This is a genomic window from Coleofasciculus sp. H7-1, from assembly GCF_057473865.1.
Genome location: NZ_JBYCCT010000014.1, coordinates 87,924 through 145,594, shown reverse-complemented (window position 1 = coordinate 145,594; position 57,671 = coordinate 87,924). Strand labels below are relative to the sequence as shown.

41 protein-coding genes and 1 pseudogene (2 of these 42 cut by a window edge) are annotated in these 57,671 nt (G+C 46.1%); 17 read left to right on the top strand and 25 right to left on the bottom strand.

Annotated features, from left to right (window positions below):
- Together AC2VDX_RS04200 and AC2VDX_RS04195 are read right to left on the bottom strand one after the other, a co-directional pair.
- A protein-coding gene (locus tag AC2VDX_RS04200) for an acetyltransferase (RefSeq protein ID WP_378176164.1) crosses the window boundary here: on the bottom strand, positions 1–109 show its 5' portion. It extends 101 nt beyond the left edge of the window; 109 of the gene's 210 nt are visible here — the first part of the coding sequence; it begins with the start codon at positions 107–109; its stop codon lies beyond the left edge, outside the window.
- Between the two features lie 150 nt (positions 110–259).
- Positions 260–1,180: a DUF2382 domain-containing protein gene (locus tag AC2VDX_RS04195; protein WP_378176161.1), complete on the bottom strand. Its 921-nt coding sequence runs from the start codon at positions 1,178–1,180 to the stop codon at positions 260–262.
- Between the two features lie 344 nt (positions 1,181–1,524).
- On the opposite strand from AC2VDX_RS04195, the gene AC2VDX_RS04190 reads away from it, so the two are divergent.
- From AC2VDX_RS04190 to AC2VDX_RS04180, 3 genes are all read left to right on the top strand, one after another.
- Positions 1,525–2,178, top strand: coding sequence for a bifunctional 4-hydroxy-2-oxoglutarate aldolase/2-dehydro-3-deoxy-phosphogluconate aldolase (locus tag AC2VDX_RS04190; protein WP_378176158.1), 654 nt, complete (start codon positions 1,525–1,527; stop codon positions 2,176–2,178).
- Positions 2,179–2,282: 104 nt separating this feature from the next.
- Positions 2,283–2,795, top strand: a complete 513-nt coding sequence (locus AC2VDX_RS04185; protein ID WP_378176155.1) for a L,D-transpeptidase — start codon at positions 2,283–2,285, stop codon at positions 2,793–2,795.
- A gap of 349 nt (positions 2,796–3,144) precedes the next feature.
- Positions 3,145–3,627, top strand: coding sequence for a L,D-transpeptidase (locus AC2VDX_RS04180; RefSeq protein ID WP_378176363.1), 483 nt, complete (start codon positions 3,145–3,147; stop codon positions 3,625–3,627).
- A 168-nt stretch (positions 3,628–3,795) separates the two neighbouring features.
- Here AC2VDX_RS04180 and AC2VDX_RS04175 read toward each other — a convergent pair whose 3' ends face one another.
- The gene (locus AC2VDX_RS04175) at positions 3,796–5,391 is read right to left on the bottom strand and encodes an Hsp70 family protein (protein WP_378176152.1); all 1,596 of its coding nucleotides are present in this window, start codon (positions 5,389–5,391) and stop codon (positions 3,796–3,798) included.
- A gap of 344 nt (positions 5,392–5,735) precedes the next feature.
- Between AC2VDX_RS04175 and AC2VDX_RS04170 the strand changes: the two genes are divergently transcribed.
- Both AC2VDX_RS04170 and AC2VDX_RS04165 read left to right on the top strand, forming a co-directional pair.
- On the top strand, positions 5,736–5,963 hold the full coding sequence (locus AC2VDX_RS04170; protein WP_378176149.1) for a hypothetical protein: 228 nt from the start codon (positions 5,736–5,738) through the stop codon (positions 5,961–5,963).
- Between the two features lie 147 nt (positions 5,964–6,110).
- Positions 6,111–7,094, top strand: coding sequence for a hypothetical protein (locus tag AC2VDX_RS04165; RefSeq protein WP_378176146.1), 984 nt, complete (start codon positions 6,111–6,113; stop codon positions 7,092–7,094).
- A gap of 390 nt (positions 7,095–7,484) precedes the next feature.
- Here the strand turns inward: AC2VDX_RS04165 and AC2VDX_RS04160 are convergent, their stop codons facing one another.
- Positions 7,485–8,051, bottom strand: coding sequence for a hypothetical protein (locus tag AC2VDX_RS04160; protein ID WP_486928102.1), 567 nt, complete (start codon positions 8,049–8,051; stop codon positions 7,485–7,487).
- On the opposite strand from AC2VDX_RS04160, the gene AC2VDX_RS04155 reads away from it, so the two are divergent.
- The gene (locus AC2VDX_RS04155; RefSeq protein ID WP_378176360.1) at positions 8,034–9,059 is read left to right on the top strand and encodes a 1-acyl-sn-glycerol-3-phosphate acyltransferase; all 1,026 of its coding nucleotides are present in this window, start codon (positions 8,034–8,036) and stop codon (positions 9,057–9,059) included. The two genes, AC2VDX_RS04160 and AC2VDX_RS04155, sit on opposite strands and share 18 nt — an antisense overlap.
- Before the next feature lie 18 nt (positions 9,060–9,077).
- Here AC2VDX_RS04155 and AC2VDX_RS04150 read toward each other — a convergent pair whose 3' ends face one another.
- From AC2VDX_RS04150 to dxs, 7 genes are all read right to left on the bottom strand, one after another.
- Positions 9,078–9,632 carry a rhodanese-like domain-containing protein gene (locus tag AC2VDX_RS04150; RefSeq protein ID WP_378176139.1) on the bottom strand — a complete coding sequence of 185 codons (555 nt, stop codon included), beginning with the start codon at positions 9,630–9,632 and terminating at the stop codon, positions 9,078–9,080.
- Between the two features lie 106 nt (positions 9,633–9,738).
- The gene (locus tag AC2VDX_RS04145) at positions 9,739–10,539 is read right to left on the bottom strand and encodes a sterol desaturase family protein (protein WP_378176136.1); all 801 of its coding nucleotides are present in this window, start codon (positions 10,537–10,539) and stop codon (positions 9,739–9,741) included.
- A 61-nt stretch (positions 10,540–10,600) separates the two neighbouring features.
- Positions 10,601–10,903 carry a hypothetical protein gene (locus AC2VDX_RS04140; protein ID WP_378176133.1) on the bottom strand — a complete coding sequence of 101 codons (303 nt, stop codon included), beginning with the start codon at positions 10,901–10,903 and terminating at the stop codon, positions 10,601–10,603.
- Between the two features lie 73 nt (positions 10,904–10,976).
- Positions 10,977–11,525 (bottom strand): type IV pilin-like G/H family protein, encoded by a 549-nt coding sequence (locus tag AC2VDX_RS04135; protein WP_378176130.1) that lies wholly within the window; start codon positions 11,523–11,525, stop codon positions 10,977–10,979.
- A gap of 176 nt (positions 11,526–11,701) precedes the next feature.
- Entirely contained in the window at positions 11,702–12,337 is a 636-nt protein-coding gene (locus AC2VDX_RS04130) for a type IV pilin-like G/H family protein (protein ID WP_378176127.1), read from the bottom strand.
- 42 nt (positions 12,338–12,379) lie between these two features.
- Positions 12,380–13,438, bottom strand: coding sequence for an S-methyl-5-thioribose-1-phosphate isomerase (mtnA, locus tag AC2VDX_RS04125; RefSeq protein WP_378176124.1), 1,059 nt, complete (start codon positions 13,436–13,438; stop codon positions 12,380–12,382).
- Between the two features lie 209 nt (positions 13,439–13,647).
- Complete coding sequence (gene dxs, locus AC2VDX_RS04120) at positions 13,648–15,555, bottom strand: 1-deoxy-D-xylulose-5-phosphate synthase (protein WP_378176121.1); 1,908 nt, start codon at positions 15,553–15,555, stop codon at positions 13,648–13,650.
- Positions 15,556–15,766: 211 nt separating this feature from the next.
- On the opposite strand from dxs, the gene AC2VDX_RS04115 reads away from it, so the two are divergent.
- From AC2VDX_RS04115 to AC2VDX_RS04090, 6 genes are all read left to right on the top strand, one after another.
- Positions 15,767–17,362: a serine hydrolase domain-containing protein gene (locus tag AC2VDX_RS04115; RefSeq protein WP_378176118.1), complete on the top strand. Its 1,596-nt coding sequence runs from the start codon at positions 15,767–15,769 to the stop codon at positions 17,360–17,362.
- Between the two features lie 192 nt (positions 17,363–17,554).
- Positions 17,555–18,307, top strand: a complete 753-nt coding sequence (locus tag AC2VDX_RS04110) for a peptidylprolyl isomerase (RefSeq protein WP_378176115.1) — start codon at positions 17,555–17,557, stop codon at positions 18,305–18,307.
- Positions 18,308–19,142: 835 nt separating this feature from the next.
- Complete coding sequence (locus AC2VDX_RS04105; RefSeq protein WP_378176112.1) at positions 19,143–22,739, top strand: endonuclease/exonuclease/phosphatase family protein; 3,597 nt, start codon at positions 19,143–19,145, stop codon at positions 22,737–22,739.
- A gap of 567 nt (positions 22,740–23,306) precedes the next feature.
- Positions 23,307–29,555 (top strand): Calx-beta domain-containing protein, encoded by a 6,249-nt coding sequence (locus AC2VDX_RS04100; RefSeq protein ID WP_378176109.1) that lies wholly within the window; start codon positions 23,307–23,309, stop codon positions 29,553–29,555.
- Between the two features lie 51 nt (positions 29,556–29,606).
- A complete protein-coding gene (locus AC2VDX_RS04095; protein ID WP_378176107.1) occupies positions 29,607–32,711 on the top strand; it encodes an inverse autotransporter beta domain-containing protein in 3,105 nt (1,034 codons plus the stop codon).
- Between the two features lie 287 nt (positions 32,712–32,998).
- The gene (locus AC2VDX_RS04090; RefSeq protein WP_378176105.1) at positions 32,999–33,544 is read left to right on the top strand and encodes a hypothetical protein; all 546 of its coding nucleotides are present in this window, start codon (positions 32,999–33,001) and stop codon (positions 33,542–33,544) included.
- A 393-nt stretch (positions 33,545–33,937) separates the two neighbouring features.
- Here AC2VDX_RS04090 and AC2VDX_RS04085 read toward each other — a convergent pair whose 3' ends face one another.
- The 11 genes and pseudogenes from AC2VDX_RS04085 to AC2VDX_RS04035 all read right to left on the bottom strand — a co-directional run bounded on the left by AC2VDX_RS04085 (position 33,938) and on the right by AC2VDX_RS04035 (position 49,291).
- Entirely contained in the window at positions 33,938–35,155 is a 1,218-nt protein-coding gene (locus AC2VDX_RS04085; RefSeq protein ID WP_378176103.1) for an aspartate aminotransferase, read from the bottom strand.
- 140 nt (positions 35,156–35,295) lie between these two features.
- Entirely contained in the window at positions 35,296–36,477 is a 1,182-nt protein-coding gene (locus AC2VDX_RS04080) for an iron-containing alcohol dehydrogenase family protein (protein ID WP_378176101.1), read from the bottom strand.
- A 181-nt stretch (positions 36,478–36,658) separates the two neighbouring features.
- Entirely contained in the window at positions 36,659–37,180 is a 522-nt protein-coding gene (locus tag AC2VDX_RS04075; RefSeq protein WP_378176099.1) for a Ycf51 family protein, read from the bottom strand.
- A 6-nt stretch (positions 37,181–37,186) separates the two neighbouring features.
- The gene (sufU, locus tag AC2VDX_RS04070; RefSeq protein WP_378176357.1) at positions 37,187–37,669 is read right to left on the bottom strand and encodes a Fe-S cluster assembly sulfur transfer protein SufU; all 483 of its coding nucleotides are present in this window, start codon (positions 37,667–37,669) and stop codon (positions 37,187–37,189) included.
- A 164-nt stretch (positions 37,670–37,833) separates the two neighbouring features.
- Complete coding sequence (locus AC2VDX_RS04065) at positions 37,834–38,310, bottom strand: STAS domain-containing protein (RefSeq protein WP_378176097.1); 477 nt, start codon at positions 38,308–38,310, stop codon at positions 37,834–37,836.
- A gap of 209 nt (positions 38,311–38,519) precedes the next feature.
- The gene (locus AC2VDX_RS04060; RefSeq protein ID WP_378176094.1) at positions 38,520–43,910 is read right to left on the bottom strand and encodes a CHAT domain-containing protein; all 5,391 of its coding nucleotides are present in this window, start codon (positions 43,908–43,910) and stop codon (positions 38,520–38,522) included.
- 604 nt (positions 43,911–44,514) lie between these two features.
- Positions 44,515–45,886 (bottom strand): annotated as a pseudogene (locus tag AC2VDX_RS04055) (DUF3370 domain-containing protein).
- Positions 45,816–46,001, bottom strand: a complete 186-nt coding sequence (locus tag AC2VDX_RS04050; protein WP_378176384.1) for a hypothetical protein — start codon at positions 45,999–46,001, stop codon at positions 45,816–45,818. Before AC2VDX_RS04050 ends, AC2VDX_RS04055 begins: the two are co-directional and overlap by 71 nt.
- Before the next feature lie 110 nt (positions 46,002–46,111).
- Entirely contained in the window at positions 46,112–46,909 is a 798-nt protein-coding gene (locus tag AC2VDX_RS04045) for an alpha/beta fold hydrolase (protein WP_378176091.1), read from the bottom strand.
- A 206-nt stretch (positions 46,910–47,115) separates the two neighbouring features.
- The gene (locus AC2VDX_RS04040; RefSeq protein WP_378176089.1) at positions 47,116–48,546 is read right to left on the bottom strand and encodes a DUF3370 domain-containing protein; all 1,431 of its coding nucleotides are present in this window, start codon (positions 48,544–48,546) and stop codon (positions 47,116–47,118) included.
- Between the two features lie 232 nt (positions 48,547–48,778).
- Positions 48,779–49,291, bottom strand: a complete 513-nt coding sequence (locus AC2VDX_RS04035; RefSeq protein WP_378176086.1) for a pyroglutamyl-peptidase I family protein — start codon at positions 49,289–49,291, stop codon at positions 48,779–48,781.
- 75 nt (positions 49,292–49,366) lie between these two features.
- Here AC2VDX_RS04035 and hisH point away from each other — a divergent pair, with 75 nt between their 5' ends.
- Together hisH and rsmD are read left to right on the top strand one after the other, a co-directional pair.
- Positions 49,367–50,002, top strand: coding sequence for an imidazole glycerol phosphate synthase subunit HisH (gene hisH / locus AC2VDX_RS04030; protein ID WP_378176083.1), 636 nt, complete (start codon positions 49,367–49,369; stop codon positions 50,000–50,002).
- 211 nt (positions 50,003–50,213) lie between these two features.
- Positions 50,214–50,762, top strand: a complete 549-nt coding sequence (gene rsmD, locus AC2VDX_RS04025; protein WP_378176080.1) for a 16S rRNA (guanine(966)-N(2))-methyltransferase RsmD — start codon at positions 50,214–50,216, stop codon at positions 50,760–50,762.
- A gap of 87 nt (positions 50,763–50,849) precedes the next feature.
- Here the strand turns inward: rsmD and petG are convergent, their stop codons facing one another.
- Positions 50,850–50,963: a cytochrome b6-f complex subunit V gene (gene petG / locus AC2VDX_RS04020; RefSeq protein ID WP_378176077.1), complete on the bottom strand. Its 114-nt coding sequence runs from the start codon at positions 50,961–50,963 to the stop codon at positions 50,850–50,852.
- Between the two features lie 281 nt (positions 50,964–51,244).
- Here petG and AC2VDX_RS04015 point away from each other — a divergent pair, with 281 nt between their 5' ends.
- Positions 51,245–51,619, top strand: coding sequence for a c-type cytochrome (locus AC2VDX_RS04015; protein WP_378176354.1), 375 nt, complete (start codon positions 51,245–51,247; stop codon positions 51,617–51,619).
- 45 nt (positions 51,620–51,664) lie between these two features.
- On the opposite strand, the gene AC2VDX_RS04010 is transcribed toward AC2VDX_RS04015, so the two are convergent.
- Positions 51,665–53,464, bottom strand: coding sequence for an ABC transporter ATP-binding protein (locus AC2VDX_RS04010; protein WP_378176074.1), 1,800 nt, complete (start codon positions 53,462–53,464; stop codon positions 51,665–51,667).
- A gap of 240 nt (positions 53,465–53,704) precedes the next feature.
- Positions 53,705–55,666: a patatin-like phospholipase family protein gene (locus AC2VDX_RS04005; protein ID WP_378176071.1), complete on the bottom strand. Its 1,962-nt coding sequence runs from the start codon at positions 55,664–55,666 to the stop codon at positions 53,705–53,707.
- A 1,018-nt stretch (positions 55,667–56,684) separates the two neighbouring features.
- Between AC2VDX_RS04005 and AC2VDX_RS04000 the strand changes: the two genes are divergently transcribed.
- Positions 56,685–57,458, top strand: coding sequence for a class II aldolase/adducin family protein (locus AC2VDX_RS04000; protein WP_378176068.1), 774 nt, complete (start codon positions 56,685–56,687; stop codon positions 57,456–57,458).
- 101 nt (positions 57,459–57,559) lie between these two features.
- On the top strand, positions 57,560–57,671 hold the beginning of the coding sequence (locus AC2VDX_RS03995; protein WP_378176065.1) for a VOC family protein. It continues 563 nt past the right edge of the window; the window shows 112 of its 675 coding nt (coding positions 1–112); its start codon is at positions 57,560–57,562; the stop codon falls past the right edge of the window.

Here is a 57,671-nt window from a genome sequence, read left to right as displayed (position 1 = left end):
CTTGTCCTGCTTGATCTCGTCCTGAAATAGCATCCTTATTAGGATTGAACAGCTCCTCAATATTGAGGATTTCTATCAAATCGCCAGTTTGTTTGTTTTTGAGAAACATGAGGACTTTCTAAATAGATGATCGAGTGCAAGGCAGTGGTAGTGCAAAGCTACCTCTAAAGGCGCAGGCAGAGCTAATAATTTGCCCTGCCTGCCTGCACGGTTTTTATTCGCTCAAATCAGCTGATTTAACCGCTCGTTGGAGGGCTTCTTAAATCCGGTCAGAAGGTAAGTTAGTAGGGCGATCGCTCATGGGTTGACCGTCCGTATTCACATCCAACTCTTCCCGACGAATCGTTTCTTCCGCGTCAACCGTTTCGCGGTCTACGACTTTTTTCACTCTGACTTCTTCACGCACAAAAGCTTCCTTGTGGATGTCAGGAGTTTCTTCGTAGATTTCCATGCGGGCAACTTCCCCTTCTTGGAAATTAGCTTGACCAGGAGCAACGGCTGTTCCCGCGTCTGCTGGAGTGACTCGCTCAATCACCACTCGCTCTTTTTCAACTGGCACTGAAACTCGTGCAGTTTCGGTTTCAATGCGCTTACCAACCGCTACTTCCCCGGTTTTAACGCGAGTTTTGTTAGCAATCAACCGCTCTTGGTACAGTTTGAGAGTTTGATGATCCCGATCGTTCAGTCCGTACAAAGCTGGCTCTTGCTGATAGTTGTAGGTACCCCGATCGTAAGCGTCATTGTTAGGCATAGCCGCTGCGTAGGAGGTATCAACAGGTGCTGCATCAACGGTAGCAGAGCTAACAGACGCTCCAGTAGAAGGAGTGCGATAAACGCCTCTTACCCGTTCTTCATAATCGTAGTCAGTCGTCGTAGCCTCGTTGAACTCTGGTAAAGCTTCTGCTTGCTCTCTGGTCATCCCAATGGCATAGACCCGATCGGTGTCGTAATCGATTCGAGAACGACCAATTGGTAGTAGAACTTTTTTGCCGAAAATCCAAAATCCTAGGTCAACAACTAAATACCGAAAATGACCTTCTTCATCAACCAGAACATCGCTAACAGTTCCAATTTTATCTTCGGTACTACTTTCTGAATAGACCCCCATTCCATGAAGGTCATCTCCTTCAAAAGTCTCGCTGTAGTTTGGATCGAAGTCAGTGAGTTTTAAAAGAGGCATGATTCTATTCCCTCAACATTATCCTATATTTGCCATCTTATGAATTTCTTTAGTTATCTCCATCTCCCTAGCGACTGAATTAACTCGCGTTAAGTAACTCATGCAAAAATTAAATCAAATAAAAATTTAAACTTGGGTTATTGAGGATGTAGCTTGGTGGTTGAGCTTGAGTTTTCTTGGCAGTAACTGATAGCAACAAATATTAAGGAATATTAATTAACAGAAAGTTAAGATAAACAAATGCGTATTTTTAAGGGGTGAAAAGTCATTAAGGGTTAAATAGGAAATATTTAATATTATCTAATAAGTTCAAAAATTAATCTGCCTAACGGTAGAAAATCAGAATGTATAATCAGTCGTGGTTCAAGCAGGTGCAAAAGCACCGTGCGATCGCAGTCATTCGCGCACCACAGATAAAGCTGGGTCGCCAAATGGCTCATGCGGTTGCGTCTGGGGGAATGCAGTTGATTGAAATTACCTGGAATAGCGACTCGCCAGCAGAATTGATTGCTGATTTGCGTTCAGAATTACCCGCGTGTACGATTGGCACGGGCACTGTATTAAATCGGGAACAGCTTAAAGACGCGATCGCCGCAGGTGCCCAGTTCGTCTTTACTCCCCACGTTGACCCAATCTTGATTCAGACAGCAATGGATAGCGGCGTGCCGATGGTGCCAGGGGCGCTGTCTCCGACGGAAATTGTCACTGCGTGGCAAGCAGGTGCCAGTTGTGTCAAAGTGTTCCCCGTCCAAGCGGTAGGCGGTGCCAGCTACATCAAAAGTTTGCAAGGACCATTGGGACAGATTCCCTTAATTCCGAGTGGCGGTGTCACGGTGGAAAATGCCAAAGAATTTCTAGCAGCCGGAGCGATCGCTGTCGGACTTTCCGGCAGTTTATTTCCCCAAAACTGGGAAGCCATTGCGTCACACTCTGGATGGGATGCGATCGCCAAACGCGCTCAAACTCTGATGCAATTGGTAAATGACTCCACAAGCTGAGTTACGATTGAGCTAATAAAAAACCGACATTAGTTGCTCCTAGCAGCTACCAAGAGCTTTTCGCTGAATTTCTCTAACCGATCCACCGAGTGAGATGATTGGCCATGAAAAGCATCATTTCTTCTACTTTGCTGCGTCGCCCAGTTGCATTATTTGCCGGGGCAGTGGTGGCGCTTACGGCTTTAGATGCTGCTTTAGCACCCGCTCTGGCTCAAACAAAGCAGCAGATCGTCGCTGCAAAAATGCAGGAGTTGCAACAATCTGAGCAACGCTGGATTCAGATTGACCTGTCTAAGCAACGACTGGTTGCCTGGGAAGGTGGAAAACCCGTCTATGCAGTTGTTGTTTCCACAGGCAAAGGTTCAACTCCCACTCGCACTGGCACTTTTGCCATTAAATCCAAACATCGGTACGCCCGGATGCGTGGGGCTGATTATGATGTTCCGAATGTTCCTTACACGATGTATTACTACGGTGGTTATGCCATTCACGGTGCTTATTGGCATCGCCGATTTGGGACTCCCGTTAGCCACGGTTGCATTAATGTAGCCGTTAATCATTCTAAATGGGTATTTAACTGGGCTGCGGTAGGGACGCCGGTGGTAGTTCATAAGTGAGAAAAAAAAGGAAAACATAGTTTCTTTCGCCCTGAAACGTTTTTATTATGTAAAAATCGGGCAGCAATTGCAAAAATCTGCCTAAAGATAGTTTTAGCTAAATATCAGATAGGGAAACCTAACCTTAGCTACTTTCATAGACTCGAAAGTGAGGTGTGTCATTAAAAGCCAAATTTGCTTTGCTTGGTTACGTCGTTCTGGAACCTTCTGGGCAAGTATCGCCCTAATCTTTGCGACTTTGTTTTCTTGGTCAACACCGGCGCTGTCAGCATCAAAGTCAGTAAGGGCAAGGGAGACATCGCAACAGCTCAACCAATCTACTAGACGATCCGCGCGATCGCGCAGAGCCATGAGGAAGCGCATCCGGGTTCGGAGAACAGCCGCCAGCAATAAGGTTCGCCTTCGCAGAAGAGTCGCCAGCAACAAGGTTCGCCTTCGCAGAAGAGTCGCCAGCAACAGTATTCGCGCTCGGCGATCGCAGCGACGCTGGATTGAAGTTAACCTCTCAAAGCAACGGTTAATTGCCTGGGAAGGTGGAAGACGGGTTTATTCTGTCCCCATCTCCAGTGGTAAGCGCTCCACCCCGACTCGCGTCGGTACTTTCACCATTCAATCAAAGCACCGCTCGACCCGGATGCGAGGCAGGGGCTACAACGTTGCCAATGTGCCCTACACGATGTACTACTCCGGCGGCTATGCCATTCATGGAGCATACTGGCATAACCGCTTTGGCACCCCAGTCAGCCACGGCTGCGTCAATATGCCGGTCGGTCAAGCCCGCAAGTTGTACAGCTTCGCCTCACCGGGCACAAAAGTGGTTGTACGTCGCTAAGGGGGAATGGGTAATATCAAATCCATCTATTTACCCATTATAAAAGAACCCCACCCCCACCCCTCCCCGCTTGCAGGGAGGGGAGCCGGAGGCGATCGCTCTGGGGGTGGGGTTCTTCTTAATTGCCGGTAATCAACCGGATTTGATATAAGGACTGATGACTTAAACCTAGCTCAGCTCAACGACAGGCTGATTGTCCAATAGTGTTTGATTGGTCAGCAGGTCTTCAACGGTGATTCGCAGGAAGCGATCTCGATCGACGCGAAACATAAGTTTAATGCGATCGCTTCCTGGATACCCCGGTGGTGTCAACTTGGCAATGGTACGGGCACCCTCGCGGTCGTTGAGGGGCTGTACCGATGTCTGGTCGCTGCCCAGACGACGGGTGATTAAGCGATCGCCATCGAAATACACTTCTGTGCTGCCGGTTTCAGCGCCTAACTCTCCGATAATTAATTCGATGCTGGGTTGGTTTTCCACCGAAGCACCCAGAACTAATTCCACAGGTTGGCTCATCGGGTAAGCTTGCCCTGAGTTAATTAGCTTATGCCAGTTGTGGCGGGTATTCCGGCGATCCCAGTAGCGGATGCCGTAGCTATGGTAGAGAAAATCTTGCAGTTCGACGCCTTGACTCAGCTGGAGGGCACCTTGCGCGATCGCTTCAAAGGGGCGATCGCAACGAATTTTGCTCTTGTCAAAGTATTGCTGCACCCACGTCTGTACGGCGGGGATTTGTACAGTACCGCCCACTAATAAAACAGCATCAATATCTGACACTTCGATGCCTTGCCGACGCGCTTGCTGCAACACTTGAGTCATCGATTCATCTAAGCGAACAAAAAATTGGTGTTCTTTGAGGATGGCTTCAAAGCGATCGCGATTTAGTTCTAGTTCGTAACTCTCAAAAGTTTCATCATTAAAATAAACCTCATTCGCCTCTGTTTGCACAGATAACTGAATCTTTAACCGTTCTGCCAATCGTGTCGTCAAAGGTGTCGGCTTCAATTCTTGAGTTTTGGCAAAATAATCAACAACCCAGTTGTCCAGATCGGAACCGCCTAAATTTTGTCCAGCTTTCGCTAATACCCTGGCCGTTTTTGCCTTCTGTCCTGACTTTTCAGCTAGCTGTTTTTTTCCCCATTTGAGAATAAAACCAAGTGGCTTCTGAGTTTCTGTCATATCCAGCCGCACCAGGGAAAGATCCAGCGTCCCGCCGCCAAAATCTACCACCAGCACCACACCCCCATCTTTCATTCCATAGCCCAAGGCAGCCGCTGTGGGTTCATCCAACATCCGCACTTGTTCCACCGGAAGAGATTGGCATACCTGCCCCAGCCACTTGCGGTAGGCTTCAAAACTGTCTACTGGCACCGTTAATACCAGAGACTGTCCTACATCGGGGGTAACGGCATGGAGTTTCTCAATCAGCTGGTTGAGGAACCATTGCCCGACTTGCTCAAAAGTAACGAACTGCCCATCCAGTTCTGGGAGAAATCCTTGAATATCAGCACCAATTCCTCGTTTAAAGCTGCGGAAAAAGCGGGCATCGGTGGTGAGATCGAGACCGCGATCGCGTACAGCTTGCCCCACCACTACCGTCGAGAGTGCAGCATCCTCAACATAGAGCAAACTGGGAATCAGGGGGGGATTCTGCCCAGCGATGACCGATAACCCAGGTAGGCTCACGGTTTCTGGTTGCTGGAGGGCTGGATTCCAGCGAGCGATAACCGTATTGCTAGTTCCAAAATCAATTGCGATCGCCATTCAGCTTCACACCGACAAACCGGCATCACGTCCTCAAGGATTTTATCAACGAATATCCCTGTTTCCCTTCAAACTCAGTTTTCCCGCTTTTTTTGTCTGACTTGAAGGCTGCTAAACCTCTATGCTGTCGAGCTTATCGCTTTTTTAGTAGTTTAATATACATTTTCCTTGCCTTTTGTTGATTTCTCTGGTACTTTGGCAACTCCCTCTTTGGACGCATGGCAAGTAAATGAAACATTTTTTAACATGGAAGTGTCAATGGAAATGTCAGGAGTTATTAAAAGTCCTCAAGCCTTTTAATTGCTAAATAACGATTAAGTCTCCTCAGAAAAAAGGCTAAAAAAATGAATAACCAGCAACCAACAGAAGCTGCTAAGTTCTTGGCAAACTTCAAAATCGGTCTATGGTTCTTCGGTATTTCCTTTTGGCTATTTGGGATTACCGATAGAAGTATCGCTTCATTTTCAGATGGATATCTTTCTGCCACAGACATCGCGCAACTAGCTACGGCGACGTTTTTCTTTGTGAGCTGGCTCCTTTTAAAGCCAACCTCAAGGCAAAAGCAGGTTTAAGACAGGTGGCACTCGGAGGGTTTTTCTAGGGGCATCAAGTCGCCAGCAAAAGACGAGCGATCGCATCTAGCACAGGCGGCGAAGCACCATTGGTAGTGCAGAGTCAAGCATGAATCAGTAGAAAAAATTTCAATCTTTTGAATTATTATGTCTAGCAATATTCTTCAAAAAAATGACTTTAAAGTCATAAACAATCAGTACCTAGAAATTTCTCTTTTTATCACCAACTTCAAGAATGGAATTTGGGTATTTGGGATTCCATCTTGGCTATTCGGAATCACCGATAGAACAGTTGCATCCTTTGCTGATGGCTATTTATCAGCGATAGAAGTTATACACTTATTTACAGCTTCTTTCTTCTTTCTAAGTTGGCTGTATTTAAAGCCAGATCAAAGCTTAACGAGCGATACTTTAGGCATAATCCAAAACTACCGAGCCGATGCAAATTCTTACCAGTATGAAGGATATCTATCAATTCAAGCCAGAATGCTTGAATTGCAAGAGCAGCACATGATAGGGCAGGAATATATTTTACCTTTTCCCTATCTCTGCCAAATCTATCATTTATTGAATTTAAAACATTTGGAAAGCATTCACAACTTTAGCCTGAATAACTTAAAAATTATTAATGTGAGTTATTTCCAGCCTACAGCCATCGGTGGAATGGTGAAATTCCAAACCGTTTTAAATTCTCCAATCAATCCTTTAAGAATTTGGAGACAACCTATCGTTGAAGTGGACTTAACATTGCATAGTCCCTATACGGTTGAACTCAGCATTCCGGTTTACAATGGCAAAAGGATCGTTGTAATCTTCAATGCCATTCCGCTCAGTAACACCGAACATAAATTCTTGGTAGACATTTACAGTGACTTGGAGTGGCCCAGACCTTTATTGCAAATTATCTTGCATTTTGCCTCTTGTTTGACACTGTTTGAAGATTTGCCCTACCTACAGAAACTAGCCCAAAGAAATATACAGCGGTTAGTTAGCTTAAATAGGGTTTCAAATCATGAAACAATGTGGCTTTTTCAAAGATTCGTAGACCTATACGGTTCAAGTATAGAATCCTCCGAACCCAAAGCAATTAAAGCGATTGAGGAGTCGCAGGGGGCTACCAGTTTTAAGTAGGACAGTGGAGGAACCTCGCCCCCAACCTCTCTTCGACTTCAGGAGGGCAGGATGGTTTCATTGAGGTGGAGAAAAACCCACGGTAAGATCAAATACAGGACTTACGCAAATATCACCACATAGTAAGGGCAACCACAGGGGGATTGAACCCGAAAAAACGCTATATGTATAAGCTTTGCGTAAGTCCTGAAATACACGCTTGACTTGATTAGCCAGTATTCTCAGCCCAGTTGGAATGGTGGGAGAGATCGCAAAACCATTTAAAATAGCCCAATGGACAGGCGCATTGCCGCCAGGACAGGCGACGTGTTCCGAAAACGCTTATATCTTTCGGCACTTTCAAAAAAGTTAGTATTATCGTAGAAATCGGTCATTGCGTTGTGTCCCTACTTAGAAAACAGAGAAGTAGAGATAACCGAGCCAGTAAATCAAGTTAACGGCTATGAGTAGTGCTTTGCCGATGTAGGAGTGAACCATCCCGAAGACGTAAACTGTCGCTACCAGCACCAGCAACCGCTCAACGAAAGAAACAATCGTGCCGTATTTGTTAGTATCCCAATAGGAGATAGGGCTGATAAAACGATAATCGCTGAAGGGTAAAAAATGCCTGTGCGCGTCATCGCTGTGGACGGGTAAGTCTCCGAGGGAATGTAGCATCATGCTCAGAAAGACGATTTCAATGGGTTTCCACCCGTAGTAGTGAGCGATCGCTACCCCAATTAAAGCGAGTGGAATTGAATGAAATAGGTGGATAATATTTTGCCAAAAAGGTTGGTAGTAAGCGGTTGACCAGATTTGGCGTTTCGGTAGGTGTTGAATATATTTCGCCACAAGGTAGAAAACAAAAATTGGAATATCGGGTAATATAGCGCCGAACACGATTAGGAGATTAAAGTGCGATTGTTGCGGTTTGGCGAGAAGGGCGAGATTGAGGATGGCATGGCTGGGCGTATTCACGATTATTGCTGGAATTGGTTTGATTGGTTTTGTCTTTGGTATCCTCCAGGCTGGCTGATTTTATTCAACCGCCACTGGCAACACTATCACGCCGATCCCGATGGTTGGAATTGGCTGGAGTATGGATTGTTTCTAATTCCTGGGGGATTTTATCTGGCGTTGCTGATTCGCTGGATACGTCTCGGTTTTCGTTCCCCCCACCAGGGAGAAGGGCAGTTCGATCCAAATTATCAGCAAGCTTTCCGAGATGAAGTGCTAGCTCCAATTGTGAAATATTATTTCCAGGGAGAACTACAACAACTCGAAAATTTACCTCAAACCGGGCCATTGATTGTATCAATGAACCATGCGGGAATGTCTTTTCCTTGGGATATTTTGGGATTAGGAACTCTCTTAAGTCAGACACGGGAATGGATTGTGCAACCGCTGGCGGGTGTTTCTTTGTTTGAACATCCCTGGGTGATTTGGTGGCTACCTCCGGGATGGTCGCAAGTTTTGGGTGGTGTTAGGGCAGAAGCTGATGAATTTGAAGCGGCGGTGGCTCAAAAAACAATCTTACTATACGCCCCGGAGGGCATACGCGGGCCGGGGAAAGGTTGGAGAAAACGTTATCAGTTAGACACTTTTCATCCAAGTTTTATCCAGTTAAGCGATCGCTATCGCATTCCCATTCTGCCAGTTGCTTGCATCGGCAATGAATCTTTGCATCCTTGGGCAATCAATCTCAAAAAATTTGCAAGAGCCATCTACTTGCCTTTCTTGCCTCTATCTTTTTTGATGTTCGCCTTTATTCTCTTCCCATCAATGGGTGTTTGGGCGATGCGAAGTCGGCTGCGTTATTTTATTCAGCCTCTCTATCAAACTTGGTCAACAGAAGCTGTTGAAGACGAGCAACTTCCCGAACCAAAAACTTCGGCGCGGCAAGAGCGAACCACTGCTTACCGACACGCACAACTATTACAAGAAAAGCTGCAAAGTCAAATTAACCAACTCTTGAGCAAAAAGTAATCTGGGTTTGATTTGCATTCAATCAGTTTTTGCAGGAAGTTGGTCAAAATTCAACTTCTTAGCCTGTAAAATAATTGGAGATAATACCGCTTTGTCTTGTCCCGCAGGCACGGCTTTCCGCCATGCAGTGATGCCGCCAGATAAGACTGCCATCTTTAACCCCGTCCCCTCTAACATCCAGTAGGCTTTAGTTGAACGCGCTCCTTTGGTGCAATATAACACTACCGTTGGTTCGGGTTGATTGGGTTGAACGCTCTTTTTCACCAATGCCTTAACGCGCTCAACTCCTATCCCTGTTTCAATCTGAGTCAGGGGTACCAGTGGAGTTTGGGCAATATGATCTTTAGCGTACTCTTCTGGCGATCGCACATCAATTAGGAACACTGGCTTTAGTTTTCCTTGCTGCAACTGTGCTACCGTCACTTTGTTTGCATATTTGCCAGTCGCGATCGCTTGGATGTCGATGTCTGCGATCGCGATCGCGGCACCTAAAGCACCTACACTGAAAGCGACAATCCCTAAAATTACAGGTAAAGGGCGTAAACGACTGGTTATTTTAGTCATTATTTGCATAAAACTTTCCGATGAGTGGCATCTCGATCTCACTACCATAGCAACCGTAATACTGAGATGTCATTATTCACAATTAGAAATAAAAACTTTAAAATATCAAATTTTTTTATATACTCTCTATTTTTTTAGCATGATTCATAAACTTTTTTCGTTTAAAAAACGGGTAGAGTATTTGTCCAAGATACCCAGAAGGCACAGGCTCAGATATACCATACTTCTCCGGCATTTTACCCGCAGGCATATAAAGGGTGCCGAATACTAAATCTAAAATTGGAAGCTGAGCCGCAAAGTTTTTGTCATATAACTTTCGATCGGCAGTATGATGCCAATGATGAAATTCTGGTGTAGCAATTATCCACCTGAGCCATCCAAATCCAATCTTGATATTGGCATGGATAAAGAAGGCTTCAAAAGCACCAAAAAGAAAAAATACAGTGAATGTTTCTTTAGTGAAGCCTAATATGTATAGAGGGACTATCTGAAAAATTTTTGTAAATATTTGGTCAATGGGATGCAGACGCACCGCAGCCAACCAGTCCATATTTTCTACGCTATGGTGAATCGCATGGAATTTCCACAGCCAAGGAATCTTGTGAGTGAGTTTATGAGCAATGTAATATCCAGTATCAGCGATTAAAAGTGCTTCTATAAACTGCAACCATACAGGTTGAGAGGCAACTTTTGTTTGTAATTCTGAATTGATTAAGCTTCTGAGAAGATGCCCTATTAATATTCCACTAATTGCTATTCCTGCCGTTCTGCCAACAAAGTAACCGATAAAATAATGGATGGCATCTGTTCCCCATCCTTTACGAAATATCTTCTGTTTGTGTAAAAAGAATATTTTTTCTATAGGGACTAATATAAACAGCAGTAACAAAAAGCCTTTGACAACATCAGGAAGCATAACTTTTAAGCATTATTGATCAATTATGGTGGGCAATCTCCACCATACGCCTTTTTTGGATTTAGCGAGGCTGGGTAGTGTCTTCTGATTGCATTTTTCCACCACAAAAATCCATAGAAACTGTATTAATAGCGTAAAATACGCCGACAGTTAATAAGGCTCCCAGACCCATAACACCCAGTATCCTAATCCCTAAAAAAACTAATAAATTATTCAGTTTTTTAGGAAAAATATTTGCTTTTAATTGATTGCTTAAATCTGGATTTATTGTGACATTTTCCAGTTTTTTGTTAGAGGGAGTTGGTGAATTAAATTGGGATAGTGTTGTTACTAATTTTTGTTCTTTTTTCTTCTTAAGTTGCATGATTGCCTCCGGTAAATTGCTTGATTTGTAAAATTGCTGTTTCAGGCGATCGCTATATTTTTTAGGTGTGGTACTAGGGTAGCGGATGAGTATTAGAACCGCAAGTCAGGACACCCTTTTGGTAAGTTGGATCGGCGGGAGGTTTGCTACTAGGGGTATCTGTCTCGCATAATATTGCTAACGTTGCCTTGTGATTTTTAGCTGCCTTCTTGTCTACATTAGATGTAGGTACTATGAAGACAGCCCCAACATAGCTCTTCAGCGGTTTTGAGGCAGTTTTTTGAGCGATCGCGTAGTTAAATACTGTTGTTTTTGTTGCCCGAAGAGAATATTCATAATTGATTGTTCTAGTTGGAATACCTTGATCCAGTTTCGGAAGAGAAGCAACAAAAGTACCATTTTCTAAATAGTAAGCTTGTTGTCCTCTGTTTATAGAGCTGATATATTGTTTTCCTTCCGATTGTTTGGCTTTATTGGCACAACCCAAAAAATTAGGCAAAGCCATAGCTGCCAAAACACCAACAATTATCATAATAACCAAAATTTCAATGAAGGCAAAACCTTCATTTTTGTTTTTGTTAAATAAATATTGTAACCACTTAGCTCGGAGGTAGATGCTCATCTTCAGTCTTTTTCAGTAAATAAAGCCGATATAGTATTTTGTGCTTGGCGTGCGTGCAAAGTACAAAATGCTTTAAGAAGTATTCACTGGCAAGATGAGAAATTCCTGAAAAGTTTAGATTTTGGATTGCTTAGATGCCAATTCAAAATCTAAACTTTCTTCCGAGTTATCTATCATTAAGGCGAGTAACGGTAGATTTCTGTGGTGTTAGAACCGCAAGCGACTTCGCCATTTTGATAAGCTGGCTCTAGTTTGATTGCACCGGGAGCATTCGCTTGACACAGAATAGTTACTGTTGTCATTTCACGGGTAGCAGCCGCTTTGGATTTTACCTCAGTAGCAGGGACTACAAACACAGCCCCAACGTAACTGTTACGTCCTTTACTTCGGGATATTCCGTAACTAAAGGCAGCCGAAGCAGTGGCACGAGTTGAATATTCGTAGTCATCTCCCTGCTTTTGAAGGCGGATTCCCAACTTATTAAAGTCGTTGGCAAAGGATTTTTTATCAGAAAAATGGGCTTCTTGAGCTAAGTTGATTGCCTCAATATTTTCTTCCACTGCTGATTGCTTGACTGGGCCGCAGTTCAACATGGGAGGAAACCCAAGTGCCAAAGCAATGGGATTACTTACTAATACCAAACCCCCTATCGTTAGTAGACCCGTTGCGAAAAAGAGTATTTTTTTCCGATCTTTGAGGGAAGCTTGCCAATTGTAAAGATGCGATGAATTTGGTTTTGTAGACGCCGCAAATTTACAGATTGGTGCGTTTTCCAAAAGATGTCGTTTGGTTTTGGCTGTAGTTTTTACCAAGGTTCGTTCCTTTTTCTTTTTCAGTTGTATTGTTGCACCCTTCTAAACCATTTGTTTGGTCTGAAACTGTTTTAACTCACTGGGCGCGATCGCGCCATACTCTGTAATAATTGCTGAAATTAATTCAGCGGGAGTGACATCAAACGCTGGGTTGTAAAACTCCACGCCAGCAGGGGTGAGAAGCGTATCGCCAACTTGGTAGATTTCCGAAGCGTGGCGCTCTTCAATCGGAATTTTGTTGCCAGAAGATAACTCAAAATCAATCGTAGAGAGGGGTGCAGCAACGAAGAAAGGAACATTGTGAGCCTTGGCAACCAGTGCCAGACTGTAAGTGCCAATTTTATTAGCAGTGTCACCATTGGCGGCAATTCTGTCAGCACCGACAACGACTGCATCAATTAAACCCTGTTTCATGCAGTGAGCAGCCATGCTATCGGTAATCACCGTAACGGGAATGCCCTCTTGGACGCATTCCCAAGAAGTCAGCTTCGCACCTTGCAAGCGAGGACGAGTTTCATCGGCATAGACTCGCTCCAGACGCCCATCTCGCCACGCAGAACGAACAACGCCCAAGGCAGTGCCATAGCCAGCAGTTGCCAAAGCTCCAGCGTTGCAGTGAGTCAAAATAACCAGTTTATGGGGCTTAGAGGGTAAAGCTTTTAAACCATGATCGCCGATTGCCTGACAAGTTTGCAAGTCTTCTGCATTAATCGTTTTAGCAGTAGTGAGTAGAATAGATTTGATTTGTTCCACGGTGCCGAGAGACTCATAAGCAGTTCTCAACATCCGCGCGATCGCCCAAAACAAATTAACCGCAGTTGGACGAGTTTGCCGCAACATCTCGGCAATTTGCTCCAACTTGGTCAAAAATTCCTCATGCTTGTCTGTCTGAATCTCCCTTGCCCCCAGGTACATCCCGTAGGCAGCAGCAACACCGATAGCCGGTGCCCCCCGGACAATCATCGTTTTAATCGCCTGCGCCATATCCTCGCAGCAGCTGATTTCAACAAACGTGTACTCAGTGGGCAGCCGGTTTTGGTCGATGAGCAAAACGCGGTCTTGGTTCCAAATAACCGGATAAACTTGAGTTTTGGTAGACATATCGGCTGTGAGTTGTTAGTCATCAATATGATAGTTTCTAACAACTTAGCCGATATTTACCCGACAAACTGCTTTTTTACCTTCTGCCTTCTCCCAAAAATACTTAGGGTAATTTTGGATTAACGCAAAAGAACGCCCAAAGCGCAACCGATATCTTTGCGTACCTCTGCGTTAACCTCTGCGTACCTTTGCGTTAAAAAAACCTACCTTTAACCCATAACTGCTGACAGCTGAGGACTAAAAGATTTCCGCACTCGCTCAGCAATTTGAGCCGGTGTCAGACCCAGTTCCGCCATCGACTGTTCTGGCGTAGCATGATCCACCAATACATCAGGCACGCCAATCCGCATGATCGGCACCATCAGATGATTATCCAGCAAGCTTTCTGCCACAGCCGAACCAAAGCCGCCAATGACGCAGCCTTCTTCCAGCGTCACCACCCGACCAATTTGCTGAGCCAGAGGCAAAATTAACTCAGTATCCAGCGGCTTAGCAAAACGAGCATTGACGACAGTCGCTTCAATTCCATGTTCGCTCAAAATCTCCGCTGCCTGCATGGCGGGATATACCATCGAACCATAACCCAGTATCAAAACATCATCGCCTTGGCGCAAAATTTCTGCTTTGCCGATGGGTAGTTCTTCCCAGCCTTCTTCCATCAGGGGCACCCCGTAGCCATTGCCGCGAGGATAGCGCATAGCAATCGGGCCATCGGTGTAGTTAACCCCAGTCACGATCATCTGCTGCAATTCAGCTTCATCTTTGGGTGCCATCAACACCATGTTCGGGAGACAGCGCAGATAGGCGATATCGTACATCCCTTGGTGCGTCGGACCGTCAGCACCGACAATTCCGGCGCGGTCAAGACAGAAGAAGACGGGTAATTTTTGAATGCAGACATCGTGAACGATTTGGTCGTAGCCGCGTTGCAGAAAAGTCGAGTAAATCGCGGCAACGGGTCGCATCCCTTCACAAGCCAAACCGGCGGCTAAAGTGACAGCGTGTTGTTCGGCAATGCCGACATCAATGTATTGCTTGGGCAGTTTGCTGGCGAGTTTGTCTAAACCCGTGCCAGTCGCCATTGCTGCTGTGATGCCAACAATTTTGGGATTATTCTCGGCAAGTTTAACCAGCGTGTGGGAAAAAACTTTGGAATAAGCGGGAGGCTTGGGTTTGCTGGAGGGAACCGCTTTACCCGTGGCTAGGTTAAAGGGGGATTGCGCGTGGTAGCCGACTTGGTCTTTCTCAGCTATCTCATAGCCTTTCCCTTTCACAGTTGCTACGTGAACCAGGACTGGCCCCTGCATCTTGTGTGCTTGCTTGAAGGTGGCAATCAGTTCCTCTAAATTATGACCATCCACCGGCCCCATATAAGTAAAGCCGAGTTCCTCAAATACCGCCCCTACCTTAGGAACTGCCAGACGCTTCATCCCTTCTTTCACCCTTTCCAGTTCTGGGGTCAGGGATTCACCCACAAAGGGAATATGCTTAAATTGCTCCTCCAGATTATCTGTAATAAACTGCATCGGCGGACTGAGACGCATTTTGTTCAGGTAGCGAGGAATCGCGCCGACGTTGGGAGAAATCGACATTTCGTTATCGTTCAGCACCACCAGCAGGTTCGTTTTGGGCAAGTGTCCGGCATGGTTAATTGCTTCCAACGCCATACCGCCAGTAAGTGCCCCATCGCCAATCACCGCCACTACTTTGAAGTTATCGCCTTTGAGGTCTCGCGCCATCGCCATACCCAAGGCAGATGAAATACTGGTGGAAGCATGACCGGCACCGAAGTGATCGAATTTACTTTCACACCGCTTGAGATAACCGGCGATGCCGTCTTTTTGGCGCAGCGTGTGGAAGCGGTGATACCGCCCCGTGAGCAGCTTGTGCGGATAGGCTTGGTGCCCGACATCCCAGGTCACTTTATCGCGGTCTAAGTCTAGCGTTTGATACAAAGCTAATGTTAGTTCCACGACCCCCAATCCCGGTCCCAAATGACCGCCGCTGGTGGCTACAGTTTGGAGATGCTTTTCCCGAATTTGACGGGCAATTTGCTGAAGTTGACGAATTGATAGACCGTGCAACTGGTTGGGATGAGTAATTTCACTCAAATGCATTCCAGATTTCCCTATAAGCTTAAGGATCGGATTTTAGTTATCTCTTTAAACTGTAATGGATTTGGGGGAACGAACCGAATCATTACGGCATACAAGGCGGGTTTAGTCTGCGTAACCGTTAGTTAGGGACGCAGAAGTGCCCTCACTGTTACCCGGATGCAAAATATCCGATGAAATCCGTTAAGGACAAAAATTCTGGATGTAGAGACAAATGCTTAACTTTTATCAATTAGAACAGCAAATTGAAGAACAGATGAAAGCCTCTGCTATCCCAGGTTTGGCGCTTTCGGTTGTGCAAAATCGGGAAGTCATCTATGCCAGGGGTTTTGGTGTCACCAGCCTGGAAGATGGTTCAATCCCCGTGACCCCGCAAACTCTGTTTCGCATTGGTTCTGTCACCAAGCCGCTGACTGGGACTGCGGTGATGCGGCTGGTTGAGACGGGCAACCTTGACCTAGATCGACCGATTAAAGATTACATTGATTGGTTCGCGCTCAGCGAGGAGGGAGCCGCTGAGCGCATCACCCTACGGATGCTGATGACTCATACTTCTGGACTCCCTACAGATGCCCAAAACTTTGGTCGGCGCGATCCAGAGGGACTTGAGGCTTACGTCCGAGACCAGATACCGAAGTACCCGATTATTGCACCTCCCGGCAAGCTGTATTCCTATAGCAACCCCGGCATTATGGTGGTTGGTTATATCGCTGAGCTGGTCAGCGGTAAGCCATTTACACAACTGATGCAAGAGTTGGTTTTCGACCCTTTGGAGATGCAACGCACTACATTTGATCCGACGGTGGCGATGACTTATCCAATTGCCCAATCGCACAACCAGAATCAGGATGGGACGTTAAGTGTGGATCGCCGCTTTGCTGACAATACGGCTGGTTATCCGGCGGGATTTATCATGTCCACGGTGCTAGATTTGGCAAACTTTGCGATGATGCACATGAACCAGGGTTGTTTTGGCGATCGCCAGATCCTCTCGCCCCAATCGGTTGCCCAAATGCAAACACTTCATGCAGACTGGTATACGGCAGAAGGTGCGGGATATGGACTGACTTTCATGGTTGACCCCTACAAGGGGATACGCCGGATAGGACACAATGGTGCGATTAGCAGCTTTGGTAGCTGGTTTTTGATGGTTCCGGAGGCTGATGTTGCAGTTTCGCTGGTGTTCAACCGTCGTGCGCCTGACTTCGCTGCTTACAAAATCGTCAACCGCATCTTTGACCAACTCCTGAATCTGCCAAAGCAGACACCGAAGCCGCAAGCGATCGCGCCCGATACCGCTTTATGGTCGCAGTATACAGGATTATATTTGGGACCTCAGACGGGGTTGCTCCAGATTCAGGTGGTGGATGACCAGCTCAATCTTGAGTTAAACCAACAGGTGATGCCTTTACAGGCGCTCAAAAAAGACCTTTATTTTGCACAAAAGCCAGATAGCGAAGAAAAAATTTCTGTCGGTTTTATCCTCGAAGCAGCTGCGCCGACGCGGTATATTATGGTCAACTCTTCGCCCTGCGAACGCATCGAACTTGATGCTTCGTTTGTGCCCGATTTCTCGGCTTGGGCGTCTTATGCGGGCAGCTACACGTCAGATTTGGATACGCTGACTATCCATGTTGAGGAAGATCGCGTCTTCCTTCACACCAAAATGTTCAATCAAGATGTGCCTTGCATCCTGATAGATAATACCCACTTTGCTTGCAAATTTGGTCTATTTGAAGTGCCAGTCGCGGAGGATGGTGTTACGCGATCGCTTAACTTAGGAAATTATTTCATCTTTACACGCTGTTAAATCATCCGCTCTATCTGTAGATTTCAGCAAAGATAGTAGTAGCGTCATCCGGCAATTATCTGGTTCAATCGGCACTTTTTTAAAGATAACGACTGAATTTGCTATAGGATTTGGTCAGTAGCAAAGGTTTGAGAACCAATCCTTTGCTACCCATGCAATCGGGGAAAACTTAAACGGGTAGCTGCGTTTGAGATGGCGGAAATTTTTAAAGTTGGCAGCAAGGTAATTCAGGCAGATGAGATTCCGTCTTTGTTAAGTCGTTATCAGTTGCTGCCCCAGTTTTTGCAAGGGATAATTATTGACGAAGCGATCGCGCTCTATTCTTGCACAGATGCAGAGCGCAAATTGGCTGTAGAGCAGTTTGCCGCGTCGCACCAACTCACCTCCCCGGAAGCGCTAAAAGCTTGGGCGGCATCCCAAGGCATGACTTTAGAACAACTGGAAGACTTAGCTGTACGACCCGTGTTGCTAGAGAAGTTTAAGATGGCTACTTGGAGTTCAAAGGTCGAGTCTTATTTTATCGCTCGCAAAGCAAGTCTCGACCAGGTAGTGTGTTCTTTAATTCGTACCAAAGATGTAGGAATTGCCCAGGAAGCCTACTTTAGAATTCAGGAAAAAGAGCAATCTTTCGCAGAGTTAGCGAGAGAATATTCCCAAGGAACAGAGGCTCACACCGGGGGAGTCATTGGCCCGGTGACGTTGAGTGCAATGCATCCAGCGATCGCAAAAATGCTATCAATTAGTCAGCCGGGGCAGCTATGGCCTCCCACTCGTCTGGAAGAATGGTATGCAATCGTTCGACTCGAAAAGTTCTTGCCCGCGCAGCTAGATGAACAAATGCGCCGTCGCTTGATTGACGAAATGTTTAATAACTGGCTCAAAGAGCGGATGCAACAAGTCGGTTTATTACAGTTTATCGGATCTTCAGCCTCAGATTTAGTATGATTTCAAGTGCGAAGCTGATGTGCATCTTGCATTGCACACAAAGCTACCCGTTTCCGTGAATGGACAAAGGCTATTTCTCCCCTCCCTGTGGATGGGGAGGGGCTTAGTTCGCGTAGGTTGGGTTGAGGAACGAAACCCAACAAAACATAAGCATTGGTTGGGTTTCGTTCCTCAACCCAACCTACAATTATTTTTAACTGTGTATACACAAGTCGGCAGACCTCTCCCCAAACCCCTCTCCGACACGGAGAGGGGCTTTGAAGATAGCTCCCCTTCCCTTGTAAGGGGCGGGGGGTTAGGTCTGGGAGCGCTCCCTTGCACACAGGAGTCACTTGTGTATACACGGTAGCCAAGATAGAGGGTGGATGCCGACAAGTATTAGCCCGCTTCTTGCCACTCTCAGTATATCTACAGAGATGATGATTTCTTGGTACCGGGATAGTTTATGAAGATTGCGTGAATCTACTACAAGTTCATCCTAGCTTAATTTATACTTGTGGTAAGTATCAGGGTTTCTTAACATTAACTGAATATGGTCAGGGTGGCGCTGTTTAGGCTTAGGAAAGTTTGAAATCCTGCCGTTAGCACTGAGCTGAGTGCTGATGATGTTAGCTGCAAACAAGCAATTTCCTGGAGAGATAGATTTTGCCAAAGTATCTGTTTTACCACAGATAGGTTCGCTCAATTTGCCCCGCCTAATGCAAAGGGCAAAATTTGTGAAGAAGCAGTAGGAGAAAGCGATCGCTCCTAAAAAATGGGATGAGAGCGATCGCTCCTACTGCTCCTAGTTGACTTCACAGTTCCAGACAACAATTGAAAATGAAAAGAGACTTCTATGGCTCCGACAACGCTTGCTGCTGGTGACATCGCCATTATCGGTTTCAACTTTGACGATCCCGATCAATTTGCCTTTGTTTTGCTAAAAGATATTGATTCTGGAACTACAATTCACTTTACAAATAAAGGTTGGCAAAGCAGCAATGAATTTAGAAAGGGTGAAGGTACCCTGACTTGGACAGCAAATAAAAATTACTCGGTTGGCGAAATTGTCAATCCGGGCGTTGGTTCAATGAAACTTTCGAGCGGTGGAGATCAAATCCTTGCCTACCAGGGATTGGCAAGCAATCCCACTTTTATTTATGCAATAAATAGTAACGATTCAGAATGGGCAGAGAATGCGACCAGTAACAATAACTCTGCATTACCGCCAGGATTAACAAACGGATTGACAGCGGTATCTATCCCAGAAATTGATAACGCAACTTATAACATTACTAACGGCACTTCTGGAACTAAGGCAGAGTTACTTGCAAAAATCAGCAACCCAGCTAACTGGACGGGAAATGACACTACTCGATTGACGATGCCCAGTAGTGCATTTACAGTGACGAATATTGGCAGTGGAATAACAGAATCCCTCAGTTTAACTGTTAACTCCGCCACATTTTCAGAAGCGGCGGGTACAGGTGCTGCCACTGCAACTGTTACCCGCACGGGAGACTTATCAAATTCGGTCACGATTAACTTACTCAGCAGCGACACCAGCGAAGCCACTGTTGCGACAACTGTAACCATTCCGGCAAATCAGGCATCAGCAACCTTCGCAATTGATGCAGTCAACGATCCGTTTGTGGAGGGTTCTCAAACGGTGACATTAACAGCTTCTGCAACCCAATATACCAGCGGTACAATTAGCGTTACGGTGACTGACGACGAACTAGAAGCTGGTAATATTCGTATCCACGATATTCAAGGTGCAAGCCATACATCGCCACTGGTCGGTCAGCTGGTCTATAAAGTACCTGGTATCGTCACCGCAGTCCGGTCGAATGGATTCTATCTCCAAGACCCGAATCCGGACGCGAATGATGCTACCTCGGAAGGGATTTTCGTCCTTACTTGGATAACACCCAAAGTCAGCGTTGGCGACTCTATTCTGGTTAGCGGTATTGTTGATGAATCCATTCCTGGCGGTTCTGATAGCAGCAATCTCTCCACGACTCAAATTATGGTGGGAAATGCAGGGATTGCAACGATTTCTAAGGGCAATCCTTTACCTGGTAGCACTATTTTGGGTGAGGGTGGACGCACGATTCCAACTCAAGTTATTGATGATGATGGATTAGGTATATTCGACCCGACGCAAGACGGCATTGACTTCTACGAAAGCCTGGAAGGAATGCGGGTGCAGGTGAACAACGCGGTAGCGGTAGGACCTACCAATGATTTTGGGGAAATTCCCGTCCTGGCTGACAGTGGTGTGAATGCTGGCACCCGAACGGAGAGGGGCGGTATTGTAGTTCAGCCTGGGGATTTTAACCCGGAACGAATTATTATCGACAATGCCATTATTAACGGTGAACCTCAGGTGAATGTCGGCGACACTTTCAATGGTTCCATCACTGGCGTCATCGACTACAGCTTTGGCAATTATAAGCTTCTCAACACAGCACCTTTACCTAATGTTATTTCTGGAAATTTAACGCGGGAAACGACTGCATTAACTGGAAGTGCCGACCAGCTAACGGTGGCTAGTTTTAACGTCGAGAATCTCGACCCCAGTGATGGCGAAGCTAAATTTACCAGCCTTGGCAATATTGTCGTCAACAACCTCAAGTCACCAGACATTATTAGCTTAGAGGAAATACAAGACAACAATGGTGCCACCAATGATAGTGTCGTTGATGCCAACCAAACTTACCAAACGCTGATAAATGCGATCGCATCTTTGGGTGGCCCGACTTACGAATACCGTCAAATTAACCCGGTAGACGACCAAGATGGCGGTCAACCGGGAGGCAATATCCGCGTCGGTTTCCTTTTTAAGTCAAATCGCGTTCAGTTTGTAGACCGTCCTGGCGGCACTTCCACGACCAATACCACCGCAAATAGCGGAACAGAGGGTGCAGAACTTTCCGCTAGTCCGGGTCGCATCATTGACACCAACCTCTCCGATGGTGATGCTTTTGCCGACAGTCGCAAGCCTTTGGTCGGTGAGTTTCTCTTCAACGGCAATCAAGTATTTGTCATCGGCAACCACTTTAACTCAAAAGGTGGCGATCAACCTCTTTTCGGAAGTTCTCAACCGCCGACACTCACCTCAGAAGCACAACGTCTACAGCAAGCCGCTACAGTTAATAACTTTGTAGATAGCCTGCTGGCGGTTGACCCCAATGCCAATGTCGTAGTGATGGGCGATTTCAATGATTTTCAGTTCTCGAAGCCGTTAGAAGTATTGAAAGGGAACGACCTCACGAACCTGATTGATACTTTGCCGCTAAATGAACAATATACCTACGTTTTTGAGGGTAATTCTCAGGCACTTGACCACATTTTGGTCAGTAAAAATCTCAACACGACGGCAGAAATTGATGTGGTGCATCTCAATGCCGAGTTTGCAACTCAAGACAGCGACCACGATCCGCTAGTCGCCCGTTTTACCTTACCAATTAATGGCAACGCAAGTTCTAATACTTTGGTTGGTAACGATAGTAATAACCGCATTGACGGGAAAGCGGGGAATGATACTCTGATCGGTCTGCAAGGAAATGATATCCTGACCGGCGGTGGCAACCAAGATATTTTTGTGATTCGTAGCAGTGATGGCACCGACACTATTACAGATTTTGGCGGTATAGGAAGGGGAAATAATCCATCCGCAGATATTATTGCCGAAGTCGATACGCTCAAATTTGAAGGTGTTGGTTTAACTGCCAGTAATCTACTTTTAACTCAAACGGGTAATGATTTAGCGATCGCATTCGACGGCGTTGAAAACACGAATGTCGTCCTGAAAAACTTTAGCCTCGAAAACCTGAATAACCTCCAACAATCTACAGGCGCGTCGGTAGACATCGGCAATATTCTCTTTGACGGACAAACACAGATTCAGCAAAGCTTTGACATTGCTAACGCTAACGAGGATCTCAAACAGATTTTCAACAAAAATACCGTCACTTTCCTTAACGATTTGGATAACAACACCCAAGGTTTTGCTGCTTCTAACGATGTCATTAACGGTCAAGGTGGCAATGACACGCTAGAAGGATTGGGTGGCGATGACTTGCTGCGTGGCGGGATTGGTAACGACACTCTGTTGGGTGGACAAGGAAATGATTACCTTGCAGGTGGCGACGGTGATGATTGGCTGAATGGTGGTATTGGTCAGAATACACTATTAGGTGGTAGTGGTTGCGATCGCTTTGTTTTATCCAATAGCAGCGGCGCAAACACAATTCTTGACTTCACCAATGCTCAAGACCTAATCGTATTGTCCGACGGTTTGAAGTTGGAGTATCTAACAATTACCCAAGGTACGGGTGCGAATGCAAACGATACTTTGATTGGTATTGCCAACACCGGGGAACTATTAGCGACACTCACTGGAGTGCAAGCGAACACCCTTACCAGCGATGATTTCACCACAATCTAGCTAAGTGAAAATCAATCGGTAATCGTCTGTTGACCCTAATTGGACATCGTTCTGGTTAGGGTTGACGGATATAGCCAAGACTTCTTTGCTTTCTCCCCTTCCCTAATAGGGAAAAGGTTAGGGGTTAGGTTCTTATCTGAGAAGTATTGATAAATCCCTATAACAAAAAACTATATAAAGCGGAAATAAAGTTACAGTGAATTTTTCATAAATTTATCATGAACTTTTTGTCATCTTTCTGAAGTAGGAAACAATTAGAGTGTCAGGTGAGTGCAGAAAGGATTGAAATGTGCTGAAGACTACACTACAGATTAAACAAATCGACACGCTTCAATTTAACGGCTATAAGTTCCAGAACTGAGAATTACCACCAATGCCTAAGTGAAGCCGAGAGAAGCGGTAACAGATACATGAGTGAAGGAATGGCGATGGGAATTTTCATAGATGAGCGGCAGAAAAAGCATATTTAGCAATATTTGTCAAATTTTTTCATGATATTTGGTGCGCGATCGCGTTGCACCCCAGTTTTGATGTCTAATTCAGCTTAATTCATAAGGAAATTTAATCATGCAAGACCTCTGCAATCATTCCTCTGACCTAAATCAACAACTAAACAACTCTGTTTACAGCCTCAAGAATGGAGACTTCTACACAGCAGCGATTTCTCCTATTCAAGCTTCCCCCAACAAAGAGATTGTCTTCATTGATGAGACAGTTGAAAATTACCAGAGTCTTGCAGCAGGAGTCAAACCAGGAACTCAGGTTGTTATCCTCAACCCAAGACAAGATGGAGTAACGCAGATTACAGAGGTGCTGAAGGATTGCACCAACATCAAGGCAATTCATATTGTCTCCCACGGCAAAGAAGGCACTTTGCAACTAGGGTCAAGCCAGCTAAGTGCAGATACTCTAGAAACTTACACCCACTTTTTGCAGCAGTGGAAATCTGCGCTAATACCTGACGCCGATATTCTCCTGTATGGATGCAATGTGGCATCTGGCGCACCTGGTGTTGCCTTTGTAGAAAATTTAAGTCAGCTGATGGGGGCAAATATTGCCGCTTCCAATAACCTTACTGGCAGTGTAGCGTTAGGCGGTGACTGGAATCTGGAAGTCAAAACAGGGTCAATTGAAACACCCCTAGCATTTGATTCCTCAGTCATGCAGGAATACACCTCAGTTTTAGAAATTTTCAAGTTTATCGGGGGATCAACATTTGATTCAGCTTACAACTACTCAGGAACCACAGTCGGCGGCTTATCAGGCATTACTTACGATGCCGCTACTAATACTTACTACGCTATCTCCGATGCCAAAAACGATGTTAACGGCGCGGTTCGCTTCTACACCCTCAACATCGATCTGAGTTCGGGTTCCTTAGGAACGATTAATTTCACAGGTGTTACAACCTTGAAAGACTCCGGCGGTACCCCCTTTGCAGCGAACATTTCTGATACAGAAGGCATCGCCCTTACCAGCGGTGGGAATGCCTTCATTTCTTCAGAAGGAATATTTTCTTCTACAAACGCACAGCCCTTTATTAACCAATTTAACCTAACAACAGGAAATCAAAATTTATCGCTGTCTATTCCTAGTCCTAAATTTGACGTATCAGCAGACACAACTCAAGGTGTCCGCAGTAATAAAGCTTTTGAAAGCCTGACTATTACGCCTGACCAACAGGTTTTATTTACAGCGACGGAAGTTGCTTTAGAACAAGATGGTCTTGCGCCAACAGGCAGTGCTGGCAGTCCTTCCCGCATTTTGAGATATGACTTGTTGACAAGCAACCCAGGAGCAGAATTTCTCTACAATACTGACGCTGGAAACGGTATTTCGGAACTATTAGCACTCGATAATAATACCTTCCTGGCGATAGACCGTTTTGTAAACCCCTTTAGTGGAGGCAGCTTAAGACTATATCAGGTATCTCTGCAAGGAGCCACTGATATTAGTAGTTTTCCCACCCTTCCGGGCAGTGGCATCACACCTGTCAAGAAAACTCTGATTGCTGATTTCCAAGCTTCAAACTTGCCTCTGGGTAATTTTGAAGGCATGACGCTTGGTCCCACTTTACCAAATGGGAAACGCTCTTTAGTGCTTGTCAGCGACAATAATTTCGGTGCAGGTTTTGGCATTCCCACCCAGTTCGTCTCTTTTGAAATTAATAGTGCCCCCGTACTAGATAACAGCGGGTCGCCTATCATAACAACGATTAACGAAGATCCTACCAGCAACCCAGGCACTTTAATTTCCTCGCTTATTACCACTTCTGTCACAGATTTAGACACTGGAGATGCCAAAGGAATCGCCGTAACGGCAGCGGATAATACCAATGGCACTTGGCAGTTCTCAACCAACGGCGGCACTTGGACAGCCTTCACACCATCAGAAAGCGCAGCACAATTGCTGGCAGCAGACGCTGACACCCGAATCCGTTTTGTCCCCAGTGCCGACTATAACGGCACCGTAACCGCAGGCATCACCTTCCGCGCCTGGGATCAAACTACTGGAACTAACGGCGGCACTGCAAATATCACCACTAACGGTACTGGCGGGTTATCTTCCTTCAGCACCGCGATTGAGACGGCTAGCATCACCATTAATCCCGTCAACGACGCTCCCACCTTTACGCCAGGAACGAATCAAGTTGTCACCGCAGGCACAGGGGCGCAAAGCGTCACCGGATGGGCAACCGGGTTCAATCCGGGGCCAGCTAACGAATCCAGCCAAACGCTTCTCGGCTACCAGATTGTCAGCAACAGCGCCCCCGGCATCTTCAAAGTTGCGCCCACCATTAATGCTACGGGTCAATTGACCTACACTCCCTCTCCTAGCCTTGGCAGCAGCGCCACTGCAACGATTGGTGTCACCGTTCAGGACAATGGCGGCACTGCTAACGGCGGTGCAGACACTTCAGTAATTAAGTTTTTCGATATCACCGTCAATCCCAACATTGCACCATTAAACGTAGTCATTAACGAAGTTGCCTGGATGGGAACTAATGCTGACTTCAATGATGAATGGATTGAACTTTACAATCCCACTGCTAATGCAATCGATTTGAGTGGCTGGACGCTAACATCTGGCGATGGCACTCCCAGTATCACTTTCCAAGCGGGGAAAATTATTCCCGCTGGTGGATACTTTCTGTTAGAGCGCACGGATAATACAACCGTCAACAGCATCCCATCTGACTTAATTTATACAGGTTCCCTTGGCAATGCTAGTGGGGAGACACTGACACTCAAAACACCAGATGGCGTTGTGATTGACACTGCCAATGGAAACGGCGGCGCGTGGCCTGCTGGCGCGAATGTCACAGGTACTCCCACCGTCCGTTTAACAATGGAACGAACGAATCCCCTCGCCGCCGATACTGATAGCAATTGGCACAGAAATGATGGCGTGACTCGTAACGGCACCGACGTTGGCGGAAATCCCATCTATGGAACACCCAAAGCTGCTAATTCGGTTCCCGTTCCTCCTGGTGTCACAGTGACTCCAATTACAGATTTGACGACTACAGAAGCTGGAGTTACTGCGACTTTTACCGTAAAACTGAATACAATTCCCATCGCTAATGTCACTATCGGTTTAACCAGTTCCGATACAACTGAGGGGACTCTCTCCACTTCATCCCTAATTTTTACTCCTAATAACTGGAATACTCCCCAAACTGTCACCATTACTGGCGTAGATGACACGATTGTTGATGGCAACATCGCTTATTCCATCATCACCGCTGCAACAGTTAGCACTGACATCAAATACAACAACATCAACCCAGCGGATGTGGCTGTAGTTAACAATGACAACGACACGCCAATTGTTAATCTCACCTCCATAGATGCCAATGCGGGGGAAACCGGCGCAAATACTGGTACTTTCCGCATCAGTCGCACTGGTACTTTCGGCGACTTGATTGTATATATGACCATTGATGGCAGTAGCAGTGCTAGTGCCAGTGACTATAACCTCAGTGGTAACAGCACCCTTGCGAGTAGCGGTACAAATGTCAAAATTGTCATTCCTAATGGTAGTGACTTCGTAGATATCACTCTTACACCTAATGATGACACTCTCTACGAAGGGTCAGAAACACTCCAGCTAAAGTTGACAAATGGAAATTACATTATTGGTAGCAATAACGCTGCTACTGTCACTATTGCCGATAACGATCCGATACCCAGTCTTACTATCGGTGATTTTAGCTTAATGGAAGGCAACCTGGGCACTACCGATGCCACCTTTACCGTTACCCTTTCAGCAGCTTCCAGTCTACCCGTTACTGTAGATTACGAAACCGCCGATGGTACTGCCAAGAACTTATCTGACTTTACCGGGATTAACGGCACCCTTACTTTTTCCCCTGGTGAAACCACAAAAACTATCAAGGTAGCAGTTCAAGGCGATACTCTCAATGAAATTAACGAAAACTTCTTCGTTAACCTAAAAAATCCCAGTAATGCCACAATTGCTGATAACCAGGGCATTGGCACTATCAACAATGATGATGCCCCACCCAGTATTTCCATTGATAATGTCTTGGTCATTGAGGGCGTTAACGGCGGCACTAACTACGCCATCTTCAACGTCAATTTGTCCGCTATTTCTGGTCAAACTGTTGCAGTAAATTACGGCACATCTGACGGTACTGCTACTACGACTAATAACGACTACACCAGTGTCAATGGCACTCTCACTTTTGCCCCTGGTGAAACAAAACAAACTATCAGTGTGCCAATCGTCGGCGATGCCCTTAATGAACTCAACGAAACTTTTCTAGTCAATCTGTCCAATCCCAGCAAAGCCACAATCGTTAATAACCAAGGCACTGGAACGATTATTAACGACGACAACCCGCCCAGTATTACTATCGGCGACACCAGTATCCTTGAGGGCGACAGCGGCACTAGCAACCTCACCTTTATCGTTAAACTGTCTGCTGCTTCTGGTCAAGTCGTTACTGTAGATTACGCCACCGCTGACGACAAAACCACAGTTGGCAGTGACTACATTGATACCAGTGGCACTGTAACTTTTAACCCCGGTGAGACGGAGAAAACGATTACAGTCCAAGTGAAGGGTGACACCCTCAATGAAGATAACGAAGGCTTGTTTGTTAATCTAAAAAATGCCAGCAGCAACGCCACAGTCGCTGACAACCAAGCTTTAGGTATCATTATCAATAACGATCCAGTTCCCAGTCTTGCTATCAACGATATCCCTATTAATGAAGGCGATGGTGGTAGTACCAACGCGACTTTCACTGTCACTCTTTCTGCTGCTTCTAGTAAAACTGTGACGGTAAACTACAACACCAGTGATGGGACTGCTACGACAGCGGATGGGGATTATGCGATCGCTTCTCCTACCCCAATCACTTTCGCACCGGGTGAAACTAGCAAAATTATCACTGTTGCAGTTAACGGCGATACCAAATTTGAAGCCAACGAGACTTTCAACATTAATCTGACTGCTGCAACTAACGCCACTATTGCCAAAGGCACCGGAGTTGGCACCATTAACAACAATGATGCTATCCCCAGCCTCACCATTAGCGATGCCATCGTTACCGAAGGCAATAGCGGCACTAAATTAGCTAACTTTACCGTTAGTCTTTCTAATGCTAGCGCTCTAGCGATCGCAGTCAATTATGCCACTGCTAACGGTAGCGCGATCGCTCTCAACGACTATACCAACAAGGCAGGCACTCTAAATTTTGCCCCCGGTGTCACCAGCCAAATCATTACTGTTCCTATCATTGGTGACAATGTGGATGAGGCGAATGAAACCTTTTTTGTTAATCTCTCCAACCCCATCAACGCCAAGATTGCCGATTCTCAAGCAGTCGGTACCATCCTAGATGATGACACTGCTGGCTTCACGATTTCCCCCATCAGCAATAACACCACCGAAGTGGGAGGTACTGCGACATTTACGGTTAAACTCAATAGCCAACCCACGGCTATCGTCACCCTTGGTTTAGCGAGTTCCGATACGACAGAAGGCAGCGTCTCCACGCCATCGCTGACCTTTACTCCGAATAACTGGAATCTGGCTCAAACCATTACGGTAAAAGGAGTTGACGATGTACTTGTCGATGGGAATATCGCCTACAGCATCGTTACTGCCCCTGCTATTAGCACTGACGCCAAATACAACGGACTCAACCCTCAAGATGTCGTTGTTGCCAACATTGACAATGACACTGCGCCCCTCAATGTCATTAACGGTACTTCGCTTTCTGAAACCTTGGTAGGAACCTCTTTAGACGATCGCATCATTGGTTTCGGCGGTCATGACACGATTGTGGGGGGACTGGGAAAAGACCGGATTTACGGCGACGACGGCAACGATACTCTGATTGGCGATCTCAACAGTAACGTGTTAGCCGGAGGTTCGATGGGCATGGATGACCTAATCTACGGTGGGACGGGTAGCGATCGCATCAATGGTTGTGGCGGCAATGATACCCTGTACGGCGAGGCAGGCAGCGACCAAATTTGGGGAGATGGGGGCGATGACCGACTCTACGGAGGCTTGGGGAATGATATCCTCACCGGAGGTTTGGGGCGAGATATCTTCGCAGTTGCCAAAGGGGAAGGCACTGACACCATCCGCGACTTCCAAATTGGTCAAGACTACATTGGGTTAGTCGGGGGTTTGAAATTGAATCAGGTTTCAATTATTCAGCAAGGTAGCAATACCAGCATTATTGACAGTTCCACTAACCAAACCCTGGCTATATTGGCTGGGGTGAATGCTGGTACTTTTCTCAGTAGTGCTGCTTCCACTTTTGTGAGTATTTAGTACCGCTGTGGATATGGGTTTGAAACTAAAACACAATTTAGCTGGGAAAAAATGCTTCTAAGAACATCAACACCGTGCATCTACACAATTTTGCTGCTATTAGGAACGCTAACCTCAAACGCCGCCCAAACAACTGAGTTTCAACCTAATTCTTCAAGCGCGACAACCGACTTTACAGGTGTTACAATCGTCCACTTTCCTGATGGCGTTGCTCAATTAAATAACAATACTGTAGGGGCATCCCTTGTGGATGCCCTTGATGTAGCTCAATTAAATAACAATACTGTAGGGGCATCCCTTGTGGATGCCCTTGATGTAGCAGAACACCCACAGAAAGCGTCCCCATATCGTTCTAAAAATCAGCAACGCTTCCCTAATTCCATCGCTTCTGCCGAGTCAAATTTTTCTCACCCAGTAATAGACTCAAATCGTTTCACCAATCAATTGCAGCAGATCCCCCCAACCCCCCTTAATAAGGGGGGCAAGAGAATATCAAATGTATTGTCTCAAAAGAGTGAATTGGTATCAGAAGTTGAAACTGTAGGCTTCTCTCAGGGTAATTCTCTCAACCCATCTTTTTACACGCTAAAGGAAGCGGCTTTTATCGCCCAAACAACTAACCTAGATGCGCTTCCTCAACCAGAATTTAGTCCCGAAAACGCACCTTATCCAGAGACAGGCGAAGTCCAATCTCCTCAACCTTTAGCAGCAGTAATAACACCTCCCCGCACTTTGCGCGAAGCAGGTTTTATCCAAGAAATACTGACTCCAGAAATTGCATCTCCTACAGCAGAGATTAGCGCCGATACCAAACAGATAGCACAATCAGATCGAGTCCGTTTCCAGCGATTTATGCCTCGCATTGGTGCTGAATTTACTACTGGCTCTGGGGTAGGTTATGAAAGCTCTTTTGGTAGCATTGAAGGCTTTGTTCCTTTATGGCAAAATTCAGACAACCTCACTTTCTTAGAAGGTCGGTTGCTGTTGTCAACGGTAGAATCTCATATAAGCAGCAATATTGTTTTAGGACATCGATTTTACAGTTCTAAAGATAATCGTATTTTTGGCGGCTATGTCGCCTTCGACACCCGCGACACGGGTAATAGCAACTTTAATCAACTCGGTGCTGGATTTGAAAGTTTAGGAGAAAGCTGGGATATTCGCGCTAATGCTTATATTCCGGTTGGAGATACCCGCCAACTGACCCAAGAGACAGTTTTTTCTACAGGTTTCTCGTTTTCAGACCCTTTCTTTCAGGGTAATTTTTTGGGTCAAACTAGAAATCAACAACTTCGGCGCGATCGCAATTTTGAAGCTGCGATGACAGGGTTTGATGTTGAAGCTGGCGTGAAAATTGCCCAGATAGGTCGAACCGGCGACCTCCGAGGCTATGCCGGACTTTATTATTATGATGCCCCAGGCAGTACGGAGATTTTGGGCTGGCGGACTCGGTTAGAAGCCCGTCCTACTGACACTTTCAGGCTGGGACTATTGCTCTCAAATGATGCCACTTTTGGCACGAATTTGGTGCTGAGTGTGGGGACGAATTTTCCCGGAACTCGTCCGAGAGGGATACGAACTGAAGATCGGGTTCTGGCGCGGCTGGGGGAATCTGTGACCCGAAACGCAAATATTGTAGTCGATGAACAATCGGAATCTGAATCTTTCAGCGTGCAAGATACGGTGTTTGTTACGAATCCCGCGACGGGACAACCGTGGAGATTTCGGCACGTCAATTTAGGAATTGGAACCGGAAACGGTACGTTTGAGAATCCGACGGCAACAGTTTCTGAAGCCTTGGCTGTGGCGCAACCCAATGATATTGTCTACGTGCAACCGGGGACAAATCTTGGGGTTCCTGCTTTCAAGATTCCTGACCAAGTGCAGGTGCTTTCGACGGGTCCCGTGCAGCGTATAGATACGGTGGAACTCGGCAATGTACAATTACCCTTGTCTAATGCGGGAGTACTGCCAGACGTGACAGGAACGGTCACGATGGGGAACACGACAACCCTTTCGGGTTTTGCTATCACCACAACCACTGGTTCTGGCATCGCTGGAAGCAACATCAGCAATGTAATTATTCGAGACAACGCGATCGCAAATTCTGCCAGTGAGGGCATTTTACTTGAGAACGTGACCGGAGACGTGACGATTCAAGACAATGCGATCGCTAATTCTGGTTTGGAAGGCTTTTCCCTCAACAATAATCAGGGGCAAGTTAACTTAATTCTTGCCAAAAATACGATTACCAACAATGGCGTTTTAGCTAGCGAAGGGGACGGCATTAATATTGAACTTCGCAATACTGCGACTGGAACCTTCAACATTTCCAACAACATAATTGCTAACAGTAACAGCTTCGGTAGCATCGCCGACGGAGTCGAAGTCAAACTGTTCGAGAGTGCTTCCGGAACCTTTAATCTTACTAATAACCAAATAACCGAAAATCAATTTAGCGGAATTAATATTGAACTTGAAGCCAATACTTCGGGAACATTTAATATTACCAATAGCATAATCTCAGACAATCAATTTGACGGAATTTCTCTCAAACTAAACGATAGTGCGACCGGAAACTTTAATATCGCCAATACTCAAATTTCTAAAAGTGGGTTTTATGGAATTGGCATACTTCTCTCAAATAATACCTCTGGAACATTTAACATTACCAACAGCACGATTTCTGAAAACCAAGATAACGGGGTGAATATCGCACTTTCCGATACGGCGACAGGAACAGTCAATATTTCCAACAACCAGCAGATTTCTAAAAATGGATTTTACGGGATTTTTACCAGCATCAATGGAAATGCCCAGCTTCGGTTTCTCAGCGAATCGAATCAAATTATTGATAATGCTTTTACCGGACTTTCCCTCAACAGCTTCGATACTGCCAAAATCTTTGCCGGAGTCCGGCTTAACACCTTAACAGGCGGCGCAATCGGCGATCTCGAAGCAATAACCAGCGGTTCTGGCGATACAATTTGTCTGCAACCCCACAATAATACGATTGGCAACTTTTTCTTAAGTGACAGTTTTGGAGGAGCAATCCAGATAGAAACAGGAACGCTGTCTACAAATAATATCTCTGTAAGCGACCTCAGCAATTGGTCTGCAACCACTGTACCGACGGGAACGTGTGGTTTCCCTTAGTGGGTAAACCAGTTTAGTTCATTCAGATGCAGGCTTTGAACTCGCTTAACTAAGCAAGCTAAGTATCTCTAACTTGCACAGACCGCCTTCTGCTTGAGCGCAAATACTCGCCATACCACCGGCAAAAGCATTTCGGGCAGTAACCGCGAACCAATTTTTTGTGAGAGGTAAAGTTGAATGAATTATGATATTTTATGGTTGTAGTTAGCTAAACCGTGTTAAGTGCTTCAAGCGGATGGTTTATCAATTAACCAGGCTCAAGAAAAATTAAAAAGAGGTTAAATATAATGAAAAAACTATCAAATAATTTATTGCTGACAGGTATTTTATTGTCTTCACTCGCGCTAGTCAGTGGTTGTGGTGGAGGCGACAAATCTACTCAGGCTTCTCCTTCCCCAAAATCTCCTACATCTAAAACTGCAACTACCTCTACACCGACTTCTTCTCAACTGAAGTTTGAAAAATCTTTCTTGGTCAGAAAAACTCCCGATAAAAAAGTTGTGCCGGTTAATGATGGAGTTTATAAAAGAGGGGAAGATGTTCAGCTAGTCTTGCTCAATGTTGGCAAATTCAAGAAAGGTCAGGATGGGAAAAACTGGCTAGATATGGATATGGAAGTTAAAAATGCCAAGGGTGAAGTCATTTTGGTAAAAAAGAGCCTAATTGGAGAAAAAGGACATACGGCTTTAAAAGATGACGTGGCAGTATCTCCCAATGGCACTGTTAATACAACTCCTAAAATTCAACCGGGAACTTACCAAATTACGCTGACTATTTATGACAAAGTGGGTGGTGGTAGGGTAACGGAAACCAAACCTTTTACTTTGAAATAAGGGCGACGCGAACAAAAATAATCTATGATATTATGTTCGGTTGATGACTCGTAATTCCCTTTGACATTGCACCCCACCCCTAGCCCCTCCCCGCAGGCAGGGAGGGGAGCCGGAGCCGCAGAAAATGGCAGGGAGGGGTTAGGGGGAATGGCGGGAAATCAAACGGATTTTACAGCAGTTCCCGCTATTGTGAGGTACGTTCTTAGTCGTGAAAGGTTACAGGAGGTAGCGGGGAGGGGATAAACTGTACTTCATAACAGCAGGAAGCGCTGTATCTCTGATTAAAGTTTGCGGTTATACAAACAAATCCGTTTATGCGATAAGGCTGACTATTTTTGAAATAGCTGATTTCCCAAATTTGAGATCAAACCCAAAAATTAAAGCTTCGATGTTTTATCCCTGCTTGATAAACACGCCCTCATTTTCGGATGAATAGCGGATATTAGCTTCTTTAAAACGCCGCAAAGCTTCAGCTAAGCGATCGCATTCAGCAATCAAACTTACCCGCACATACCCCTCACCGGCAGATCCAAAGGCATTTCCGGGAGTCAATACCACACCTGTCTGCTGCAAGACAGACAGGGCAAAATCTGTTGAACCCATCCCCTCCGGACAAGGAACCCACAGGTACATGGTGGCTTTTGGTTTGGGAACTGTCCAACCCAACTCAGCAAATCCCTCGATTAAAAAATCGCGGCGACGACGATAGCGATCGCATACCTGATTTACATAAACATCTGGAAGTTGTAAGGCGGTTTCGGCGGCAGATTGCAAGGCGGCAAAAATGCCATAATCCAGATTAGTTTTGAGTGTCCGCAACCCTTGAATAATATGTTGGTTGCCTACGACAAAGCCGACGCGCCAGCCTGCCATGTTGTAAGTTTTAGACAGGGTATGAAACTCGACGCCGATTTCCTTCGCCCCTGGAATTTCTAACAAGCTGGTTGGTTGATAACCATCAAAAGCTAATTCTGCATAGCACAAATCATGCACAAGTAAGATTTCGTGCTTCTTGGCAAAGGCAACAATATCTTTGAAGAACTCGCGAGGTGCTGTTGCGCCAGTGGGATTGCTGGGATAGTTGAAATAGAGAATTTTGGCTTGTTGGGCTACTTCATCTGGAATGTCACCGAGATCGATCACCCAGTCATTTTCGGGTTTCAGAATCAGCGGGTGAATTTTGCCCCCAGCGATCGCTGGTCCGCGAAAATGGGGCGGATAAGATGGACTGGGTACCAGAATCACATCCCCTGGGTTGATGTAGGCAAAGGCGAGGTGAGTCAGCCCTTCCTTAGAACCTAGTAGCGGCAAAGCTTCGCTATCTGGATCGAGGTCAACATCATAGCGACGCCCGTACCAGTTAGTGATGGCGCGGCGGAAGCTGAGAGTTCCTTCAAAGGGGGGATAGCCGTGATTTGCCGGATTTTGCAACGCTGCGATCGCTGCGTCTATCACTGGCTGAGGCGCTGGGCCATCGGGATTCCCCATTCCCAAGTCAATTAAATCCAGCCCTTGTTCGCGCGCCCTGGCTTTCAGTTCATCCAGACGGGCAAATACATAAGGGGGCAGTGATTGCAGGCGTTCCGCTGGGCTAATCCAATCTAACGTCATTGGTTAAGGCAGGAAAGTTGGCTTGTTGGCTTGTTGGCAAGGCAGGAAAGTTGCAGGTTGGAGGTTGGCAGGTTGATTAAAACCTTCAACTTTTGAGATTCTTCAACCTTCAACTCTTTACAACCTTCAACTTTTGAAATTCAAACATCATTATTTGCCGCTGAGGTCAGCCCCAAATTTGGACGCCCTACCTCAACGGGTGCGGTCGTGGAAACCATTGCCGCCATCAGCTGTTCGGGCACCACCCGGAAGGGTAGCCGGTAGATATCGGAATTAGGGGCACAGGCAATTTCAGCTGCTTGCTGAAATTCTCCTAGTGTAATATTTCCCAAACCCAAATCATCCAAAGTTTGAGGCAGTCCAATTTCGGCGTAAAACTTCAATAACTGTTGTCTTGCAGTTGCTGCTAGTTGGTTGCCTTGCAGCATTTCTTCTAACCGCAACTGCACGAGAATGCCATAGGCGACTTTCTCACCATGTATGGCACCGTGGGCAGCGGGGATATGCGTCAAACCATTGTGGACGGCGTGGGCGGCGACGGTACGGCACTGGGCACCTCCTAAACCACCGATGACACCGGCAAGTAAAACTGTGGCATCTACGACTTCTCTCCAAACTTCACTGCCCGGTTCTTTGAGTGCTGCTGCGGCTTTTTGGAAGAGAATATCCCGCAGTACTCGCGCTTGTTGCACGGCGGCAATCATCAAAGTTTGGTCGGAGTGACCGCTGCTGACAGAAGCTTCGTACCACTTCGCCAAGGCGTCGCCAATCCCGGCAATTAAGGTGCGTTGCGGTGCAGTCTGAATTAACTCGTAATCCAGCACTAGCAAATCTGGGCACCGATCGAGACTGACATCATATAGAAATGCCCCTTCGTCGGAATAGACGTTGGAAAGGGCTGTCCAAGCAGCGCAGGTCGCCCCTGAGGTGGGAATTGTGACTACTGGCAACTGGCATTGATGAGCCAGTAGTTTTGCGGTGTCTAATGCTTTCCCACCGCCGATGCCGATAATCGCGTCGGCTTGATGGTCGGTGAGAGCTTTCCGCAGAGATTCGAGCGATCGCATACTGCAATCGGGGCTGTAAGATGCCTGGGCAACGTCTGTCTTTTGCTGTTTTAGGGCAAGTTGCAATCGGGGTAGCGTGACGGACAGCGTGCGATCGCCCCCTACAACCAAGGGACGCCGCCCAAAAGTCGCGATCGCTTCTCCCGCTTGTTCCAGCGCCCTCTGACCGCGCAGCACCCGACCCGGAGCCACTGTCAGCCAAAATAACGAAGGAGCGGTTTGAGTAGACAACTCTGGCAAGGATTGATTGGGCATAGAATCAACCATTTTAGTCTAAATAAGGGGATTTCTCAATACTGCTTATGAAAGAATTTATAGCAAATTTCTCTAATAACTTCCCGGTAGTAATTTGGGGAGGCAGCAGCCTATCCAACACTCGTTCCTAGGCTCCGCCTCGCTTCGATGGGAATCCAAATGCACAGAGAAGGCTCCGCGATTACGCGGTAGACTTTGGCAATTGTGCCAGGTTTTCTGGGAAGATTTGGATGTCAAGCTGCCGATCGTTGCGGACAGCTAGCGATCGCGTCACCTGACCCAAATAAAGCGGTTTAGAAACGCCAGGAGAGGGATGAATAACGGTACGGACTCGAATGGTCAGTAAATTGTCTTTTGCCCGACCTAAACGACCATAAGAGTACAAGTCGCTGGCAGCTTGACGCAGCGTTGCATCTAATTGGGAGTTGGAAATCGTCGGCGGTACGGAAATCACCGTTTGCGCCGCGCCCGTGTCATAAACCAACTTATAATGCACCGAACCTGGAACTGCTGTGTGGGTAAGCGGTACCAAACTCAAAGAAAATAAACCTGCTGTTAGCACACCCATAAACCCAGTGCTACCCACCAGCCGAAACCGGATGTCCCATTTGAAAATAAACCCCAGCGCTGTTACAACCGCACTGGCGATGGTAAGAACCGCTGACCATTTGGCTAGTTCTAGAAAATCAGTAGTCGTTAACATGGCAACTTAAGCGTCTTCCTTTTCATTACTGACGAAGCCATTTGGCTGATTGCCATTGGGTGATTCCAAGGCAGCTTTTAAAGTATGCCAGGTGAGGTTAGCACATTTGATCCGCACTGGAAACTGAGAAACGCCTTGCATCACGTTCAGCTTGCGTTGTTCTTTGGGGAATTCGGCTTCCCCTTTCATCATGCTTTGGAAGCGTTCCACCATTTCCAGGGCTACATCTACTTTCTTTCCCCGCAAAGCCTCCGCCATCAAGTCAGCAGAAGCCATTGCGATCGCGCAGCCTTCTCCTTCAAATTTCACATCTTCTATGGCGTCGCCTGCTGCATTCATCTGCAATGTCAGCTCAATGGTATCGCCACAAGAAGGATTGTGCCCCCTCTGAGACCGATGCACGGGATTGGTTTGACCCTTGTGCCGGGGCTTCTTGTAGTGTTCTAAAATGACCTGTTGATAAAGGTCGCGTAGATTGCCCAAAGTCATGGCGAGATTGATAAGACGATATTCATCCATCTCGATCCTATCAGTGTCGCTCAATTTCCGGAGGGCTGAAGACTGAGCATTGACTTCCCAACGCTGATTCCCAACGCTGAATGTAGATTAAATTCCTAGCTGCCTTCAGGCTAGAGTGCCCTGGTATCCCGCAATCATTCGGCTGCTGGCACCCTTGCGGAAGTCGCCCTTGCCAGTTTAGCAAGGGCAGATTCATAAGTTTCCTCAATATCAAATATTTCCTCAAGCTGAGCCGCTTCAAAAAGTGTTTTGACTGAAAATTGCAAGTTACAAATTACGATACGGCACTGCTGCTTGCGGGCGGCTTTGAGTCCTGCTACCAAAGAAAATAGCCCCGAACTATCTACCCCATTGATATGGGTCATATCTAGCACGCATAGAGCCGGGGCATCCAGTACGACGTTGTTCACAATCCATTGTTGTAAGGTAGCGCCATTGCAGCGGTTCAGAACCCCTTGAGGCTGAATGACAATCCGGTGGCTGGCTTTTGTGTTTTCTGGGACTTGAGCAAATTCATGGCAGGACTTCCCCCGTTTAATTACTGAGGAAAAAATAAATTCAGGATGCAGTATGGTCGATCGCCAAAACTTTATAAGTCTAGGTACACCCATAGTTGTGGCTGAGGTAGACTGATTGGTTCTTTAAAAAGATTAATCCTCAGCTCAGTAATTTTTCGTATGAAGTTGATGAAGACAGCACAAATTACGTAAAGGTAATGCAAAGTTTAGCCTTGCCCTCACGATCGCTCAGTAGGCAATATTGTCCGCTTAATGCGGTTTGGGAATGGGGAAGAAGCAATTACCCCATTCCCCATTACCTATCACTGCGCTTCCCCAATCAGGGTAAAAGCCGCCCAGTTGAGGGGATCTGGATGTTGTTTCATCGTCACTAACATGGCGCTTCGCAATGCCTGGGCTTTATCAGGTTTTTTTTGCACAGTTCGATAAAACTCTGTCATGAGAAGGGTAGTCGGTTCGTCAGGAACCGCCCACAGGGACACGAGCACACTGGGTACTCCAGATGAAATGAGCGATCGCGACAAACCGATGACACCATCGCCGGTGATTTTGCCGCGTCCCGTGTTACAAGCACTCAATACCACAAGTTCAGCATTTAGCTTCAGATCAAAGATTTCTCCAGAGGTGAGGAATCCATTATCGTTCTTGGATGGAGCCAGAGCGATCGCGCCGGGAATGCCTAATTCTTGAATATCATCAAGTAAGCCGTGCGTCGCTAGATGAATCAGCCGCGCCTGGGGCATCTGTTGCACAATCTCAACTTTGGTTGCTTTGTCACCAACGATCGCTTTAGTGTTCAAGAGTTTAGCAATCGTCAGCGCTTCCCGTTCGGCACCCGGTAACGGTGCTAGTGGCTGAGGCGTTTGTCCAGCCTCTTTTGTGGGCATTGTGGGCATCGTCGGATTGCCTACCACTAGCACGTTTTTGCTATCTAGAGATGTTGTATGCAACCTTTCTACACGTTGCTGTTGTTGGTGAGTTAGGTCTAACACCTCAATTGCTGGAGCTGTTACGATTGTGTGTTGCTCGATTAAGTATTTGCCATTGGGAGCTTTTAGCGCCGGGAAAGGCAGCAGAAACAACCCACCTTGCGGAATAAATATTACGTGGGAATTTGCGTCTTTGGGCAGGAAATCAGCAATTGGCTGAATCAGCACTTGATGAAGTTGCGATCTAGCCGCTTCTCCTTTATTAATATTAGGCCCGTATAAAATACGACTGTTAGCTAGCAAATCTTCAAAAGAATTATTTTGCTGCCGTAGCGGTTTCAGGTCAACTCGACGAAACGCCACTTTACCTGTAGGCTGAACTACCCAAATAAACAGTTCTGATGCCTTACCTCTGAGTTTACCTTGAACTTTGAATTCTTCTTCAGGAACAATTGAATATTCAACCAGCGTGGCATTTTGTTCTTTGGCAATTTTTTTAATTTGGGCGATTGTGGGAGGGTTTAAATTAGTTTTAGATCGAGCCGATGCTTCAGGAGATAATCGCTGTTGCAGTAACTCCACAAACGCACGGGCGCGTCCTCGTTCGGAAATTTCTAGAGCCGAATCTTCTTTCTTCTGGGCAATGAGGATTTGTTGCAGCAGGTTGTAAGTAAGAACTTGCGTATCAAAAACTGAGACATTGTGGATATCATTTAATCCTGGTCGCAGAGATTCCATAACCTCAACGGCATCGCGGAGTTTTTTCTCGGCTTCTGGAAGTTTGCCAGAGGCAAATAGAGTATGTCCTAGGTTATTGAGAGCCGCTCCCTCTCCTCGTCTGTCACCAAGCGATCGCGCAATTTCTAAACTCTTCTCGTGATGTTCAATCGCTTTGGGGTAGTCGCCTAAATCTTCATACGCAATTCCTAAATTTCCTAGTGCTTTGTGCTGTAACTCACGATTGCTAATTTCTTTGGCGATCGCTAAACTCTGCTGATAATAATTGAGGGCTTGGGTAAATTCGCCCTGAACATGATAAGCAGATCCGAGATTGGTTAGGGTGCTTCCTTGTCCTTCCTTGTCGCTAATTTGTCGCGCGATCGCTAAACTCTGTTCGTAAGACTGAACTGCTTCCTTAGACTTACCCAAATTAGCGTAAATCGTTCCCAGATTTCCTAATGCTCTCCCTTCCCCTGAGCGATCTTTAATTTCCCGCGCCATCGTTAAACTTTGCTGATAAGACTTAATTGCTTGGTCATATTCACCCAAAGCTTCGTAAGTATTGCCTAAATTTACTAAAACCTGACCCTCTCCCTGACGGTCTTTGGTTTCTTGCATAATAGTCAAAGCTTGCTGATGGGATGCGATCGCGCTTGCATAGTTACCCACGGCTTTGTAAGCAATTCCCAGATTTGAAAGTGCTTGCGCTTTACCCGTGGGATTGCCATTTCCCGGTTGCATCGTCAAGAATGGCTCTAAGAGCGCGATCGCATCCCTATAGTTTTCCTGAACCAGGGAAGCCGCACCCAGAACACCTCTGGCAGCAACTTCCCCCGGAACGTCTTTGAGTTCCTGGTAGATTCTTAATGCTTGTTGCCAAGACTGGACAGCAGATTCAACCTTATTCGGCTGATACTGTTCAAAGCCTTGCTGTAACAGTTGATCTGCCGCCACTTTGCGGCTATCTTGAGCTGACGCTGATGCCACTGATGCGGCGGGTTGTTCTTGCAAGCAACGCGGATCTTGCAGTTGCAGGTTTCGCAGTCGCAAATTTTGCACTCGTGCAGCGCACACAGCGGCAGTTGACTCAGCAGTTGACAATTTCAGCGTTCCATCGCTGTTGCGCGTCACTCGGTTAGCATGACGGGCATCTGAGCTGTTTTTGAGGCTGTTATCGAAGACAACAATGCGATCGCCTGAGTCAGATGCACCCGAAACAGAAGCACTATCCCTCAGCGCAATTAGTTGTATATCTGTTGTAAGTTTGTCAGATCCATCAGTAGCAGTATCGCTCCCAGTATTCGTGTTGGTGCCGTTGCTAGTATTCGTATTAGTGTTCGTGCCAGTATTCGTGTTGGTACCGATATTATTGCCAGTATTCGTGTTGTTGCCAATCCCACCACTCGTGTTAATGCCAGTGCCAGTATTCGTATTAGTGTTGGTGTTAGTCCCAGGATTCGTAGTGGGGTTGGGGTTTTGGGCAATTGGAGGAAAAGAGCTATTTTGAGTAGACCCATAAAACAGATTGTTATTTCCAGCTCCTACGGTGATAGATCCCACAGTACCGCTAACATTGTTGGGAAACTTATCTGAACCAAAAACAAGCGGTGTGTAGATTTCGTTTTTAATCAAGTCAAATGGATTTTGGGGATCGAAATTATCAAAACTATCACCGCTGGAGTTTGGTTTAAAGGGTTCGCCATTAATAGCGATCGCTGGTCCCAAATTAAAAGCTCCGTCTCCACCTTGGATCAGAAGGCTACCTTTGGTACTATTAATATTAAACTGCTTTGATACAAGTGGTGTAGTTGCACCTCCACCTCCATACCGAATACTAATCGGGGCATTGATTTCCCCATCCTGTTTACCGCTATTCGGTCTAGCATGCAGACTAGATGGAAAATTTTGTGTATATACTGTTACTACTTTTTCAGGATCAACCGCAGTATTTTTGCTTTGAAGAAAACTCAATAATTCTGGATCGTCTTTGAGTTTAACTTCCGCCTCCAAAAAAGGTTCAGGAACAGTAGAACCCTTAGCTTGGAAAAGACCAGCGGCTGTAATATCAATTCCTCCACCCCCCGCATCAATGCTATTGACCACAATATTGCCTGCTGTAGAAGACAAAACTACAGCACTGTCAGCAGAGCCACCAAGCCCACCCGTGAAGATATGTCCTGATGTAATGTTGCCTATAGCAGACAAATTTACAGAATCACCATCAGTATTAATGTCTTTTGTTAAGATGCTTGTTCGTGAATCAAGTAAAACTGCACCGACATTATCCGAAGAATTTGAATTGTTATTATTAATAAAACCGTCAACTCGGATTTCTCCGCTGGATGAAGTGTTAGGAGAATAGCGATTTGTTAAAAGAATAACTCCGTCTGGCGCAGTTATATTAACATCTCCAGTGATTACAATACTCGCATTTGTTGTTGTTCCAGCAAAAACAGGTTGAGAATTAGGGGATAGATCGAATGCGGAAGTTGGAATAACGCTATTTGTCGGTGCCCCACCTAACAACTCCCAATTGATTCCAGCTCGTATATCTAACGTAGGTTTAGCGTTGCCATTAATTGTTACCGTCTTCCCATTAGACAAGGTGACATTCGCCAAACTGGCAAGGAAAGGATTGGGGTTATTAGGATTAATCGTATTTTCTGTTGAGTCTGTACCAGTAATCTTGACACTGCCGAGCGTGACACTACCTCCAGCCAAAATATGGAGTGAGGCTCCCTCATAATCTCCTAAACTCACATCTCCAACTGCCAGAATAATCGGGTCGTTAGGACTTAATAGATTTCCCGCGCTTCCATCCAATTGCTCAATTTTGAAGCTGCCACCTGTTGTGAAATGAGCATCACCGATGACTGGGTTAGGAGAGCGCAACAGTGTATTCTTACCAGAAACTACACCACTGGCAGGATGATTTAAGGCAAAAATATAAACTCCTAAATTCCCCTGAATAAGTAAATCTCCTCCTGCCTGAAGTAAAACAGGATTCGCTTGGGTATCTCGGACTCGTACCGTATCAGCAGCCAGCAATTGCAGATTTCCTGTCGTCTCTAGCTGGCTTTCTACTAAGGTGAGATTGTTATTGGCAGATAGCTTTGCTGTCTCGGCGGTCACTTTCTTGGCGACTACATCCCCATTTTCCACCTGAATGCCTGAGCCAGTTAATACTACCTGTCCGTTTTTAACTGTCACTCCGGTAGCATTGCCTCCACTTCCGCCCGTCAGCAATTTCGGTAATGTGGGAATCGGCAAATTCCAGTTTTTAGGTTGAGTATCTGCCGTTGCCAGGGGTTGAATATCCAAACTTAGCAGCAGTCCTTGCTGAGTGATGCGGACTACACTTTCACCGGGTACAGCAGCTACGGTAATGTTACCCTCTGGTGCTGAAAGTTTCCCGGTACTGACGACTGTGCCGCCCAACAAAGTTAAGAAGTTTTGTCCCGGCTGTAAGCTGAGGTTGCCAGCATTAATAATTGCTCCTGGCTGACTGACGGCGAAAGCAAAAGCGTTGGGGTTTCCTGTCAGCGCGGCGTAGTCGTTAGAACCTGCGGCATTGAACCAGTTTGAGCCGATACCAATTCCGGTTGCTGTAGTCGCTGTGAAGGAAGCAGGCACATTGAGGCTGGCTCCTGCGCCAAATATAATGCCTGCGGGATTCATCAAAAAGAGGTTAGAGTTTCCGCCTGTTACCTGAATCAGTCCATTAATAATCGAGGCGTCTCCACCGACAACGCGCCCCAGAATATTTTTAATCTCTGGTTGGGAGAGAAAGTTGGCAATTTGGTTTGAGTTCAGTCCAAATTTCTCAAAGCTGTGGAAAAGATTCGCTCCAGATTGCTGTCCGCCGCTAATGTCGAAGCGAACCGAAGGTTGTCCTTTGAGGACATCGCCCTCAAGGACAACATCGGTACCAGTGCCGTCAGTTGCCGGAACGATGGATTGCGCCCGTACCGTTTGGGTATTAATAGCGCCTACTAAAGGGAAAAGTATCAGAAACCGACGAATGCTTCTCACAGCAGAGTTCATAGGATTCTCGCTCAAGATTATTCAATTTTCAGAACTTAAAATTTTTTGACCGCCAGAATAACGCTTAACATTTAGTCAAAGATTAACTTGATTTTGCTTGCAGCTATTTATTTTTTACTTTCTCGGTAATTTCAACTATATTATAAATATTGTTTTTTTTTAATGCCGACTATTTTTACGTATCTTTACTTAATCTTCATCGAATCTTTATAAAAAAAGTTAATTGACTCCGATAAATCACTCATTTATTGTAAATATAGCAGTCCTAAATGATTCGTGAAGGCGAGATCCCCGATTTCTCTAAGAAATCGGGGATCTGGGCTGGCATCTTACGACTTAAATAGGATTTCTATAGATTTGCGGTTAGTGCTAACCATCAACCCTATTTTTGAGTTGATGAGACTCAATTGAAGTTTGTGCGAATTGCTTGGAAATAGAGCAAACAGATGCAAGATTTACCCTGACTTCTGGCAGAGGTAGCAAGAAAAAATAAGTGGGATTCTAGGAATATATAGCAATCCTAAATGATTCGCACTCTCCCTGTAGAGACGCGATTAATCGCGTCTCTACACTAAGGCTTAGAGAAGGGCTAAATTACAACGTGTCAGAAAGTCTTTTCCAAGGTTCTAACGGTTAAAACTTGTGGCGGCGTGGCGTCTGGGGGATAAATAAAATCGACTTTTACCAGTCGGCGATCGCCCGGTAGCATCTTCAAGGTTATCAAAGGTTCGCCTTGCTGACCGCGCCGTTGAACTAAATGCACGTAACGAATTTGGGGTAAACCTCGGTCATCAGTGTACTGGATCTGGACGGTGCCCCGGAAAAATACTTGCTGAGGCGGTGGTTCTAGAAAACGCAGCCCTCCCTGCAAGCGATCCTGTTTGATCGGCGTCTGTATCGCCAAGGTTACAGTTTGGCTGTCGTTCGTATCGTTAATCAGCGGCAAGGTGAGGCTGTAATGCACTCCATAGTTGCCGTGAGCCAAATATAGCGGTATCTGGGTAGCGCACCAACATGGGGGCACTTTGCACTCGTTCGGTGCCGAGAGTGCCGCGAGAAACCGTGCTGAGGGTATAGGAAAACGCTTTTCCTGGTTGGGGAACGCTCAGATTCACTGCACCCGGTCTTTCCACCAGTCTCGCTTTCCACTGCGAACCTTGAGCGACACCGGCAACACGACCGTAGATCAATTGCCCGTTGCTTGCCTCAGGAGGGGTAGGAAGGCGATCGCGCGGCTCTGCTAAATTACCAGAATCCAGAAGTGTCTGCCATTCTTCCAGCGTCGGTGCGCGTTCGCTGCCATCCGGATTTTTCTTGGCATACATCGCTAAACTAGCCATGTAGACTCTGGCATCGCTCCGCAACCGCATCAATGTCGAGCGACCATTTAGCGGCGGCGTCAGCGTCTTTACAGGAATTGGATGATTCAGCAACATCCGGCTTTCCCCTGGCGGAATCATCAACTGAGGGGGAAAATCGGCTTGACGCTGTTCTCGCAAAATATCATTAGTGACGCGATCGCCAGGGCCAGCATACACTGTACCCAAGGGATTCTCAATGTAGGACGCCATTGGCATAAATGGCGCATCTGGTTGACTGAGATAACTGGCTGCTTGCAAGATATCCACCGTGACGGGTTGCTTACCGGGATTATGCACGATGATTCCCAAGTAGAGAGTGCGTAAGTCTTCCGGAGTCGGCGGCTTGGCAATATGATGGGCAAACACATCAAAACGCCCTTGGAAGGGAAAATTTAAATGAGCTGCCGAGACGCTTTTGTTGCTGGGGGGAAAGGTTGAAAGTAAAATTCCCTCTGTCTGTACTAATTCTGGACTGTTGCTGTTAAAAACTGGCACATCATCCAGTTTTCCCGGTAAAGGGCGGACTTCCTGAGGTTGCACGATTTCAAGTGGTGGTGCAGGTGTCGGGATTGGATTTGTTTGGGCGAAAAGAAAAATCGGCAAAAAAGTCAGCATGAAGCGATTTTGGAGTCTCGCGGTTAGCACTCACCATTTTCTCCGTAGTCGGATGCGATCGCACCCCTATTCTTCCAACTAAACCGATTAACGCAGTCAGTAAGGGCTTTCGCATTCGGTAAACAAGCTATCGGAACGAAAAATCGTCGCCCGTAGGCGTAAGCCCCTACATCTGGATGGTGTTATAACCGACTTCTCAGACATCCTCTAAATTGGCAGAGAAAATCATGCCCTTGTCAATAACATTTCCTCAATTTCTGCAATAAAATCAAAGATAATCGCTGTAAATTTATCCGGAAAAAAGAGATTCCATTCGTGGTATCCCTCCTCTACTATTTTCACCTTAGAACCTTTTATTCCTTGTGATAACTCTTGGGCAAATTTTACCGGAGTTAGGATATCGTTTTCTCCCCACACAATTAAACAAGGGGATTCAATGTTTGGCAAAATTGGTCTAATATCTTGTTCTAAAGCGATAAATCCCATTTTTATCGTATTTTCAAGGTTAAACAAGCTGTTGTAAAGCAAGCATTGAAAAATAGCACTGACAGGCTGAAGCTTCATTTGCCAAGATTGGGCAGGCATTTCAATTGCCCTTCTTAATAAAACTTCTGGTATGGAACCTAGAGGAATTCCCGTACTATCTACGACGACGAGGCTGCGGACAATCGACGGCATCAAAGCTGCCAATGCCATGCCAATTGCGCCCCCTAGCGAATGTCCAATTATATGAACTTTTTTTAAATTTAACTTCTTTACAAAATCTCCAATAATCTTTGCATAGTCATTATAATTTTGAAGAACTTTTTCTGGTGCGGTTGAGCTTCCTAAACCTGGTAAAACAGGTGCTATCACCTGATAACGCTCGGATAAAATATCTAAACTGTCTTGATAAGGTTCAACTAATACTCCCCATCCGTGTATAAAAAGTATCGGATCTAAATTTGAGGCGACTCCTCCTTCATAATAGGAAATATAACAGTTATCCACATCAACTTGCTTTTTGATGAGTTTGCTTTTCACTGAATTACCCTTCAATTTTTTGAGACAGAACGCACTACTTTAGGCATTTCGGACAAATACCCTTGCAGCGTATGTTACATAAGTTAACAATTACTCTCTAGTTTTCTCTTCTGTCTAAAGTAAGGACACAGCAATGCCGTGTCCCTACGGCTGGAAATGAAGAAGCGAGGCAAACCCCGCACCCAATACATCAGGAAATTCTTTACCTAAAGTACAAACCGAATTCCATACAGGACACGCATCAATTCCAACAATGACTTGTCACCTGCATTCGCTGAGGTATTTTCTAAAGTTCGCACAGTCAGTACCTGCGGCGGCGTCGAATCTGGAGGATAAATCAAATCGACTTGCACCTGTCGGCGACTTGCCGATGGCATTTTTAGCGTTAGCAGTGGTTCCAATACCTGACCCGTTCGGTGCCACAAATGTACGTAGCGCGTCTGGGGTTTCCCTTGGTCATCGTTGTAGCGCAACCGTACCGTACCTCGGAAAAATGGAAAATCTTGCGGGGGTTGCCGGAAACGCAATCCTCCTTTTGGTAGCTTGTCTTCTTTCAAAGGCGTTTCTAGCGTCAGGGTGACAGTTTGGGGTTGGTTCTTAGAGTTAATTAACGGCAAGCTGAGGTTGTATTCAACTCCGTAGTTCCCATGCGCTTCGTAAGCGGTATCAGGATAGCGCACCAGCATCTTTGCAGTTTGTACTTGACCTGTACCGAGGGTGCCTAGCTTGAGGGTACTGATGGGATAGGAGATGGCGTTGCCGGGTTGGGGAATGGTAAGATTCTGGGCATTGGGTTTATCCACCAGTTGCCCTTTCCAGGCAGAACCTTCAGAGACTCCTGCCACGCGACTATAGATAAATTGCCCCGTGGTTTGCCCTGGAGGGGAGGGAGTTTTATCTCGTGGTCCTGCTAAAGTGCCTGTCTCTAGTAAAGTCTGCCATTCTGCTTGGGTAGGTTTCCGTTCGGTGCCATCTGCATTTTTCTTGGCATACATGGCTAAACTGGCTGCATAAACCTTGCCATTACTCTGCAACCGCACCAGCGTAGACCGACCATTGATGGGCTTTTCTAAATTCCGCACCGGAATCGGATGATTCATCAACAAACGGCTTTGTCCCGGTGGTATTACTAGCTGGGCGGGAAAATCAGCTTGTCGCTTGCCTCGGATGACATCGTTGACTGCGCGATCGCCATGACCTGAGTATACGTCTCCGTTGGGATTTTCGACATAAGGCGGCAGTGTGACATAGGGCGCATTCTGCATTAGCTGACTTGCCGCTTGCAATACTTCCACTTTGACGGGTTTTTTACCCGGATTATGCAAAATTACCCCCAGATAAAGCGTCTGCAAATCCTTGGGAGTGTGGCTAAAGTGGTGGGCAAATAAATCAAATCTTCCCTGGAAAGGAAAATTAAGATGAGCCGCTGGCACCTTTTTACCATCTGGGGGAAAAGTAGAAAGTAAAATCCCTTCACTTTTCACCCATTCTGGACTGTTACTGTTAAACATCGGCACTTTATCCAGTTGTCCGGGTAAAGGCAAAACTGGCTGGGGTTGTACAATCTCTTGAGGGGCTGGCTTCGGTAGCGGCGGTGGTGTCTGAGCAAGCGGTAAAATGGGCAAGAACGGCAGCATGGGAAGATTGATTTTAAAAAACTATAACGACTCTATCCGAAAAAAATAGTGTGCCCTCAGACTAAAGTCTGGGGCTACACAAACAAAGCCTGCCTCCGCAGGCTAAATCCACTCTTAGTCAGCGTAGGCGGACTTCGTTCGTGAAGCCGCAACTTTACTTTAGTCGTCCTTGTACTTTCGCTCAGAAGGGCATCAAAATATTTTCCGGATGGGTGCTAAGACATAAAGGAGTTTAAGAAAGTGCCAGGTTCTTAATAATATATAAAAAATCTGCCCTAATTTCTGAAAAATTTTCTGGAGTTAGGATTGGGACGTGGACAAAAATACAGCGGCTGTTGAGTTGGCGTTCTTGCAAGTAGTCTAATACTGAGTAATACAGCCCTTCGCAGACAAATTTACCAGCATTATGGCTAATTTCAGTTGCTGCTGAGCCTGTTAATAGTTTTTCTAGATTCACCGATGTTTTCAGCACCGTGGTTCCACAAGCCGCACAGGATTCTACACTTAATTGAGTGCGTCCCTCTGCCATGCCGCAGCAGATAATCGCATCGGGCTGTAGTTGGTTAATTTTGGCAAAGACGCGATCGCTTGCTTGGGCAACATTAACGGGTAGCTGTCTTAAAAAATTTAAGGATAGCGGTAAAGAGTCAAGTTTAGCAACTTCTATCAATAAATCATCGGATGAATTAGACTTTTGATGAGGTAGCCAGGTTTGAAAAGAGGTTAACAGGATTTTTTGATACATTCAAAGTGTCATTAATTACTTTAAAATGGAAAGAGTCTTGATGACCAATATCAATAGTAAGGGGGAGCAGGTTTAATGTCAGTCATTGCAGTCATAGACTACGACATGGGAAATCTGCACTCTGCCTGTAAGGGATTGGAAAAAGCGGGTGCAACGACAAAGATAACTGATTCACCGGCAGACATTGCACGGGCGGATGCTGTAGTTCTGCCTGGTGTGGGATCTTTCGATCCGGCGGTGCAACACTTGCGATCGCGCCACCTGGTAGAACCCATCAAAGAAGCGATCGCGTCTGGCAAACCTTTCTTAGGTATCTGTCTGGGATTGCAAATTCTGTTTGATTCCAGCGAAGAAGGCAAAGAACCCGGTTTAGGCATTATCCCTGGTGTGGTGCGACGATTTCGACCAGAACCCGATTTGACGATTCCCCACATGGGTTGGAACCAACTGGAAATTGCCCAACCTGATGCCCCAATTTGGCAGCATTTACCGTCTCAGCCTTGGGTTTATTTTGTCCATTCCTACTACGTCGATCCCGTTGATCCCCAAATCCGCGCCGCCACTATCACCCACGGAAGTCAAACTGTGACGGCGGCGATCGCGCGTGACAACTTGATGGCTGTGCAGTTCCACCCAGAAAAATCTTCCACCAGCGGACTGCAAATATTATCCAACTTTGTCGCCCAAATTCAGGCGAAAGTGGCGGCATAAAATATTTTTGGGTAGACTCCTCAGGACTTACGCAACATCACCACATCTGAGGGCAACCACAAGGGGATTGCCCCTACAAAACGCTATATGTATAAGCTTTGCGATAAGCTTTGCGTAAGTCCTGTCCTCTCCTTCTTGTCTTCCCTAAGCGCAGGCTACGCCAACGTGTCCTTAGCCTCTAAAGCGCTAACACGGTTCGTTTTTCTTAACAATGACCCTAAGAATCTACGGCAATCGCCTACTCAAAACCTTACCAGGTCTGGAAACCCGACCCACACTAGGGCGAGTGCGGGAAGCAGTATTTAACATTTGGCAGGGCAGCATCAGCGGCTGTCGCTGGCTGGATTTGTGTGCCGGTAGTGGTTCAATGGGCGCAGAAGCTTTGTGTCGGGGTGCTAGCTACGTCGTCGGAATTGAACAGTGGAGTCGCGCCTGCGCCATTATCCAGCAAAACTGGCAGCAAGTCGCTCAAGACGAGCAAAAATTTCAGGTGTTGCGGGGGGATGTCGTTCAACGATTGAAAACCCTTGCCAGTCAGCAGTTCGACCGGATATATTTTGACCCGCCCTATGCGAGTGAATTATATCAGCCGGTGGTGGAAGCGATCGCGCAACATCAACTGCTGGCTGAAGGCGGTGAATTGGCAGTAGAACACAGTCCCAACAACTGGACGGTTGAACCCGTTCCTGCACTGGAAATCTGTCGCCAGAAGGTTTACGGCAACACTGCCCTTACCTTCTATTGCCCGGTAAGCATCTGAAAGTTTACAACAATTTAAAAAGGTGGGCAGTGCCCACCTCACTCAGCTGACTCAGGAGGGCGGGAGAACCTCGCCCCTACAGCATTTTTATACTCCCAGTTGATTGTCGCGCTTTTTCTGCATATAGGCAGCGACAAATAGCCCCGCGAGGGTGACTAAGATCAAACCAAGCACGATACCAGAAAGCAGGGGTTCTACCACGTCAGTACTCCTTTGTTAACGTTTTTTGCCTGTTTCTCATCCTACAAGCTAGAGAGGAAGAACGGGTGAGCCTGTAGCGACACAATTTCAAGGCATTTCCTATCCTGGTGGCAGGCTAGACGAAACTACGCTTGCCTCGACCCTCTAGAAAATTTAAGCTATGTATATGAATCGAAATCTTTATCGATACACAAGCACACATATCGCTATACTCGTTCATTGCATAGCGATCGCCCGTGCCCAGATCAAAAACTGCCTTTACCTCTCACTTTCAGAAACCTTTGGATAACCAGCTACCTAAACCTGAAATCCTGATGCAGCGCCTCAGCTTGATGGCATTAGCTGCTTTCCTGGTCATCCTCTTGGCACTTGTGGGGGTTAACCTGTTTCGCGTCTCCGATCCTTATGTCAAGACAGTTTTGACCCGAACCGGCGACCCTGTGAAGGGACACGCTATCTTTCAAATGAACTGTGCTGGGTGTCATGGATTGGAAGCGCACGGTCGGGTGGGACCCAGTCTGGAAGCCATCTCCAAGCGCAAGTCTCGTGTGAGAATCATTCACCAAGTCATCAGTGGGGATACACCGCCCATGCCCCAGTTCCAGCCCAGTGCCCAAGAAATGGCGGATTTACTGCGTTATTTAGAGAAATTGTAGATGGGGATGGGGATGGGTAATGGGTCATTAGTTATTAGCCTAGACCTAACTGAACTGTTGTGCATAAAACCGGGCATAGCGATCGCCCTTTTGCAGCAATTCTTCATGGGTTCCCGATTCCATAATCTGCCCCTGTTCCACAACCAGAATTCGGTCGGCGCGGCGCACTGTGGCGAGGCGGTGAGCGATGATAAAAACAGTCCGGTCTTGCATGATCCGTTCTAGGGCTTCCTGCACCAAGGCTTCTGATTCCGAATCCAGGGCGGAGGTTGCTTCATCTAGGATGAGGATTCTAGGATTCAACAAAACAGCACGCGCGATCGCAATTCTCTGCTTCTGCCCCCCCGATAAGTTTACGCCTCTCTCTCCCACCCAGGTATGATAGCCCTGTGTAAATTGGGTAATGAACTGGTGGGCGTTGGCAATCTCTGCTGCCACCTGCACGTCCTTGAGGTCAAACTGCGCTTGTCCAAAAGCAATATTTTGAGCAATCGTCCCAGAAAATAGAATCGTTTCCTGCGGCACAATCCCAATTTGCCGCCGCAGACTCCGCAGCGTCACATCCTGAATATTAATGCCGTCAATGAGAATTTCACCCGCTTGGGTGTCATAAAAGCGGGGAAGAAGATTCACCAAAGTAGTTTTACCCGCACCCGACGCACCCACCAAGGCAATCATTTCTCCGGAGTGTGCCAGCAAATTCAAGTTTCGCAGCACCGGACTTCCTCCTTGCCCTTGCTTAGAAAGAGGTTGCACCACTTCTTTGGCATCCTCTTGGAAGGCGGGGGTTGGGGAATTTATTGCAGGATAGGCAAAGGTAACGTTACGATATTCCACCTTACCCGTAACAGGAGGAAGGTCAACTGCACCCGGCTTTTCCACCACGGTTGGCTGAATAGCCATCAGCTCAAAAATCCGATCGACCGATGCCTGACCCTGTTTAAACTCGTTGTAATTGCTGGTGAGATGGGCGATAGGGTCAATGAGTAACGCCACAGCTGCGATATAGCTAACAAATTCTGCCCCAGTCAAATTGCCGGTAGAAATTTGCCAGCCGCCGAGGAAAAACAGCAGTAAAACGCTCATCGCGTACAGGAATCCAACCACCGGGTTCTGAATCGCCTTTAGCCGTTCAGTTGCATACTTAGCTTTCCGGTTTTCTTCAGCTTCCTGGGCAAAACGGGCAATTTCATAATCTTGGGCGGCGAAAGCCTGCACCAGACGAATTCCGCTAAATACCTCCGTCAACAACGCCGATAAATTAGATACGCGATTTTGGCTGCGGCGAGAAAACTTCAGCATCTGTTCGCCAAACCAGCCAATTAAAACGCCCATCAGCGGTGCGACTAAAAATGTTGCCAGTGTCAGCTGCCAGTTGAGATAAATCATGTAGCCCAGCACGACGATTAGCTGCAACACGCAGGGAACAAAGTCATGGAAAACTTTATTCACCACTTCCCCAACTCGGTCAATATCTTCGGTGAGACGGTAAGTTAAATCGCCTGTTTGTGCAGTTTCAAAATAGCCAAAGTTGAGACGATGTAGGTGAGTATAAACTTGTTTGCGTAAGTTAAAGGCAACGAAAAGGGCGGCTTTCGCCATCAGGGAATCCTGTCCATACATCAGGATTTTCTGGGCTAGAAAAACGACTGCCAGCACTCCTGCTAACTGGGCAAGTGCTGCCATATCGCCCTGTCCAATGAAATTGGCGATTTTGCCTGCAAGTGCCGCCTGTATGGGCCAGAATACTGTAACCCCTAACGTGCAAGCAAAAGCTTGAGCGATGGTTTTCCACTGAGGGCGGATGTATGGCAGTAGATGCCAGTAACTAGAGCGCGTTTTCAAGCCTTAACGTCCTGTAATAATCTTCTCCTTTGTCTGACGCTACCAGTTTTCGGTTGTTTCTGAGCCATGATTCTTGAATCTATTTTAGGGGTAGTCAGCGATCGCTTCCCCCGTTCGCAGGGAAAATAAGAGAAATCCAGCTTTCTGTCTGCTAGCAGGGAGGGTTTCTTCCAGCCTGAGTGTACTGACGGGCTTGTTGGAAGTAGCGATCGCTCAATGTCATCACTCAGATACAATTTTTTATAACTGTTCGCCAAACATCCTTTTTTGTGCTTTCTCCATCAAATCGGAAACCACAATCAATAAAGTTGCCAAAATTTCAAGAATTGCCAATCCTAAAATTACTAATAATTTCAGGATTCCAAAAACTAATAGCCAAACTAGTCCAATAATTTTTGACTCAATTAACACAATTCTCAGAGCGCGTAAGACTATCCTAGCAATCCTAATCTTTTGACTTAGCTTCAAGCTTGAGGGTTGCGGATCTTGTTCTAGCAGATATTTCTTACTTTGTCTTACTATCGTATCAACTTCTGCCTCCGTAATTTCTACATTGCAGTATTGGTGTAACCAAGTAATCCCACAAATTCGCCCTAATAGGAAATCATGATCTCGATATCGTTTATCAAAAAAGCCACCAAACGCACCCAGAAAATCTGACGCGAGTAGTTCTGCGGCGCTTCCTTCTTGCAGAGAAGCTTTAATATTTTTGGGTAGATTATCGTAGATGGGTTTCAGTCTGCTTAGTGCATTACTTCCAGAATTAGCAATTTCACCGATAATTGCTGGAGTAATTGGACGAAGCTTTATGTGCCGATAAGGTATCGCTTCTTCTATAATTTCCTCAATTTGACTGATATCTCCAAGATTTTTCTTCTCAATTGCTTCTATTAATTTTTCCTTGGCTAAGACTAATTGATTTCGTTTTTGAATTTCTCTTAACCGGAGCGAGTCATGTTCTGCTTTTGGCAGCGTCAAGCCACTAAATCCAACTTCTAGTGTAGAAAATTCGCCTTGCGTTAGTTGTTTTGCACTATTCAAATTTTCTACGGGAACTGGACGGATATAAACGTGCAATCGTTCTGTATTAATTGATGGCTGTTGTGCCGTAAATTCCTCCTGAAACTGACTTGAACGCTCGTTGTTCTGTATTTGATTAGAGCGCAAATCATTTTCCAGTTCAATTCCTTTTAAGATGGGTAAACCATCTAGTATGCTTCCATCCGTATACAGAAATACTAAATGTGTATTATCTGCCTTGCTTTCACGTACAGCGCCTAGTCCTTCTTCCTTCAGTTCTTCTTTCTTGGGAGTTTTAAAGTAGTCACCACTCAGGTCTTTAAGATTGATACTACTAACATCAGAATGATCCCAAATGGGTGGAAAAGCAACCGGGAAAGCGCCGGAAGCGCGACCCCCCATTACTGCCTTGTCCCACATCTTATTCATGGTTTCTTGAGGAATCCCTGAATGAAACAAAAATTGACGACTTTCTGAATTAGTAATTGTTTCAATTTCTTGTTCCAAATGCCCTTGTGAATCTGTGAGATTTATTTCTTCAAGAATCCCTTGCAAGTTGGTAAGTGTCATTAAAAGCGCCAGAGGTTTCGTACTTTCTGTAATCTGGGGAGGCTTTATGACAAGTTCGGCAATTTTCTGGATTGCCTCACCAGAAAGAACGCTCAGGTTTGTTCTTTGGCGTTTGGCTTCGGGGGTAGACTCGGAGGAAGTAGAACGATGGAAAAACTTATAAATACCTTTTCTCAGTGGATTAGAACTCTTTTTGTATCTCTCTATTGTTGCTTCAAAGCTATCAGCAAAACTTTCTATGGTTCCTTGAAATCCATCTCTGAAGCTAGAGAGCATTACTGAAAAGCTATCTATTTTTTGAATATCGGCTTGTTGAACCCATGCTTGATATAAAGGGCTTTTATGCTCTTCTTCCGCAAATTTAAGCAGTTGATTAGATTGAAAAGGTGGATCTACCTTTCCTTGAAGTAAACAGTAGGCGGCGATGACTCCAGACATTGCCCCTGCTGAAGAGCCAGTAATGATATCAATAATAACTTTAGGTTCAGCCTTGACGGATTCTTTCGTCAATTCATAAAAAACTCCTGCCATATAAGCACCCAATGAAATGCCACCAGAGCAGTTGAGGGTGATGAGTTTGGGCGTTTGTGCAGATTGTGTTTCGGTTTTCATGACGATATCCTTGGGGGTGAAAATAACTTGGAATTAAGTTCAATTCAGCAGAATTCTGTTCTGAGGTAGTTGATAAAAGGGTGTTACTCGAACTTTCCGAAAAATTATCTACTTGACAACAGAAGGTGTAAAAGCTGGGTTCTAGTTGTGAATAGCATTGAGCAAACGGGGTGGTATCGCTAAGCTGGCGTTTTGAGCAAGCGTCTCGCTTCTCTGGCGACAGTCATTCCTATACATAGGCGGATGCTGCTCTAAGTAGCTGTTCGTTTCTACTACAACCTCACTATTTTATATGAACAGAGAATAATTAACACTTTTTAGGGAAACAATCACAAGCGTCTTCCCTTCTGCTTGTAACTTGATGCTGAGGCTACTTCCAGAACTAAGTAGGACAGCTGAATTAAACCCTGTCATCTTGTAGGTTGGGTTGAGGCAACGTTACCCAATCTTGACATAAGGTTTGATGGGTTTCGCTTCCGCTTACCTATCCTACAAATAATTAAGTCGGTCTACTTAAGAGCGATCCGCTCATCTAAGGCGAACAATCAAATGAGTTAGAGCGAGCGCTACTTTATCTAACAATTAAGAATAATTGAAGTTTTCGCTTTATTCTTTTTTACTAAAAAATGTAAATGTAAATTCATGAGTGAATCAATGATGGCATTTTAAAAGAAAGGCGTTTAGAATAAAAAAAGAATTCACCGATAAATTTTCTCCTTGCATTCAAGAACCTCTCCCCAATTAGTTTCAACTTAGCTAGGAATAAAGCTAAAGAAATAAATACTTTTAGTCATTGCTCAGACTGCATTGACTCCCTCAGCAGGGAAAAATAAATTCCAGAACTCAAAATTCGGGCAGCAGCTTGAGAGAAAGCCTTTTTTCCGCCTGAGCAACTCCTGCGCCCAATCGCCGCCCATCGGTAGCGATCGCTAACTATCTTCTAGTGTCTTCCTGGCAAAATACAATACACTCACAAACCAAACATCTTTGCAACAACCGATTTATACACGCTGAATCTATGCAGACATTAAACATTCCGATCAACATTCCCCAACCACCGACCTTTGCTTCTATCGAAGATGAACGCCGCGATCGCAAGCAACGCCTAGCCGCTGCATTTCGCCTATTTGCCCGCTTCGGCTTTGCTGAAGGTATCGCCGGTCACATCACCGCCCGCGACCCCGAACACCCAGATCGCTTTTGGGTCAATCCCTTCGGGATGCACTTCAGTCTCATCCGAGTCAGCGATCTGCTTCTAGTCAATGACCAAGGTGAGGTCGTTGAGGGGAACAAGCCTGTCAATCAGGCAGCCTTTGCCATCCACTCCCGCATCCACGCCGCCTGTCCCGACGTTGTAGCAGCCGCACACTCCCATTCAACCTACGGCAAAAGCTGGTCAAGCCTGGGTCGCCTTCTCGACCCCCTCACGCAAGATGCCTGTAGCTTCTACGAAGACCACGGGCTGTTCGATGACTACACGGGCGTCGTTCTCAAGCTAGAGGAGGGCAAGCGGATTGCCGAAGCTTTAGGCGACAAAAAAGCCCTCATCCTCCGCAACCACGGGCTGCTTACAGTGGGTCACTCAGTCGATGAAGCTGCCTGGTGGTTTATCACAATGGATCGCTCCTGTCAGGCACAGCTAATGGCAGAGGCAGCGGGTAAGCCTGTCCTGATCGACTCCGATATGGCTCGTTTGACATATCGCCAAGTGGGGTCGCACCACATGGGGTGGTTTAGCTTTCAACCACTCTACGACATGATTGTGCATCAACAACCCGATCTGCTGGAGTAAGTGTTTTCAAAAGTGTGGAAAGGTGAGGAAGCTTCTAACAAGGGCTGGAGTTAAAAACCAGCGTCTACCGATTGTATTTAAAGAAAAATGAGGGTAGATATATGACGAAATTAGAGCTGCCGAAAGGAAAGTTCAATAAGACTTTGAACTCCAACCTAGACTCACCTTTTTGCGAAAAAGATGGCTTGCTGGAGTTCAAGGCAGAATTAACCG

Coding starts and splice junctions, on each gene's coding strand:
- AC2VDX_RS04195 (WP_378176161.1), bottom strand. CDS start 1,180: ATGCCTCTTTTAAAACTCACTGACTTCGATCCAAACTACAGCGAGACT.
- AC2VDX_RS04190 (WP_378176158.1), top strand. CDS start 1,525: ATGTATAATCAGTCGTGGTTCAAGCAGGTGCAAAAGCACCGTGCGATC.
- AC2VDX_RS04185 (WP_378176155.1), top strand. CDS start 2,283: ATGAAAAGCATCATTTCTTCTACTTTGCTGCGTCGCCCAGTTGCATTA.
- AC2VDX_RS04180 (WP_378176363.1), top strand. CDS start 3,145: ATGAGGAAGCGCATCCGGGTTCGGAGAACAGCCGCCAGCAATAAGGTT.
- AC2VDX_RS04175 (WP_378176152.1), bottom strand. CDS start 5,391: ATGGCGATCGCAATTGATTTTGGAACTAGCAATACGGTTATCGCTCGC.
- AC2VDX_RS04170 (WP_378176149.1), top strand. CDS start 5,736: ATGAATAACCAGCAACCAACAGAAGCTGCTAAGTTCTTGGCAAACTTC.
- AC2VDX_RS04165 (WP_378176146.1), top strand. CDS start 6,111: ATGTCTAGCAATATTCTTCAAAAAAATGACTTTAAAGTCATAAACAAT.
- AC2VDX_RS04155 (WP_378176360.1), top strand. CDS start 8,034: ATGGCTGGGCGTATTCACGATTATTGCTGGAATTGGTTTGATTGGTTT.
- AC2VDX_RS04150 (WP_378176139.1), bottom strand. CDS start 9,632: ATGCAAATAATGACTAAAATAACCAGTCGTTTACGCCCTTTACCTGTA.
- AC2VDX_RS04145 (WP_378176136.1), bottom strand. CDS start 10,539: ATGCTTCCTGATGTTGTCAAAGGCTTTTTGTTACTGCTGTTTATATTA.
- AC2VDX_RS04140 (WP_378176133.1), bottom strand. CDS start 10,903: ATGCAACTTAAGAAGAAAAAAGAACAAAAATTAGTAACAACACTATCC.
- AC2VDX_RS04135 (WP_378176130.1), bottom strand. CDS start 11,525: ATGAGCATCTACCTCCGAGCTAAGTGGTTACAATATTTATTTAACAAA.
- mtnA (WP_378176124.1), bottom strand. CDS start 13,438: ATGTCTACCAAAACTCAAGTTTATCCGGTTATTTGGAACCAAGACCGC.
- dxs (WP_378176121.1), bottom strand. CDS start 15,555: ATGCATTTGAGTGAAATTACTCATCCCAACCAGTTGCACGGTCTATCA.
- AC2VDX_RS04115 (WP_378176118.1), top strand. CDS start 15,767: ATGCTTAACTTTTATCAATTAGAACAGCAAATTGAAGAACAGATGAAA.
- AC2VDX_RS04110 (WP_378176115.1), top strand. CDS start 17,555: ATGGCGGAAATTTTTAAAGTTGGCAGCAAGGTAATTCAGGCAGATGAG.
- AC2VDX_RS04105 (WP_378176112.1), top strand. CDS start 19,143: ATGGCTCCGACAACGCTTGCTGCTGGTGACATCGCCATTATCGGTTTC.
- AC2VDX_RS04100 (WP_378176109.1), top strand. CDS start 23,307: ATGCAAGACCTCTGCAATCATTCCTCTGACCTAAATCAACAACTAAAC.
- AC2VDX_RS04095 (WP_378176107.1), top strand. CDS start 29,607: ATGCTTCTAAGAACATCAACACCGTGCATCTACACAATTTTGCTGCTA.
- AC2VDX_RS04090 (WP_378176105.1), top strand. CDS start 32,999: ATGAAAAAACTATCAAATAATTTATTGCTGACAGGTATTTTATTGTCT.
- AC2VDX_RS04085 (WP_378176103.1), bottom strand. CDS start 35,155: ATGACGTTAGATTGGATTAGCCCAGCGGAACGCCTGCAATCACTGCCC.
- AC2VDX_RS04080 (WP_378176101.1), bottom strand. CDS start 36,477: ATGCCCAATCAATCCTTGCCAGAGTTGTCTACTCAAACCGCTCCTTCG.
- AC2VDX_RS04075 (WP_378176099.1), bottom strand. CDS start 37,180: ATGTTAACGACTACTGATTTTCTAGAACTAGCCAAATGGTCAGCGGTT.
- sufU (WP_378176357.1), bottom strand. CDS start 37,669: ATGACTTTGGGCAATCTACGCGACCTTTATCAACAGGTCATTTTAGAA.
- AC2VDX_RS04065 (WP_378176097.1), bottom strand. CDS start 38,310: ATGGGTGTACCTAGACTTATAAAGTTTTGGCGATCGACCATACTGCAT.
- AC2VDX_RS04060 (WP_378176094.1), bottom strand. CDS start 43,910: ATGAACTCTGCTGTGAGAAGCATTCGTCGGTTTCTGATACTTTTCCCT.
- AC2VDX_RS04050 (WP_378176384.1), bottom strand. CDS start 46,001: ATGCGAAAGCCCTTACTGACTGCGTTAATCGGTTTAGTTGGAAGAATA.
- AC2VDX_RS04040 (WP_378176089.1), bottom strand. CDS start 48,546: ATGCTGCCGTTCTTGCCCATTTTACCGCTTGCTCAGACACCACCGCCG.
- AC2VDX_RS04035 (WP_378176086.1), bottom strand. CDS start 49,291: ATGTATCAAAAAATCCTGTTAACCTCTTTTCAAACCTGGCTACCTCAT.
- hisH (WP_378176083.1), top strand. CDS start 49,367: ATGTCAGTCATTGCAGTCATAGACTACGACATGGGAAATCTGCACTCT.
- rsmD (WP_378176080.1), top strand. CDS start 50,214: ATGACCCTAAGAATCTACGGCAATCGCCTACTCAAAACCTTACCAGGT.
- AC2VDX_RS04005 (WP_378176071.1), bottom strand. CDS start 55,666: ATGAAAACCGAAACACAATCTGCACAAACGCCCAAACTCATCACCCTC.
- AC2VDX_RS04000 (WP_378176068.1), top strand. CDS start 56,685: ATGCAGACATTAAACATTCCGATCAACATTCCCCAACCACCGACCTTT.